The organism is Sphaerospermopsis sp. LEGE 08334 (assembly GCF_015207205.1).
Taxonomy (GTDB): Bacteria; Cyanobacteriota; Cyanobacteriia; order Cyanobacteriales; family Nostocaceae; genus Sphaerospermopsis.
On the sequence record NZ_JADEXH010000016.1, the window covers coordinates 57672 to 107826 of the forward strand.

48 protein-coding genes and 1 tRNA gene (1 of these 49 running past the window's edge) are annotated in these 50155 nt (G+C 35.9%); 13 read left to right on the forward strand and 36 right to left on the reverse strand.

From position 1 onward, the window contains the following. The 3 genes in view from IQ237_RS11025 to IQ237_RS11035 are tightly spaced (at most 12 nt apart) and all read right to left on the reverse strand, a layout consistent with a single transcriptional unit that may run on beyond the window. Positions 1–196 carry the 5' portion of a CHAT domain-containing protein gene (locus IQ237_RS11025; protein ID WP_194055031.1) on the reverse strand. 2051 nt of this gene lie to the left of the window's left edge, so 196 of the gene's 2247 nt are visible here — the first part of the coding sequence; the start codon lies at positions 194–196; its stop codon lies beyond the left edge, outside the window. Positions 197–208: 12 nt separating this feature from the next. After that, on the reverse strand, positions 209–1138 hold the full coding sequence (locus tag IQ237_RS11030; RefSeq protein ID WP_194055033.1) for a DUF1822 family protein: 930 nt from the start codon (positions 1136–1138) through the stop codon (positions 209–211). 4 nt (positions 1139–1142) lie between these two features. After that, positions 1143–1814 (reverse strand): sigma-70 family RNA polymerase sigma factor, encoded by a 672-nt coding sequence (locus IQ237_RS11035; protein WP_194055035.1) that lies wholly within the window; start codon positions 1812–1814, stop codon positions 1143–1145. 185 nt (positions 1815–1999) lie between these two features. On the opposite strand from IQ237_RS11035, the gene IQ237_RS11040 reads away from it, so the two are divergent. Beyond that, a complete protein-coding gene (locus IQ237_RS11040) occupies positions 2000–2230 on the forward strand; it encodes a hypothetical protein (RefSeq protein WP_194055037.1) in 231 nt (76 codons plus the stop codon). Then, positions 2223–2636: a putative toxin-antitoxin system toxin component, PIN family gene (locus IQ237_RS11045; protein WP_194055039.1), complete on the forward strand. Its 414-nt coding sequence runs from the start codon at positions 2223–2225 to the stop codon at positions 2634–2636. Before IQ237_RS11040 ends, IQ237_RS11045 begins: the two co-directional genes overlap by 8 nt. 228 nt (positions 2637–2864) lie before the next feature. Here the strand turns inward: IQ237_RS11045 and IQ237_RS11050 are convergent, their stop codons facing one another. The 15 genes from IQ237_RS11050 to IQ237_RS11120 all read right to left on the reverse strand — a co-directional run bounded on the left by IQ237_RS11050 (position 2865) and on the right by IQ237_RS11120 (position 15703). Further along, positions 2865–4820, reverse strand: coding sequence for a M48 family metalloprotease (locus tag IQ237_RS11050; protein ID WP_194055041.1), 1956 nt, complete (start codon positions 4818–4820; stop codon positions 2865–2867). A gap of 107 nt (positions 4821–4927) precedes the next feature. After that, entirely contained in the window at positions 4928–6880 is a 1953-nt protein-coding gene (locus tag IQ237_RS11055; RefSeq protein WP_194055043.1) for a hypothetical protein, read from the reverse strand. 93 nt (positions 6881–6973) lie between these two features. Beyond that, positions 6974–7549, reverse strand: coding sequence for a hypothetical protein (locus IQ237_RS26245; protein WP_228020032.1), 576 nt, complete (start codon positions 7547–7549; stop codon positions 6974–6976). A gap of 49 nt (positions 7550–7598) precedes the next feature. Continuing rightward, positions 7599–8420 carry a hypothetical protein gene (locus tag IQ237_RS11065; RefSeq protein ID WP_194055045.1) on the reverse strand — a complete coding sequence of 274 codons (822 nt, stop codon included), beginning with the start codon at positions 8418–8420 and terminating at the stop codon, positions 7599–7601. Between the two features lie 74 nt (positions 8421–8494). Further along, complete coding sequence (locus tag IQ237_RS11070) at positions 8495–8995, reverse strand: hypothetical protein (protein ID WP_194055047.1); 501 nt, start codon at positions 8993–8995, stop codon at positions 8495–8497. Positions 8996–9130: 135 nt separating this feature from the next. Continuing rightward, positions 9131–9637: a hypothetical protein gene (locus tag IQ237_RS11075; RefSeq protein ID WP_194055049.1), complete on the reverse strand. Its 507-nt coding sequence runs from the start codon at positions 9635–9637 to the stop codon at positions 9131–9133. Between the two features lie 54 nt (positions 9638–9691). Next, complete coding sequence (locus tag IQ237_RS11080) at positions 9692–10312, reverse strand: PsbP-related protein (protein WP_228020035.1); 621 nt, start codon at positions 10310–10312, stop codon at positions 9692–9694. Between the two features lie 51 nt (positions 10313–10363). After that, positions 10364–10966 (reverse strand): PsbP-related protein, encoded by a 603-nt coding sequence (locus IQ237_RS11085; RefSeq protein ID WP_194055051.1) that lies wholly within the window; start codon positions 10964–10966, stop codon positions 10364–10366. A 48-nt stretch (positions 10967–11014) separates the two neighbouring features. Further along, positions 11015–12514, reverse strand: a complete 1500-nt coding sequence (locus tag IQ237_RS11090; RefSeq protein ID WP_194055053.1) for a NucA/NucB deoxyribonuclease domain-containing protein — start codon at positions 12512–12514, stop codon at positions 11015–11017. A 115-nt stretch (positions 12515–12629) separates the two neighbouring features. Then, a complete protein-coding gene (locus tag IQ237_RS11095) occupies positions 12630–13049 on the reverse strand; it encodes a hypothetical protein (protein ID WP_194055055.1) in 420 nt (139 codons plus the stop codon). A gap of 270 nt (positions 13050–13319) precedes the next feature. Continuing rightward, on the reverse strand, positions 13320–13847 hold the full coding sequence (locus IQ237_RS11100; protein ID WP_228020038.1) for a hypothetical protein: 528 nt from the start codon (positions 13845–13847) through the stop codon (positions 13320–13322). A 148-nt stretch (positions 13848–13995) separates the two neighbouring features. Then, on the reverse strand, positions 13996–14217 hold the full coding sequence (locus tag IQ237_RS11105) for a hypothetical protein (protein ID WP_194055059.1): 222 nt from the start codon (positions 14215–14217) through the stop codon (positions 13996–13998). Positions 14218–14242: 25 nt separating this feature from the next. Further along, the gene (locus IQ237_RS11110; RefSeq protein WP_194055061.1) at positions 14243–14509 is read right to left on the reverse strand and encodes a hypothetical protein; all 267 of its coding nucleotides are present in this window, start codon (positions 14507–14509) and stop codon (positions 14243–14245) included. A 39-nt stretch (positions 14510–14548) separates the two neighbouring features. Further along, on the reverse strand, positions 14549–15028 hold the full coding sequence (locus IQ237_RS11115) for a hypothetical protein (RefSeq protein WP_194055063.1): 480 nt from the start codon (positions 15026–15028) through the stop codon (positions 14549–14551). Between the two features lie 147 nt (positions 15029–15175). Beyond that, entirely contained in the window at positions 15176–15703 is a 528-nt protein-coding gene (locus IQ237_RS11120; RefSeq protein ID WP_194055065.1) for a hypothetical protein, read from the reverse strand. 584 nt (positions 15704–16287) lie between these two features. On the opposite strand from IQ237_RS11120, the gene IQ237_RS11125 reads away from it, so the two are divergent. Further along, the gene (locus IQ237_RS11125; RefSeq protein ID WP_194055067.1) at positions 16288–17763 is read left to right on the forward strand and encodes a sigma factor-like helix-turn-helix DNA-binding protein; all 1476 of its coding nucleotides are present in this window, start codon (positions 16288–16290) and stop codon (positions 17761–17763) included. Positions 17764–17775: 12 nt separating this feature from the next. Continuing rightward, on the forward strand, positions 17776–18876 hold the full coding sequence (locus IQ237_RS11130; protein WP_228020041.1) for a tetratricopeptide repeat protein: 1101 nt from the start codon (positions 17776–17778) through the stop codon (positions 18874–18876). Positions 18877–19341: 465 nt separating this feature from the next. On the opposite strand, the gene chlP is transcribed toward IQ237_RS11130, so the two are convergent. Next, entirely contained in the window at positions 19342–20562 is a 1221-nt protein-coding gene (chlP, locus tag IQ237_RS11135; protein ID WP_375539905.1) for a geranylgeranyl reductase, read from the reverse strand. 400 nt (positions 20563–20962) lie between these two features. Between chlP and IQ237_RS11140 the strand changes: the two genes are divergently transcribed. Both IQ237_RS11140 and IQ237_RS11145 read left to right on the forward strand, forming a co-directional pair. Then, the gene (locus IQ237_RS11140) at positions 20963–21979 is read left to right on the forward strand and encodes a sulfate/molybdate ABC transporter ATP-binding protein (protein WP_194055070.1); all 1017 of its coding nucleotides are present in this window, start codon (positions 20963–20965) and stop codon (positions 21977–21979) included. Between the two features lie 195 nt (positions 21980–22174). Beyond that, positions 22175–24169 (forward strand): WD40 repeat domain-containing protein, encoded by a 1995-nt coding sequence (locus IQ237_RS11145; RefSeq protein WP_194055072.1) that lies wholly within the window; start codon positions 22175–22177, stop codon positions 24167–24169. A gap of 273 nt (positions 24170–24442) precedes the next feature. Here IQ237_RS11145 and IQ237_RS11150 read toward each other — a convergent pair. Next, positions 24443–24514, reverse strand: a tRNA-Gly gene (locus IQ237_RS11150). Between the two features lie 325 nt (positions 24515–24839). Between IQ237_RS11150 and IQ237_RS11155 the strand changes: the two genes are divergently transcribed. After that, complete coding sequence (locus tag IQ237_RS11155) at positions 24840–25958, forward strand: ABC transporter permease (RefSeq protein ID WP_194055074.1); 1119 nt, start codon at positions 24840–24842, stop codon at positions 25956–25958. 78 nt (positions 25959–26036) lie between these two features. Here IQ237_RS11155 and IQ237_RS11160 read toward each other — a convergent pair whose 3' ends face one another. The 7 genes from IQ237_RS11160 to IQ237_RS11190 all read right to left on the reverse strand — a co-directional run bounded on the left by IQ237_RS11160 (position 26037) and on the right by IQ237_RS11190 (position 34074). Next, positions 26037–26696: a hypothetical protein gene (locus IQ237_RS11160; protein WP_190346418.1), complete on the reverse strand. Its 660-nt coding sequence runs from the start codon at positions 26694–26696 to the stop codon at positions 26037–26039. Between the two features lie 34 nt (positions 26697–26730). Beyond that, positions 26731–29784, reverse strand: a complete 3054-nt coding sequence (locus tag IQ237_RS11165; protein WP_194055076.1) for a class I SAM-dependent DNA methyltransferase — start codon at positions 29782–29784, stop codon at positions 26731–26733. Between the two features lie 277 nt (positions 29785–30061). Continuing rightward, positions 30062–31087, reverse strand: coding sequence for an ABC transporter permease (locus IQ237_RS11170; RefSeq protein WP_194055079.1), 1026 nt, complete (start codon positions 31085–31087; stop codon positions 30062–30064). Between the two features lie 142 nt (positions 31088–31229). Continuing rightward, positions 31230–32891 (reverse strand): ABC transporter substrate-binding protein, encoded by a 1662-nt coding sequence (locus tag IQ237_RS11175; RefSeq protein ID WP_194055080.1) that lies wholly within the window; start codon positions 32889–32891, stop codon positions 31230–31232. Between the two features lie 77 nt (positions 32892–32968). After that, a complete protein-coding gene (locus IQ237_RS11180; protein ID WP_194055082.1) occupies positions 32969–33538 on the reverse strand; it encodes a Uma2 family endonuclease in 570 nt (189 codons plus the stop codon). A 24-nt stretch (positions 33539–33562) separates the two neighbouring features. Beyond that, positions 33563–33823, reverse strand: coding sequence for a Txe/YoeB family addiction module toxin (locus IQ237_RS11185; protein ID WP_194055084.1), 261 nt, complete (start codon positions 33821–33823; stop codon positions 33563–33565). Beyond that, positions 33820–34074, reverse strand: a complete 255-nt coding sequence (locus tag IQ237_RS11190) for a type II toxin-antitoxin system Phd/YefM family antitoxin (RefSeq protein ID WP_194055087.1) — start codon at positions 34072–34074, stop codon at positions 33820–33822. Before IQ237_RS11190 ends, IQ237_RS11185 begins: the two co-directional genes overlap by 4 nt. A 605-nt stretch (positions 34075–34679) precedes the next feature. On the opposite strand from IQ237_RS11190, the gene psbB reads away from it, so the two are divergent. From psbB to IQ237_RS11210, 4 genes are all read left to right on the forward strand, one after another. Then, on the forward strand, positions 34680–36209 hold the full coding sequence (psbB, locus tag IQ237_RS11195; RefSeq protein ID WP_194055089.1) for a photosystem II chlorophyll-binding protein CP47: 1530 nt from the start codon (positions 34680–34682) through the stop codon (positions 36207–36209). 98 nt (positions 36210–36307) lie between these two features. Beyond that, positions 36308–36415: a photosystem II reaction center protein T gene (locus tag IQ237_RS11200; protein WP_013192567.1), complete on the forward strand. Its 108-nt coding sequence runs from the start codon at positions 36308–36310 to the stop codon at positions 36413–36415. 326 nt (positions 36416–36741) lie between these two features. Beyond that, the gene (locus IQ237_RS11205) at positions 36742–37773 is read left to right on the forward strand and encodes a 30S ribosomal protein S1 (protein WP_194055091.1); all 1032 of its coding nucleotides are present in this window, start codon (positions 36742–36744) and stop codon (positions 37771–37773) included. A gap of 181 nt (positions 37774–37954) precedes the next feature. Continuing rightward, complete coding sequence (locus IQ237_RS11210; RefSeq protein WP_194055093.1) at positions 37955–38689, forward strand: HAD family hydrolase; 735 nt, start codon at positions 37955–37957, stop codon at positions 38687–38689. A gap of 98 nt (positions 38690–38787) precedes the next feature. Here the strand turns inward: IQ237_RS11210 and ureC are convergent, their stop codons facing one another. The 4 genes from ureC to IQ237_RS11230 all read right to left on the reverse strand — a co-directional run bounded on the left by ureC (position 38788) and on the right by IQ237_RS11230 (position 42168). Then, positions 38788–40515, reverse strand: a complete 1728-nt coding sequence (ureC, locus tag IQ237_RS11215; protein WP_194055095.1) for an urease subunit alpha — start codon at positions 40513–40515, stop codon at positions 38788–38790. A gap of 52 nt (positions 40516–40567) precedes the next feature. Beyond that, positions 40568–40873, reverse strand: a complete 306-nt coding sequence (locus IQ237_RS11220; protein WP_194055105.1) for an urease subunit beta — start codon at positions 40871–40873, stop codon at positions 40568–40570. 40 nt (positions 40874–40913) lie between these two features. Then, the gene (gene ureA, locus IQ237_RS11225; protein WP_137667603.1) at positions 40914–41216 is read right to left on the reverse strand and encodes an urease subunit gamma; all 303 of its coding nucleotides are present in this window, start codon (positions 41214–41216) and stop codon (positions 40914–40916) included. Between the two features lie 88 nt (positions 41217–41304). Then, complete coding sequence (locus tag IQ237_RS11230) at positions 41305–42168, reverse strand: urease accessory protein UreD (RefSeq protein ID WP_194055107.1); 864 nt, start codon at positions 42166–42168, stop codon at positions 41305–41307. 92 nt (positions 42169–42260) lie between these two features. Here IQ237_RS11230 and IQ237_RS11235 point away from each other — a divergent pair, with 92 nt between their 5' ends. Both IQ237_RS11235 and IQ237_RS11240 read left to right on the forward strand, forming a co-directional pair. Continuing rightward, positions 42261–43133, forward strand: a complete 873-nt coding sequence (locus IQ237_RS11235) for a ParA family protein (protein WP_194055109.1) — start codon at positions 42261–42263, stop codon at positions 43131–43133. Between the two features lie 267 nt (positions 43134–43400). Beyond that, a complete protein-coding gene (locus IQ237_RS11240; RefSeq protein ID WP_194055111.1) occupies positions 43401–44279 on the forward strand; it encodes a hypothetical protein in 879 nt (292 codons plus the stop codon). 19 nt (positions 44280–44298) lie between these two features. On the opposite strand, the gene IQ237_RS11245 is transcribed toward IQ237_RS11240, so the two are convergent. From IQ237_RS11245 to groES, 5 genes are all read right to left on the reverse strand, one after another. After that, complete coding sequence (locus tag IQ237_RS11245; RefSeq protein ID WP_194055113.1) at positions 44299–44703, reverse strand: type II toxin-antitoxin system VapC family toxin; 405 nt, start codon at positions 44701–44703, stop codon at positions 44299–44301. Then, positions 44704–44997 carry a hypothetical protein gene (locus IQ237_RS11250; protein WP_194055115.1) on the reverse strand — a complete coding sequence of 98 codons (294 nt, stop codon included), beginning with the start codon at positions 44995–44997 and terminating at the stop codon, positions 44704–44706. A 128-nt stretch (positions 44998–45125) separates the two neighbouring features. Then, positions 45126–47792, reverse strand: coding sequence for a ParA family protein (locus IQ237_RS11255; RefSeq protein ID WP_194055117.1), 2667 nt, complete (start codon positions 47790–47792; stop codon positions 45126–45128). Between the two features lie 147 nt (positions 47793–47939). Further along, on the reverse strand, positions 47940–49577 hold the full coding sequence (gene groL, locus IQ237_RS11260) for a chaperonin GroEL (RefSeq protein ID WP_194055119.1): 1638 nt from the start codon (positions 49575–49577) through the stop codon (positions 47940–47942). 169 nt (positions 49578–49746) lie between these two features. Next, entirely contained in the window at positions 49747–50058 is a 312-nt protein-coding gene (gene groES, locus IQ237_RS11265; protein ID WP_096572532.1) for a co-chaperone GroES, read from the reverse strand. Positions 50059–50155 lie beyond the last annotated feature (97 nt).

The window sequence follows — 50155 nt, forward strand, 5'->3', positions numbered from 1 at the left end:
TGCGATCGCCTTGCAAACCAATATAATATTGCCAATCTTTAAACTTGTTTGATAAAGATTTTGGGAGAGGAGAAAGAAAAGAAACCAGTTCTTCTATTTGTCCATGTTGATCATAAATTGCAAGGGTGACTGGTAAAACTTCAGTATTATTCAGTTGCACCCTACCACCAATTTTAAAGGAGATTTTCCAAGTCATAGAAACTCCTGTTTAAGCAATAAAATATTCTCTAACAAAGGTTTCTCCTAACCGCAATTCTACCCAAAATTCCTCATTTGGAGATAATTCTAGCCATATATCTATCAAATCTCCAGATTCATTTACTGTTTTTGTATAAATATCAGATTCGTCTGGTACACTCACCTGCATACCCATAGGTAAAAAAGTATTTTCACTCTGGACAATGACTCTAACAGTAACTAATTCCTCACTGTTTTGGGAAACAGAAAGCTGCATTTTAAATATTTGTCCTGCTAGGGGAATATTTTTCTTGCAGGTAGCATTTCTCAGATCCCGCGTTGCAGGTTGCCAATCTCCTTCATAAATATTATTCAACCAATTTCTTAAATAAGTAATTTTTTTTTCTGTAAATTCTAGGGATAGATCATCAATTTCTGCTGTTTGTGTTTGTCCTATTAAAGATGTTTCTTTATCAGATAAATAATCAATTAAATCATCCATAGATTGTAAATCGGTTATTTTTACTTCTTCATTAGCAGCTTCAGTATCAAAATCAGCTAAAAAACCTATTAACATGGCTTCTTTTTCTGAATCAGCAATTTCTATAAATAAATAGCCGATGTTATTACTTGAAATATCAGATGGTAAAATTATTTTTTCTTGTTCTTTGACGATGACACAACATTCTAAATTACCCAATCCTGATAATTCTAATTCGTTAGCTTCACTCCATAAACGTTGACTTGCATTCCATCTTTCTGGGCGATTGAGATTAGTCTGAAAACCAAGTATCTGAAAATAAGCATCAGCAACAAATACAGCTAAGGTATTCAAATAAATTCTTTGTTGTATATTTGGTGCAAAATATTGTGCTGCATAAGCTCTAGCTTGGTGACGAAATGATGCACTAATGGGAAAGGGAATAGCTAAATCATGTAATACATTTAGTTTATCGTTCATAGTTTTATTCTCCCAATAATTTTTGATTTTCTTCTAACCATTTTTGCAGCAATGGTTCACATTTTCTATTCCAATGGGATCTCAGCGAACCCTGCGGTGATCCAACTTCATCAGCTATTTCTTGCCATTTTTTTCCTTGGATACGGTTCAATTCAGCAAATAATTGACAGTTAGCTTTTGGGTTATCTCTGATGTGACAATCTTTAAGAAAATTATCAGGATCTTCTATAATCCATTGCTTAAATGATTCCCAAATTTGAGTGAGTAAAGTCGCATCTATGGGAGAAACTAAGTTATCTATCAGATCAATAGACATTTCATCATTTTCTAAGACAGACTGTATCCGCTTTTGATAACGCTTGACTTTTCTGGCGTTTCTTATTTCATCTCTGTACTTATTTATTAGACACCTGTTAAACCAGTGTAGAAATAATCCCTGTTCTGGATTATATTTCTCACATAATGTTTTACTAGATAAATCAACCAGAGTTTTTTGTAATGCTTCTTCATAAATATCCTTGTTGTTATCATTCCCTGCTGCTGGCCTCCAAATACGTCCTGATTTCAGGAGAGATCGGAGCAAATGGTTAATTGCTTTACGGTGCTGTGGAGTATTTTTGGGGTACTTGCAAGCTTCCATGACGAGGATTTGCAGGTGGAGGTTTAGATCATCCATACACTTATGAAGTTTTAGTAAGAACATCATTAAGTATAGAATAATCTCTACTATTATTTATACGAAGAATAATTAACTCCTGTTGCAAATATTTGTTTATATTTATTTATGGTTTTTTGGAGGGCGATCGCAGCGATCGCCCTGATCAGATATAATAATACCAATACTATTAACAAGTCTTGACTATGCAGATTAGTGAAGAAATTACAATCAAAGTTAGTCCTAACGTTGCTCAAGCCTATCAAAAAGCAACAGAACGGAAAAAGCAATCTTTGGTAACGCTGGTTAGTTTATTTTTACGAGAGGATCTGAATGAGGAAGTTGATTTTCTTGGTAAATTGATGGATGAGATTAGCGATAAAGCAGTTTCCAGAGGCTTAACACCAGAAATTTTGGAGACTATTCTGAATGAATAATCTCCCTAAATATGTCTTAGATACCAATATTATTGTTAGTGCTTTATTATTTAAAAATAGTCAACCGCGTCAAGCCTTAGATAAAGCTCGGCATCAAGGAAATATTTTGATGTCTGAATCTATTTGGCAAGAAATAATAGAAGTTTTGAGCAGACCAAAGTTTGAAAAGTATGTTACTGCAATTGAGAGAGAATTTTTTCTAGATTGGTTGGCTGAATCATTAGATTTTATTGAAATTAGCGAGACTATTGTTGCTTGTCGAGATGCTAAGGATGATAAATTTTTAGAGTTAGCTGTTAATGGCAATGCAGAACTAATCGTGAGTGGAGATGAAGATTTGTTAATTTTAAATCATTTTCAAGAAATTGCTATTGTGACAGTTAGACAATTTTTAGAGATGGAATAATCTCGGTTGATATTGGGTTTTGTTTATTCAACCAACCGAAAAGCGATCGCCTCTTACAAATTACTATCATTACTATCATCGCATTTTCAACACTATCCCAACCAAGCCCACGGACAAGCGATCAGCAAAGATTAAGCCTTCTCTACAGTGATCGCTTGCTTGAGTAAGCTAGGGTAAAATTGGTAGATACTGGAGTAGATGGGATGCGATCGCTCTCAAAAATCTGACCTATTTTCCTGTCAACTCTCTAACTCGCTTTTGAATCAAACTGTGTTTTTCTACCCCTTCAAAAGCATAACGATTGTAACCACTGCGAGTAATTAAATCTTCCAAATAGCGAACCCGTTCTTGAGAAGATGGGTGAGTTGAAGCATAACTTTGACCACTAGAACCATAGCGTTCATGTAGAGTTTGCATAAAGCCACGCAAACCATCAGCAGCATAACCATAACTAGCTAGAGCGCGAGAACCAATAATATCAGATTGGCGTTCATTACCACGACTATAATCTCTACTCACCAAAGTAGTAAAAAAGTTTCCGAAGGGAATGACTGCTTTTAAATTAGCTAATAAGTGATCATTCGTAATACGTTGATAGCCATGAGAAAGAACCGCATGGCCAACTTCATGACCAATTAAACCCGCTAATTCCGCTTCAGATTTGGTATTAAGAATAGACCCAGTGTTGATAAATACTTTACCTCCTGGTAAAGCAAAAGCATTGAGAGAATCATCTTGGACGACATAAAACTCATAATTAAATTCACTTCGTCCCATCAACTTAGCAATATCCTGACCAATGGTATTGATATAACTTTGAACTATTTCATCTTGTACCAAGGGTAAGTTCTGTTTATATCCATTGGCAAATTGCTCTCCCATTGCTGATTCACCTTTAAGCATTAATTTGGCAAGTTCTACAGTTTGAAAAGCACTAGATTTAAAATCACCTGTCAATAATCCACCAAGACCACCCAAAATTGCTGTGGTAAGAATTTGATTATTCAACTCACCACGAAAACGCCCAAAATTTTTGTCGGCAATATTTACAAATTCGGCATTTTCTGAATGTTTGGGATTAACAATAGCAAACTGACGAGCAGCAATAGAAGCTTCTAACCACTGTTCATCTGCTTCTAAAATTTTAATTCTTGCCTTAGCCACATCTGGATTATAGGGAAATAAACTAGAGGCTCTTTCTAAAACTTCTCTGGCTTCTTTTGGCTTATTATATTTTTCCAATGCTTGCGCTAGTAAAATATGACCAGGTACAAATTCAGGATTTTTTTCGCTTAACAATTGTAGTGGTACGAATATTTTACTTTCTAAACCTTGTTGGAAACCTGCTTGTGCTTCGCGCCAATATACTTTACCTCCTGGTGACAATTGTTCTGGATCAGTTATCGGTTCTGGGAAATTGCTATTTTTGCTATCTTTAGCAAAAGGTTTTTTGACTTGACGATAAAGTTTTTCTGATTCTGTTCTTTTTCCTTGTTTGTAAAGTCTATCAGCTTTAAGTAAAGTTTCAAATTCTTTCTGGGAGTATTGGCTAGATTTGTTAGTATTGGCACTGATCAGATAATCTTTGAGATCATTTTCAGAAAGTTCATCTAAATTATCTTCAACCACTCTCAAATTATACTTACCTTGGCTTTGAGGTTGGTAGCTATTGACAACTACACGATAAGTATTTTGTTTGGGTAAGGTGACATGAAGAAATGAATTAGAACTATCTTCTCCCCGGTCGTCATTTTCAGCTAATTTATTACCTTGGGCATCAAGGAGCAGCAAATAGGTATCAAAGTCTTGACTTTCTAAGTAAATTTTGATTGATTGATTTTTAGAACCAGAAAAATTGTATTGGTCATACAAACTACCATCATCAGTGATTACTGAATCACCTGGTTTTATTGTTCCTTGTTTTTGGAGTAAGGTGGCTACAATCGGTGATTTTGATTTAGTGAAATTTGTAGTATTTTCAGGTTTCTTCCCTACTTTTTCACCTTGAAACAGTTTGTGATGTTGAAAGATTGGTGACTTATGGATATTTTCTGATTTCGTTGTGGGAGTAGCTGCTACCGATGGCGATATGGATAGGATTTTGAGATTGGGTAGTAGTAAGCTGGTGCTGGTGAATAGGATGCAGCCGAATAGTGCTAGTAATAATTGGTGTGTTTTTTTCATAGTTGTTGAGAACATGACAAGATAATTTCAGAATCCAAAGCAGTGAAAATTTTCGTTGTAATTTATATTGGCAAAATCAAATTCCTCTCTGGTAATTTTTTCTCTGATTACTTTTTGCGTATAAATGAGTCCTTGGGAAGCCCACAAACTCTATTGGGAGTCCAAACTCTGTGATATTCCTTCCATCCATCTTTGTTCTCCCATCCATCTTCTCGGTTGTTAGTCATAGCATCAAATGGTTTTGTATCCCAGTATGTATGAGTCTCTTCTTTGGGTGAACGGTAAATGGCTAGGTCAGGTGTTACCTCTGGAGCATATGCGTCTGGTGTTCCTGCACCTGGACCATTAGTTATTAATTTACCTCTATTATCGTAAGTACATTGTTGCCCTGGTCTGATCGTTTTTCCAGATCGAAGTTTAAAGTAACCTACTCGACTTGAATGAGAGCGAAAAGAGTAGGATGCGCCAGGGTGATAATCTTTACCAATAAGGCGTAATTTGCGGTCATCACCAGTGGATTCAACAAATATTGGGTCTCTGACAATGTCGAAACCTTTCTGATCTGGTCTTATACGAACCAGGGTTTTAGTCAATTCCCTGGCATCTCCTAAAGTACAAGGACAAGGATCAAGCCCTTCTTTCCAAGCTGGTTCTGCTTGAAGTTCTTGTGCTATGTCACGAGCTTCTTGAAGTTCTTTTGCTATGTCAGGAGCTTCTTGAAGTTCTTTTGCTATGTCAGGAGCTTCAGCAAGCTGAGAACCAGAACAAGATATTACATACTCCCATCTGGTATTTACATTGTCATTGCCAATTAATTTCACCCCCACATACTCTGCATTAGCTGGTAAATTAAAAGTTTGATTACCTTGACCAGATTGAGGCCCAACTCCAAAGATTTGTTTACCATCAAAATATAATTCTATTCTGTCGGGAATTACATAAAATTCAAATTTCAGGTTGACTTTTCTATTTGCACCTTTAGCAACTTGAAATAGATCAGTTCTAATTTCACTACCTCCACTTACACGCTGTTCTTCACACTGTACAGGAGGTCTACAATTTACCTCTTGTAACATGGGGTTTTTGGTACTAATATTACTTTTAATTGCTCCAGAACCAAAGGATATCGCCCAACCAACAGATTTAGTAGTTGGGGATTTACTTGTAGTCAATTTGTTTCCCCATTGACCTAGATTATTTGATATCCCATTGAGTGATGAACTCACCGCAGCTTGACAAGCTGATTCTGAAGTTTTAGCTAATAAGTTAGCATCCTTATTATTTGGATTATTTCCTATATTCTTGTTCATTTTTCCTCTTTCTTGGCTAACAAATATATTTTTATCAATAAATTCATTTTGGGAAATTTGCACTGTTTCCACTGTTTGACCTTGGGGAGATTTAATGATAGCTTGTCCTGGGGAAAAATTAGCTGTTGTCCCATCTGATAAAGTTATTTTAGATAGAGAATTATTAGCAAAAGTAATTTTAAATTTATTGAGTACAGATTTTATTTGTTCTGGATTAACGATTAAACTATCTGTGTTGGTTAAACTGGTAAAATCAATAGCTGATACTTTCTTATATTCAACTTCAAATAGCTGAAAGCTCTTAGAACCTGGAACATTAAAAGTATATAACTGTTCTGCACCTGTAGATGGAGATACTAGGAGAATTTCCTGTTTACCTGAACTATAAGGTATTTGACTACTGATGCGAAAATCTTGAGGTAAAGCATTTTGGATATATAAATTAGTTTCTGCTGGTCTAATAATGGGAGGTATGGCAATTTGTGAGGGTAATTTATGCTGAAAATCATCCTCTTGTTTTGTGGGTAAATCTTGATTGAGTGCCAAAATTTGATTACTACTATTATCAGTTACATTGTTATTGGAAACAGCAGCTTCAACTCGACCATCATGAAAATTGATGTAACAAGCTGCGGAGTTGGAATTTAGCAAAATACAGAGAGAAATAGGGATAATTTTTTTAAGCCAATTTTCTCCTAAGATAGCTATAAAGCTGATGAGAGTAATGAAGAATAAACGCCATTTACGCATGATTGATATTTGGGGATGATTTTGTGACTAAAGTGATAAAACTGTTATTGTCGTTTTTATTCCTGAATCTTACAATTACACTTTTGATAAATTCTAAAGACCATAACCGATATTTTCACAAATTACACCCTTTGTACTAATTGCTTCAAACTTCCTTGTTTTACGGTTAGCACGCCAAGCTTTTTGAATTTGTCTAAAATATTCAGTGTCTTGAATTTTAGCAACTGCAATTATATCATGATCAGAAACACCATTACGTCGACATGAACCACCTTGTCCTACCATAGTGTATGATTTGTTTGTTTTAGGAAGCGTGAGTACATCTATAACTAACCACTGACTTGGATTTCCTGTTCTATCTCTATTTACAACTATTTCAAACCACAACATTTCCTGATTTCCTTTTTTTACCTGACTGATTCCATATACAGTAGCTCTGCTGCCAGGTGCTAAACTGGGATAGCCAGGATCGTCAACTATCCAACCACCAAAATGTTGAATACCTTTAGGGTGGAGAGGAGGAAGGTAGCGTAGTCCAATATAACTCCGATTATTATCCTTGTTTGAATTGCCTCGATTATATGTATTTTTTTGAGCTTGAACTGGCAGTAAATTAACACCAAAAAGTATTAAAAACACGCTCAAATTGAATAGTATGTTGCTTTTCATTTATTACCTTTGTAGTTATAGTTGTTATAATTCTAATTACAAGTTTATTTCATTTGCTACCTGGTAATTTTTCAAAATACCAGAAAACTTTATTAGAGTTTAAACATTGCTCTATCTTTTTACTAGTTTCCCAAGGAATACTGGTTTCTTTAACTCCATGAAATGCTAGAGTTCCATGAATAATTTCATTTGATCTAACTTGAAATAAATAATAAGGCTCTTTTGTATAAAAACCTCTTTTCTCCACAGACTCCAATTGATATAAACTGAGGTATCGGGGATGCCGAACAACAGAAGCAACCGTGAAATTACGGCGGTTAAATTCTTCATAACAGATTCGGTTGCCTCTGATGGCAATTCTAATACCATTACTAAGTCCCACAGCATAAAACCCCGCTTTTATTGCTTGGAAAGAAGCAGAATCAAAAAACCGACAAACAATTACATTTCCATTTTCTAATCTATTAGATTGACTATGCTTTAAAATTTTATTAAGTTTTTCAGTCTTCACCAATTTACCGTTTTTATAATAACGATTTTGTAGAATTTGAAGTGATGTTGTATCATTGCAGTTGACAATGACTTCACTTTCTAACGATTTCATTTTTTTGACAAATTGATCATTTATTACATTTATATTGAACTCTGTTATGGCTGTTCCATTAACTCCAGCTTTTACATACTTATATATTCTATCTGAGACTTGAGTAACTGTTTCTAAATCAACGTACCAAGACCTTTTATCATTCATATAACTATCAGAAGTTGCTACATAAGGACTTGCATTAGCTACGGTTATAGAACTGATAAAAGTAAACCCTGTAATTAGTACTTGAAAAAAAGGTGATGTTTTTTTAATTGACTTTTTCATGATTTAATAACTTATGTTGGTAATTAAAAACAAATAAATTTCGATGTTAATGTTACTAAAATTTGCTTTGCTAATTACCAGCAAAATGTTTGTCCCCACTTTAAGGATGTATCTTGATTTGGATCTATCATTACAATGTCGAATAGTTTAACTTTCTTATCTCGCATTAATCCAAAACCGATACTACAAGTTGGATGTAATGCAAAAGCGACTGCACCAATTGAACTACATTTATATATGATATCTTGGCTAATATTCTTCATGAATTGTTTTGAGTTTGCAACCTTTTTAATACCAGTGTCTACAATACGACCTTTACGTATTGGACCTGTGAGATAAAAAATATATTCAATAGGTCGTTCTTTTGGAAAATCGGAATAAAGCTCGTTAAGATTCTTTGTATAAGTATCCTCTATTAACACATTAGGAATTTTTCGTAAACGACTTTTAGCATTAGCAACTGCCTTTTTACACTCTACATTTGAACCTTGCGCTTTTACCGTTGTTGGTAAGGTGGTGATATTAACTAAAGCAAATAATATAAGTGCTGTTACACTATTAAGACTTCTGATCATAATTTCCAATCCCTTTGAAATGAATGTTTGATGAATGATAAGGCAGATTGCTGAACTAGATGTAAATACTAAATATTGTCCACAATCTATATACGAACCGGATTCACACCGTGTTGCAAAAAGGTGGAAAAAATTTCAGGTTTTGGTTAAATAAAAATAGAGTCCAGCCATCAATGGAAAGCTGACAATACCACAGTAAAAACTGAAGCGATGTGGAGGACGTAAATAGCTAATACTTTCCAGTATATAACCCGGAATTTCAGCTATAGGGGTTTCCATTGACATACCTGTATGACTACCAATAAATAATTTAAGAGGTAGCACAAAAACTAGCTTAAAGATAAAGCGAACAATAGATGTTATACCTTGCGTCAGAGTATAGCCTATACTATCGCTGGGAGTGAGTTCAAATTGGGTATTATAGTTAGTGTAATTATCACCAATTCCTATCCCTCCTAGTACCAGTCTGGACATAACAGAAGCAATGGCAGAAAAGATATACGCTATGATTGGGATGATTAGTATGACTACACCTACAGATATCATCAAGATTAGATAACAAAACATCCAGATGATATATGCTAACCAGCCAAACCAAGATATGAAGCCTAAAAAGATGTTTGGAAGTTGGGAAATTTTCATAACATAAGTTGAACTGAAAAGTTTTATATGGAGTATGCTGTTACTCTATTGTCGTTATGGTCTCAAACTTCGATATGAACCATGTATTTTCTGAATAATAGGAACTGCCACACCAGCATTACTAGGAAAGTATAAACTGGAGATTACCATCGTTTCATTCGGATGACGAATCAAAGTTGTAATTTCATATCTACCATCAGTTTCACTGTCGAGTGCATTCCATATTCTATAGGCTTCTTTCCCCCCTATCTTTGTATATCCTTGTCTCATAATCTTGAAACTTTGACTCTTTGATTCTTGAATAGTTTGCTCGAAGGAAACTGAAACAGGATAGATTGATGTGGTAATCAATCTAATCAGTTCACTTTCTCGACTAGAATTATATATTTGCCTGTCATAAATTGTAATTGGTTTTACACCTCTAGGTTCTTTCCCCCATGCCTCTATATCTACAAACCATCCTTTTGGATAGCGGATTGAATATTCACTAGGCATTACAAAGATTTCAAGGTTTTGAAATTTGCTATTCTCCCCTTGTTTGATTTTTTTAGTATTAACCAAAGCTTCTTTATATTCTAACATGGACTTTTGTGCTTTAACAGATGTTGATAATGTTATACTATGAACAAAACCAATTACTAAAATGACTGTTAATCGATAAAATTTTATTTGCATATTGTTAAGTTGGTTGATGGTTTATTATTGAAGTAATGACTATTTTGATTATCAATTTAATGATTTAAAAGATGAGTGCATTCTTTCAATCAATGGTAAAAGATGAGAATTATTTTTTGTGTAGAAAGTTATCATGTAAGCTGTTTTATTTGGTTTGTAAGGCAGAAAAGTGAGTAATGTTTCTCCTTCACTATCTGTAAGCCATAATCTGACAGCATTTTTACCTTCAATTCTTACATTCTCTCTTTTAATTATTCTGGAGCCTTCTATAAAAGAAGAAAGTTTTCTACTAAAAGCCTGAAAATTTTCTTCAATAATTTGCACATCTGTTTTAATCAAATAATAATCAGTAACACCAAAATCACCACCTGTTTCTGGCATTCTGCGGTTAGTGATGTGCGCTAAATACTTCCATACTCTTCTAACAAACCAGTTTTGTGGATAAGCAATAGAATAAGTCCGCTTTTCTACAAAAGTTTTAAATTTAGTATTTGCACTGGCAGAAATTAAAAGTTTACTTTCTGTTTTTATAATTTCTCCATTTTGTGCGTGGGCTGGCGGCTGTTGGAAATGTAGTATGAAGGCAATGAAATTAAATGCTGTCAGGGTTGCAACAGCTAATAAAAAGCGAGAACTCTTGATTTTAATTAACATTTTCAAGTTTTGCATAACAATCAGATTTACTAATTTACCAATCTACGTTCACCTGACCTCAACTCTAAATTGGTCACCAGGTTTCATATTATTACGGTTGTAGAACTTCTTTAGCTCGTTACCTTGCAACGCATTTTCCTTCTCTGGAACAAGCCAAATTGAAGCATTAGATCCACCTTCTTCCGTTGAGGCAAATGGATATTCATCGCATTGTTTTCCGTCAGGTCTAGGTATTCTGGGAGGACAAGCTAATCTACGATTCTGAGGTGATAATTCTCCTCCTATGTAAGTGAGTGTATTAGGGTGTCCACGCCGAAAAGCTGATAGTACGTGTTCTGCAATTGTTGGCATTCGATCTGAATAAATGATAAAAACAGGTAGTTCATCCGATTTAGATTTAACTGTGGCTGTAACTGCTTGATGACTACTGGACTCAGGTATACCGACAGATCGCACTATGAGTTCAAGTAAAGTTTGGAAAATAATGCCGCGTGGATCACCTCGCTTCGGAAGTGGGATAGTTCCTTGAGCAACTAGATAACTTCCATTAATTTCAGTATATTCATTACCAATAATTCTCACCTGAGCAACACCATCATTTAACGCGCCTTTAGGAGCAATAAATCGTAGATAAACCTGTTCATTAATCTGACTCCAAGGAGTCGTTTCCATACCACCAGGAAGATTGACATCCTGGGGAATTACAAAAGCATTTGCTAAAGCTCCATAACTAAAATTAGTGTTGATAATTTCTTGTCTCGCTCGTAATAAAGACTGAGCAAATTTACCAATATCTCCTAACTGATTGAGAGTAGCATCAAAAGAAGGTAAGGGAGTTAGTTGTGAAATACTATTCCAATATTTGATAGTTTTATCAGTAAAACTCCCCTCTAATTGTTGTCTATAATCAGGAATTAATTGATTGACTAATTGTTTTGATGAACTAGATAAATTGTCATAGGATACGCCTGATTGAATACTCCAAGATAAAACTTGTACATCTTGAATAGGAACTTTATTTAAACTAGCACGTTGATATAAAGTGCTTAAAACATTAGACAGTCTGCCATTAAGACGAGCTAAACGATAGCGATTTCCTGCACCATTCAAAGTATAGACCTTAGTGCAATAATAATGTACAGGAACTTCATAATCTCCTGGTGGAATAACTTGGGAAGAATTTAAAGCATTTAAGTATAAAATTTGGGGTGTAAATTGACCACCTGGAAGTTGTGAGATAGCAGGATATAATTTATGTTCAGTTCCAGTAATAGGAATTTCATCTTTTAAAAATGAACGTAATTGATCCTTAATCCAAGAATCAACAGGTCCTTCAATAGGCCTTTTCAAAGGTTCTGGAATGTTTATACAAAATCCTGCTATACAAATTCCTACTTTATTATCATTAGGGCTTGATAAATTTACCTCAGTCTTATTTGATGAATTAGCTGCTAAAACACGACTATAATTAAATATTGTTCCAGGTAAAGTTATACTGCTAATAACAAAAAAACCTACCAAGAAATAATCAATAAACTTTTTAGTCATTTTTTTCTGAAAAAATCTGATACTGAAAATAGAATGTAATTTACTCATTTTTTGATTTCTCCCATCACAAATATCAACAATCAATTAAAAACTTAGAGTGCTATTTGATTAACTTTTACTGGCGAATAGGGCATCGTTGCCATGAAAATTTTTCTACTTCATGATCTCCAATAACTATGTATAGTGTGCCAGATAATTTTTTTGAATTTAATCTTGAAATTTCCAGTAAATCTTCAAAAGTATTGTTATCCGGGGTAGTATGGGTAATAGTTACTGAATTAGTATTTTTACGAGCATAATTACCATTAAAATGTAGCTTCCATTTACCATTTTCTTTGAAAAATGACTGATACTTTCCATTTTTAGTAAATACATAACGACTAAAATTGCATTTTCCCTTTTCACTCCATTCTCCTACTATTAATGACAAGTCAATATTGTGTGATTTTTGTGCTTTTACTGTTGTTGGCAAGGCGGTGATATTGACTAAGGCAAATAATAAAATTGCTGTTACACCACTAACACTTCTGATCATAATTTCCAATTCCTTTGAAATAAATTTTTAATGAGTGATAAGGCAGATTGCTGAACTAGATGTAAATACTAAATATTGTCCATAATCTATATACGAACCAGATTTACCCCGTGTTGCAAAAAGTTGAAAAATTCCTCTACTAAATCTTGAAAAGCAAAATAGAAAGGGGCGATCGCTCCTGAGATTCAGTACCTCAACTTATCAAGAGTAAGTAGTCATCTGCTGTTCAATCTTTAGCTCAACTGTCAAAATGATTTAACATTAAATCTGTTAAAGATTAATTAACCATTCATGGCATCTTTCTAAAAAATATTCTAAATCACAGATCCTTGTAATAACATTCCACCTGATTATTAATCTCCCAATCTTTCTAAAGAAATACATTCCAATTACACTATTAATAAATAGTACATATAATTCGCCAATGAGCAAATTTAAAAAAGAGCCTGGTTGGGTGATAAAATGGTATTTTAAATACCAGAATGTACTCCCTAAGACCAAGAATAAAAAAACACCTGTATACTTTTTGATATCTTCTAGTAGCATCAAAAATGCAGAGGTGACAAACATACAAGATAGCCTAATAAAATTGGGTACATCTGAAGTTGACATATCTAAATATTGGCTAGTTGAAATTGGTTCAATATTAATGTAATAATCACCTTTAGGATCAAAAAAATTTCCTAGCTTAGATATCCCTAATAAAAATAAAGAAAGGCCTTGAGAAAATGCAACAAGACAACTCAAGTTTCCTATAGAATAGGAAATTAAAGTTAGGAAAAATTTTCTACAACTCATAATATTCAATTCAAGATTGTTATTCCAAATTCAACTATTCGTAATCGCGGGACTTAAATATTTATCAGGAAAAAATAAGCCTCAAACCCTTGCGGGATAAGAAAAATAGACCAAATACTAAAAAAGGCTGGTAATCCAAGGTAATTATCTAAAATTGTCCTTGCAGCATTCTACCTTTGATTTTGCGAACATAATTACCTTTAGTATTTATACATTCCTGCATTCGCTTATTTTGCGCTGAAGTAGTACGAGAATCAGAGTTATTTCCTGCTAGTAATCCCCAACCACTAGAAGCATTATCACCAAAAGCAGCTAAGACAGTAGAATATTTGCTTAAAAATTCATACTCTGGTAAATCTCTCACATTCATTACCTGAATTTCCTGATTATTACCATCAATGTAAACCCCCTCGATTTGATACGCTACTAATCATAATTTCTTCTCGTCCACGAAAGTTATTAGGTGGTCCGTCAACTATTTTGATGCAAATTTTCCCATTACGATTTAAAATCTCTCTCCTAGAGTTATTAAACATAGTTCCTGGGGTATAATAAGCACCTGAAGGAAGTTTAGATTCTGGTTTTGGCGCTGCAAATGCTAAGGGTGACATAACTGTAATTAATGCAGTTGTTATTGTGAAGTTGATAAACAAGTTTTTCATTTTTTCTCCAATAAATCGTTGTTAGCTATTATCTGTTATTTAAAGGCAAACGACGTATCCCCAATGCAATTTTGTTTTTGCCCTTGGATCATCCTCGCCGATACATTTAAAGAGTCCAACGTCGTTATTTTCTAATAAGCCGTAGCTCTCAACATGATCAGTTCGTGATGCGTTAAATTCAACCATGCTAATTGATGGACAATTATCTATAATATCTTTGGCAATTATAGTTAAAAATTTTTCAGAATTTAAGATAGATCCCGTAGCAGGTCCTCTTAAACCAAACCCATAGGAAAATGGACGATTTTTAGGATAACTTTTGTAATCTTGAGAAATATTTTGTTGATCTGTATGAACAACTTTGACTTTTCTATTTTTCTGAATTTGGTTTTTAGCGGCTTGTAAAGCTGCATTACATTCAACAGATGGTTTTCTATTTTGTGCTTGTGCTGGTGATGAAAACAAGAACATAATATTGATAGTAATTAAACCAGTGGCAATTATTTGATTAAACTGCATATACTAATCCTTGTGTTGACTATTGGGAAAGTTAAGAATTTTTGTAGGTTGGGTTAAGCGATACCTTCGGTCAGCTTTGCTAACGCGCAACCCAACAAAAACTTATAAACATTAGGTATTAAGAATTTGCCGACTTTCCCAGATTTATCATAAATCCAAATCAACTTTACATCTTCTGGCAAATTCTAAGGAATTTCGAGAAAGTTGCTTGATAGCTTTTTCCCTCTTATTGTTTAACCAGGCTTTGAGAATAAATGAAATAGCCATCAACGGACCAATGATAAAAAAAGCATAAATCCAAAGAGCAGCTACCGTTAGCATTATCCCAAGAACAAACGCAATTCCAATCAATCCAAATCCTGCCAAACCTCCAAACATGGATGAGATAAAATCCATTACATTTGTGACAAACCAAACAACACCATCTGAAATTAAAATAACCCCTTTAAGTATTTTATTGACTTGCCGTGCATAATCATCAGCCAATTTACTCACTTCTGCTTTATCTGCTTGCAAAGCATCAATATCTGCCATGTACGTGAACAGCTTATGAAATTCACCATCATCCTTGATAGCAATGATAGTAAATTCATTTTCACTCTGCATTAACATCTTTAGCGTTATGGGAATACCCAAAACTTCTGATGTCTCCGTATACTGCATTACATTTGACATTTTTACTCCAAAACTTTGTAAGTAAATCTTTTGAGGTTTATAGCCAGCACAGGAGTTACTAAAATAGGCTTACTTTATATACGCTCACTGTTTGTCCTGTGTTGCAAATAGTGAGGAAATTTTTTGGAAATACCTCTAATCTTTGATTCATCTGGGTTTTAGGTTGATTCAGCATCTCCTAAGTAGAACTAACTAAAGCTAAATAAAGCGATCGCACCACATAATTTAACTAAAAGCTAACAGCAAGTTATTTATTTCAGTCAAATTTAGCAAATATGGGCTTATATTAGATTCATAGATTGTTTAAATCTATGATTTTTATACAAAAAACATTAACTTCAATAAATTGAACTAGGAGCGAACTGCTTGCAGCAGCGCTTCGCTATCGCTCTTTAATAACACCCCACCATACATCATACTAAAATTATTTGACGTAATAAATACGACATTGATAAATATTACCTACTTATACAGCATACTAAGTAATTTATGATTTTTTTCAACTGTGTAGAAAAATTCACAACTGTGTATAATGTTGATTAACCTGACAACATACCCAATCAAAACATTACCCAAACAGTACAGTGGATATTGATAAGTTCCATCAAGCACTCGACGAACTAACACCTAAACAGCGACGAGTATTAGATAAATTCTTATGTGGTGAAAAAGACCAACAAATTGCGGAGTCGCTTTACATAACCAGAACAACAGTTCGCAAACATATTGAATTTATATGTAAAGCTTTTGGCTTAAAAAACCTCGATGGAGAGCGTTTTTCCAAACGCACAGAACTGATCAACTTATTTCATAAATACAAACCAGAATTAATTTCCCAAAATATACCCGCAAATAAATCAGAACCATCAAATCCCCCCAGTTTAATAACTGAATTTTTTGTTTATGATAGTGGTTGGACTGGAAGAGATGATTTAATTATTAATCTCACTCAACTTTTACAAAGTTCTTGTCGTTTACTTCTATTAGTTGGACTAACAGGAATTGGTAAAACAGCATTAGCAGAAAGGTTAAGTCTGGAATTAAGTAGCAAGTTTGATCATAATCCAGAAAAATTGTGTCGAAAAAACTTTGATGACAAAAACACCCCTTCAGACTTCGTAAGTGTCGCGGTAAAGTGGTTAGAAAATGCGGGAGAACAGGTTTCACCAGAAGAACGAAAACAACCACAGTCTTTACTTCAGCGTTTAGTTACATATTTTTGTCATCATCCACAGTTAATCTTAATTGATTCTTTGGAATTGGTGCTACTGGGAGATGAAAATACTGGATGGAGTGATTTTATTGATGAATGGTGGTGTCAATTTTTTGCAAGCTTGCTATCAACAGAAACCTGTAAAAGTCGTTTCATTATTACTTCTCAAGAATTACCACATCAACTGCTAGAAGCAGCATCTCGCTATCCCAATTTTTGGCACTGTCAGCGAGTTGATGGACTAACAGAAAGGGAACAATTCACTTTATTTGACAAAGTTGGTTTAGGTGCTAATTTGCCATCTGTGGAAATGAAATTGCTGTTGAGAATAGGCAAAGCATACAAAGGACATCCCTTAGCATTAAGAACCATTGCTGGAGAAATTATCAATGATTTTGCCTCTCAAGTTTCCACCTATTGGCAACAATATGGACAGGAAATTGAAGAAGTAGAAAAAGCTTTAGCAGAAGCTAGTCAAGGTATAATAGAATCAACAAATGATCAATGGAAATTAGATCGGTATTCTATCCAGCTACGGGTAAAAGTCCAAAGTAGACTAGAGCAAACTTTCAAAAGATTATCAGATAATGCCCATCATGCCTATATTTTGCTTTGCACAGGTTCAGTATATCGTGTTCCAGTACAACAAAGTTGGTGGTTAAGGCATTTAGAATATAGAGGATATACTAATGAACAGCAACAATTTGCACTACAAACTTTACAAGATCGTTATTTGGTAGAAATTTCATTTCTTGCAAATAATGAAACGATGCTGATAGGAATGCACAATTTAGTGAGAAGTGTTGCTATAGCTCATTATGAAAAATTATTAACACAAAAGGAATAAAAAAGACATAATATGGAAATCTCCTTACTACCAGGATCTATCGTACTAGAAAATATAGGCATTCAACCATCTAATCTTTTACAACAAGTTCCCCCACAACAATTAGATCATTATATTGCCGTCATCAACTGGTTAACAGATTACCAAACTAATATTAATGCTAGTCATCGGCAAAAATTAGAAGGTTATTTACAAGCACTTTATCATCTTTGTGATGCTCAAGCTTGGAAACGAGCTAGTGATATTTTATCTATGTCTTTAACTCCACCCAGTCAACAAAAATTTCATCAACTCTTGGGTATTTGGGGATGTTATTCAGAACTAATTCAATTATATAAAAATCTTTTGGGTAATTTAGATCCTGTAACTGAATTAGATTATTTATGTGGATTGGGTAATGTTTATTATAATATAAGTCAATATTCTGAGTGTTTTCAATGTTATCAAAAGGCACTAGCAATAGCCATAGAACTAAATGATAAATCTATGCAAGCTCAACTTTTAAATAATTTGGGTAGCGTGTACTTAATGCAGAGCAATTATGATACTGCCATTGATTTTTATGAACAAAGTTTAACTATTGCTCTTCAGCTTAAAAATCGCCATCTCCAAAATATTTTAAATACCAGATTAGGTTTAGCTTATATATATTTAGGACAATATTCTAAAGCTTTGGAATGTTATCAGAATGAATTAGTAAATGTGAGAGAAATTGGTGATCCTGAACAAGAATCTATAGTATTAACAAATTTAGGACTGGTGTATATTTGTATGGAGGATTATGTCAAAGCATTAGATTACAATAAACAAGGTTTAGAAGTTGCCCAAAAAATAGGTTATCGAACTCAAGAAGCGTGGGCAACTTGTAATATTGGTAAAACTTTAATGCGGATGAATCGCTATCAAGAAGCTGAAGAACATTTACAATTAGCTGTAAGTATTTTTAGAGAAATGGAATGTCGCCGAGCAGAATCTGAAGTATTAGAAGCATTATCAGAATTATATGAAAATATGAATCTTGATCATTTATCTACTCAATATTATGAACAAGCTGTAAAAATTACTCAAGAGTTAGGAGTTATTATTGTTAATCCTACTAGTAGGAAATTATAGTCATCTAAATATAGATCCTTTTTAATAGTTGTGAACTGCTGAAATCCCTTAACGGGTGACAAGGTGGTTAAAAAGCTTGTTTCATAAGGGATAGATCCTGAAAGCCACGCTGAAAAAAGAGGCGTTTATGAGGCTGATTCAATTTTTTTTGGTGTTAATGATTGTCTAATCCAATATTTTATCAATAGACTTCTCCAGAAAAGAAATTATGGAACTTATTTATCGGGGCAGGGCGAAGCTTATGGGATATCTAGATGTCTGATTTTTCCGTCAAATTATCACCCAAATGCTTTTTACTATGAGACTGGGAATAAATTCCCAGTCCGGTGATGGTGTTAACCTCAAGTTGAGAAAAATCAGCTTTTGCTAAACCCCTACAGCAATCAAGATATCCAGGAATGAGAACAAAAATCTATATTCATTCTCTGTCACCTGTCACCGTGGCGTAGCACCTGTCACCTAAAATTAGGGAGCAAGAGCGTTACCACGTAACAAACTACCGATGGTTTTAGCGGTAATCTTCAACTGTGTAATGGGGTTAGCTGGAACAACAGTTTTATACAAATAGCTATCAAAAGTTAGCCGTTGTACATCCAAATCATCACACATTTCTACAAACGCTTCTCTAGTAGCATCAGAACGGTAGAACACGGTTTGCAGAATATCCAATACTTTGTAAGTAAGTCCGTATTTCTTATCCCAACGTTTGATGTAAAGTTTCAACTCTTTCTCAGAAGGAATACGCGCACCGTTGTTAGAAACCTCAACAATGGTTTCTGCACACATCCGCCCAGACTTCGCTGCAAAATAAATACCTTCACCAGAAGACTTGGTAACATAACCCGCAGCATCACCCACCAAAGCGATCCGGCCAACTACACGACGAGGACGGGGATGTTCAGGGATGGGGTGAGCTTCTACTTTGATGATTTTACCACCAGCCAATTTTTCCGCAGCACGGGCGCGAATACCAGCTTGTAATTTCTTGATGTCTCGTTGGTTAACGTGCATTGTGCCAGTACCAACCGCTACGTGATCGTATTTGGGGAATACCCAAGCGTAGAAGTCAGTAGAAACATCATCACCTACATACATTTCCGCTAAGTCATGGTAGTAGGCCATTTTATCTTCAGGAATGCGAATTCTTTCTTGGAAGGCGATCGCATAATTGTAATCCCCAGCATCCATTTCCTTAGCAATGCGGGAGTTAGCACCATCAGCACCAATAATCAAATCTACCTTTAGGGTTTTAGGTTCTCCCCTATCACCACCTACGGCATGATCAAAATAATGAATTGTATAGGGATCATTGTTATTGGTGGGTATATCCAGTTTTTGAACTGTACCGTTAATTAAGTTTGCGCCTAGTTTAGCCGCTCGGTTACGTAGGAAACCATCCAGCACCTCACGACGGCACATTCCTATATATTCTTCTTCATTTACCAGATTGATATCTACCTCACGATTAGAAGGAGAAATCATTTTCATTTTCCGCACTTGACGGTCAATGATTTCTGGAGGTAGATCAAACTCACTCACCATACACAGAGGAATAGCACCCCCGCAAGGTTTAGCGTTATCTAGCTTGCGCTCAAATAAATATGTTTCTATCCCGGCTTTTGCTAGTGTCTCAGCAGCGCATGAACCGGCTGGGCCCGAACCCACAACAGCAACCCGTAATGTCAAAGGTTTACTCCCAATCTTCACATTTACCGAAAGCATCCTATCATGGAGTTTCGGCTGATATGACGCTCAAGCTTAATGTTTTGACAGAATTGCAATATTCCTTAACATTTCGTTATAAAAACGCAAGTAAAAATACTCAATCAAGGTTTATGAGTAGATTTTTGTAAATGATAACTACAAGAAATTCTAATATTAACTAAGGACTGGTGATTGGTGATTGGTGATTGGTGATTGGTGATTGGTGATTGGTGATTAGTGATTGGGTTATTAACCTCCTTTTCCTCCCCTGCATCCTGCATCCTGCCTCCTGCCTCCTGACTCTCAATTAAAAATGTGATATAAAGTAAAATACAGTAATCCTACCCGTAAACCGTAGATTAAACACAGAGGTATAAAACCAGTGGGCATCGTAGTAGAAAATGTATCTAAACAGTTCGGCAGCTTTCAGGCTGTAGATCAGGTGAGTCTGGAAATAAAAAGTGGTTCACTGGTGGCTTTACTTGGTCCATCTGGATCTGGTAAATCTACTCTGCTGCGTTTAATATCAGGTTTAGAAATGCCGGATAGCGGTAAAATCATTCTCACGGGTAAAGATGCTACATATCAAAGTGTACAAGAGCGAAATATTGGTTTTGTATTTCAGCATTATGCCTTATTTAAACATTTAACAGTCAGACAAAATATAGCTTTTGGTTTAGAAATTCGTAAAGCACCGAAAAAGAAGATTCAGGGAAAAGTAGAACAACTGTTAGAATTAGTACAATTAAGTGGATTAGGCGATCGCTATCCTTCTCAACTTTCAGGAGGACAAAGACAAAGAGTAGCCTTAGCCAGAGCTTTAGCTGTAGAACCTAACGTATTATTACTCGATGAACCATTTGGGGCGTTAGATGCTAAAGTGCGTAAAGACTTACGTGCTTGGTTACGCCGTCTCCATGACGAAGTTCACGTTACCACCGTGTTTGTAACTCACGATCAAGAAGAAGCTATGGAAGTTTCTGATGAAATCGTAGTTATGAACAAAGGAAAAGTAGAACAAGTAGGAACACCCGCAGAAATTTATGATCATCCTGCTTCAGCATTTGTGATGAGTTTCATTGGTCCTGTAAATGTTTTACCGAGTTCTGCCAAGATTTTTCAAAGCAGTGGTTTCGACTCAGCTAACCCAGAAGTATTTTTGCGTCCCCAAGACGTGATTGTAGAAAGAGTAGCTAATGATACAACTGCATCGGCCACAGTTAACCGTGTGATTCATTTGGGTTGGGAAATTCAAGTAGAATTAACCTTGGATGATGGACAAAATTTTACCGCCCATTTAACAAGAGAACGATTTGATGAGTTAAAATTAGAACCAGAAGAGCGAGTTTATGTCAAGCCCAAAGATGCTAAATCTTTCCCGCTTTATTATTCTATTTAGAGGTCAACTTAACCCCAAACCCACTCCAGGAGAAGATTAATTAAAATTAAACTTTTCCCCTTGCCTGTACTTCTGGAGTGGTTTTTCTGTTATTAATATAACTAATACTAAACCAACCTATTTTATCCGGATACATCAAGGAATTGAATGGTTAAAATTGACTAAGTATTCATTGTTCTTAGCGTGATAACTTATATGACATTTGATATCGTTGGTGCAGCTGTTGATTTTGTAAATAATACTACTAACAAAATTATTTCAGCCTTTACTAGCCAAACTCTTCTTAAACAAAACCAGATCAATTTATCCGCGACACTGCAAAAAGTTAGACAAGATCAGCGGGTAATTCAAGCAGAAATGGATTACTATAAGCGCAGAGAAGCTAGAAGACAGGAATTTCTGCAAATTCAACAAACAACTATTAATTTAGATAATTCAGATAGTTCAGAAATAGAAGTAACATTAGTATCAGAAAGAGAAGAAAAATTACTAAAACTGAGGCGGGAAGAAATAGAGGACAGGAGTAAGTTAAGCGCATTATATCTAGATTTAAGTAGAGAAACAACTGCTAAAGAAATTGATTTGAAGCAAAAAGAAATTCAAGGAATTTTTGACCAGCAGAAATGGCCAGGCATTTTAAGTCGTGATGAAGCACAGAGAATTTTTGTAGATGAACAAAAGAAACCACGGTTATTGATGTTAGTGCCTCCACCAGATATTAGCGATGACTTTCCCATATCATTCCGTGATAGTCTGAAAAAGGAAATTCGTAATCAACTAAAATTATTTTTAGAGAAATACTATCCCCTATCTGGTGATTATTGCCCAGTAGAATTTTATGGAAAATATTTTGAGCGTTCAATTTTTGATGCTGAAGTCAAACAATTAGAAACAATTTTATCGGCCGTACCCACAGCAATTATTTACACTGATATCACAGATCATGAAGTTTATTTCAATGTGAGATTTTGGGGTCTTCAAGAACCAGTATCTTTATCTTTTGAACCTTGGAACTGGGAAGAATTCAAAGAAAATATTCAGGATGATAGTAATGATGAAACCAAGAGTTTGCGAGCAATTAGGCAAACTATTGTCGTCCTACACAAGTTATTAGCAGCATTCTTGGCAGATTGGTATTATTTGAATATTGATCCAAATTATGAACCTCAGTTGTTTAAATTAAGTGCAGATTTTCCTTCTGTCTGGACTAATGAAATGTTAGAAAAACTCAGAGTTGTTATCAAAAAATATAGGGAAGTTTATAACTATGAATTGAAAAATTTAATATCTATTCAAATAGAAAAGCCAATAATTTGGCGTTGTGTCAATACTCTTTATGGTCATTCAAATTATGTTTTTTGTATCGCTATCAATCCCCAAGGACAAACTTTTGCCAGTGGTAGTGCAGATAAAAGTATTAAAATTTGGGATATCCAAACGGGAGAACTTCTGCACAACTTAACTGGACATTCCAACTATGTTTCCTCAATAGCCTTTTCTGCTGATGGAAACATCATTGCTAGTGGCGGCTATGATAAAACTTTTAAGCTATGGTATGCGCTGAGTAGTAAGACATTCATTGAGCATTCCGGTTGTATAACTTCAGTTGTTTTTAGTCCTAATGGTAATTTGTTGGCAACCGCAAGTATGGATAAAACTATCAAATTATGGGACTTAAAAAATGAAAAATTAGTATATACTATCACTGACCATAAGAATTATATTAATTCTCTTGTTTTCAGTGGAGATGGACAAAAGTTAATTAGCTGTGATGCTGACAAGACTATTAAAATATGGAATACTCAAAAAGGTTCAGAAATAAATAGTATTACCGAACATTCAGATGTGATTAATACTATAGCCATTAGTCCTGATAATCAAACTTTTGCTACTGGTAGTCATGACAATACAGTTAAACTTTGGTCTCTGTCTACAGGAGAACTGATTCATACCTTTGATGGTCATACAGATGCAGTCACAAGTGTTGCTTTCAGTCCTGATGGAAAAACTCTAGCTAGTGGCAGTAGTGACAATACAATTAAGCTGTGGCATCTGTATAGTCAAGAACTGATAAATACTCTTTCAGGACATTTATCAACTGTTTATTCTGTAGCTTTTAATGTTGACGGAAATAAGATAATTAGTGGTAGTGCTGATAATACAATCAGGATTTGGCAGTCTGAGCAATAATATCATGTCCATTTGAACACTTATCATATCTGCTGCGGCTGGTAATGGGTAATGGGTAATTGCTAATTATTTAATTATTAATTATTAATTAATAACTTATATCGTAAGTGATTACCCGGTCTTGATATAAATTATTATACAGCACTTTGCGTAACGTTTAGGTACAAAAACATAAGACAGAATTATTACATCAAGCTAGAAAATAGGATATGAACTGTACTAGATAGACGTGCAAAGTGCTGTATTTGGATAAATAGGACAATAAATCTGGAAAGCGGGTGATGGGACTCGAACCCACGACATTCTGCATGGGAGGCAGACATTCTACCACTGAATTACACCCGCAGATTACAAGTATGGAAATTTAGTCTATGGGCTATTATATCATAAATTCCGCGAAAATCAGTAACGGATTTTTCTAGAACAAACAGGAGGGAAGAGTTAATAGCAAAGGATGATAACTTATAAATGAATTTCTTGGGTTGTGAGGAAAAATTGAGATGGATAATGTACACTTAATTCAATGGCAGTCAGAAGCACCGAGGAAATAAGGTATTTAGCTGAACAGTTAAATGGTTAAATCACTAAATTTATGTAGCTTCTATTTCAGGCTACTAACTCTATTAATTATCATTCATTGTTTTGTAAATAAGTTTTGTAAAAAAAAATTATGAATTGGTGGCAAAAACTCAAAAAAAATTCCTTAGCAAGATTTGGGGCAATTATACTATTAGTGTTCTATTTAGCAGTCATTGGGGCTGACTTTATTGCACCCTATAATCCTTATAATTCACAGCCAAATGGTTCATTATTACCACCCACTCGCATATATTGGGTTTCGCAAACGACGGGCAAATTTATCGGACCCCATATTTATCCAACAATTCAAGGAGATACAAATTTAGAAACAGGGGAACGTAAGTTAATTGTAGATTTTAAACAGCCTTCTCCTTTGGGTTTATTTGTTTCGGGTCCAGAATATAGATTATTTCAAATCAGTTTACCCCTACCGCCCAAATGGGATGAAGTCACTATCATTCCTGGTATTCCCCTAAATTTGCATTTATTTGGTTCTACAGGTGAAGCAAAATTTAACATTTTAGGTACTGATGAACAAGGACGGGATCAATTTAGCCGTCTGCTTTATGGTGGTAGGATTAGTTTATTTATTGGGATTTTTGGCATCATCATTACCTATCCTTTGGGTTTAATAATAGGTGGTATTTCTGGTTATTTTGGAGGTGTAATTGATAGTGTGATTATGCGTTTAGCAGAAGTGTTAATGACTTTTCCCAGCATTTATTTGTTAGCAGCATTATCAGGAGTTCTCAGCCCTCAATTAACCAGTACACAACGCTTTTTATTAATAGTTGTAATTACTTCTGTGATCAGTTGGGCAGGTTTAGCTAGAGTAATTCGTGGTCAAGTTTTATCAATTAAAGAAAGAGAATTTGTCCAAGCATCACTGGCAATGGGAGGTAAGCCAATTTATATTATTCTCCGTCATGTTTTACCCCAAACTGCCACTTATGTAATTATTTCGGCAACTTTAACAATTCCTAGTTTTATTGGTGCAGAAGCAGTATTAAGTCTCATCGGTTTAGGTATTCAACAACCTGATCCTTCTTGGGGAAATATGCTTTCTTTAGCTAGTAATGCTTCGATTTTAGTCTTACAACCCTGGTTGGTTTTATCACCTGCTATCCTGATTATTCTCACCGTTTTATCCTTTAATTTACTTGGTGATGGTTTAAGAGATGCACTTGATCCCCGCAGTTTACAAAGATAAATAAGTGGTAAAATGCGATCGCATTCATTCTATATTGATATCTTGAATCTTGTTAGAGCGAGCGCTAACTCTATTTTCTTAGATGGAAATTTCAGAACAATCAAGGAAAATATGATAGACAGTTATTGGGATTCCTGTTAAGCGATCATGCTGACTCATCCACTCATTGGGGAAAGAAGCAATAACCTGAATTGGTTTCAATTGTTGTATTACAGAAAGACCATTGTTAGATTCAGTAAATTTCCTCTGAAGTTCTTTAATCCAATATTCATAATTATCACTCTGAATGTAGCCAATCATAGCCGCTTCTGGATATTGAGCAGCATAAGCAGTTCCAGCTATAAATTCTTGTAATCCTTCTTTATCTGTGTATTTACTTATGGGATATCCCCCTTTACGCAAACGTTTTGCTTCAAAAACATATTTGGGACGTGGTTTACACCCACTCCATTCAACTACAAGATCCAACCTGCGCCTAGACTTTCCAGTCCTACCTTCACCCGTTATTGGCTTCTCTTCACTCAAATAATAACGGTCAAAACGAGATGGAGTATCAGGATCATCAAACCTTTTATCTATTTTTTCAGCTATGAAGCCTGTTATCACAGTTTCTTCTAATGTGGGATTAATATTAGTTCGAGCATCTTCATAGCCCCATGCAAGTAGCTGATGTGCGTCTCTGCGAAAGAAACTATCATAAGTGGCAATCCAATTTGGATCAGGCTGTCTTTGTGTCATTTATATCTTGCTCCATTATCATTAGTTTTTACCTCTATCTGTAAGAAAGAATTTCAGCAATAATGTCATCAGAGTCATTTAAGGCTTGTGTTTTTGTCCAGTCAATCAAGCGAGGAGATTTACAAATATGAATTTTTGAACCATCTATAATACGTATACCACGTTGAATGTACACCCATTGACTAAATTGCTCTCTTAGCTTCTGATGAATTTCTACCAAAAAAGATAATAATTGTTTATTTTCTCGTTCAACAGTAACATTTATTAAGCTATTTGATTTAATGATTTCTACTGTGCAAATGATCATTTTCTCAGAGTAGACTATAGAAACTTTGTGATGTACACTGCTACCATCTGCAAAATCATCTAATTCATTTGCTAAACATTGCCCATAATTTAGCAATGCTTCTTCTGTTGGTATTACGGTAGCTGAATTAACTGCTTTACCTTTGTTAAGTTTAAATTTAACCCGCCAAAAATCTCTTGCTAAAATACTTATATTTCTAGGAATTTTAATTATGTTTTCCAATTCTATATCCAGTCTTTCCTGAAGTTCCTGATCTAGTTTTTCTCTAACCAAATCTGTTTCATGCAAATAAGATATCTCTAAAGAAGCTAGTTCTTTTTGCAGATTTGCTAATGCTATAATTTGTTCTAATGATAAATTAGGAACTGGAATATTTTTAATGTCTCTGGGACTAATAATACTGCGATCAACACCCCATGAAGAGCTTTGGAAAAAGAGGTAATACTTACTAATACTTGAACTAAAGAAAACAGCAAGAGCGCGTAAATAATCCGCATCATGGCTGCTTGCTGATAGACCTACTTTGGGATGAGTAATCACGAACTCTTTATTACTAAACACAAAGTAATTGGGAGTTAGAACTAGATGTGGAGCAGATGAGATTTTTAAACCAATTTTTCTGCCTTTTGCTATGAAGCACTTTTGTGGTGTAATTATTTCTAATACTTCATCATGAATAGAAAAACGAAGCTTTGACCTTACCATTAAATTGGCATTAAGGTATTTGCGTCCTTCAAGATAAGGTGCAGGTTCAACTTTACTTCTATCTTTACCATACCAGATTGAACTGTCTTTTAATGGCAATCCCTGATGAAGAAACCAACCTTTTTCTGTAATTAATTCACCCAAACTAATTGAAAACAATCGGCGTAAACGCTGAATTGCTCTTTTATCACGGTAGCTACCCCACAAGGCTAGTTTCCAAACAATAGCCTCTCCAGTTTCTGCTTCATCAGGTAAAACGGTTTCTATTTCATTCTCATTAATAGTAATTATCCAAGTTGAAGTTTTTTTATCTTCCTTCCAAGGGCGATTAGAAATTTGATTAATGACAAAAGGAGCATAATGAACAATTGGTGGTTTTTCTTGTTCCGGTTTAGCTTTCCTATAAATTACAGTGGCCGCAGGTGCTTCTCCCCTTTTGCCAAATAGAACATAAGCCAAATTGGAAAAGTTAGTAATTCTTACAACTTCATGTTGCTGAAAAAAGTTTCTACGGTATTTTTCAGACTCATGGTTAAATAAACTCTTGGCGTGTATAAGTAAACCTGCGCAACCCTTATCATCTAGAAGATCAGTTACTCGCCAACTAAAAGCTTCACAAACTCTGTTACCCGTAGCTGGACGAGAAACATAATTGTTATTAATCCAATTGCGTGCTAATTCTTCACCTTTTGTATCCGGTTTAAGTTCTATCCAGGGTGGATTCCCTACAATCCAATCAAACTTTAAATTACTTTGAAAAATTTCAGCTTGATTATCGAAAAAATCACATTCAAAAATTCTATAATTATGTAATGCTGGAAATTGAAAATATTTGTTCTTATGTAAATCTGGAGGCTCAATATAGTTGAGCATCGTTAAAATTAAACTAAATTCTGTTACATAGCAAGCATCAGAATTTCGCTCAATACCATAAATATTGTCTACAAGAATTTGTTTAAGTTGTGTAGGATGAAATTTTTTATTTGGATTTTGAGCTAATTCTATTTCTATTAATCTACGATAAGCTAACACTAAAAAAATTCCAGAGCCGCAACATGGGTCAAGAATTTTCATTCCTTTTTTGAGATTTTTAGTATAGTTAAGTTCCGAAATTAAATAGTCTGCTAAAGGCTCAGGGGTATAAACAGCACCGACTTTTTTTCCTTTACCTTGTGCATGGAGGAACTGCTCATATATTGAAGATAGTGTTTCAACAGGAATATAAGAAAAATCATATATATCAAAGTCAAGATGAAGTTGACCAGAAATAGGATCATCTCCTTTAAATATAGAAGCTACTAAGGAAATTATTTCATCTTCTGGTGCTTCTTTACCTTTTAATGGTAGAGGGAAAATATCACCATTGAAGCGTTTTTCTAAAGCTTCAACTAGCTTCCTAAAACCCGTTAAAGTGGCATTACGGCTAAGTACACTATCAAGGTTGATATTATTTTCTTCTAACCACTTGTTAGATAAAATTCCTCTATCCCAAAGATATCGAATATAGACGTACTTACCAATTAATGCGTGAGCAATTGATATATTAACCCCTTTTTCTTCTAACCTCTTTCCTAACTTTTCAAGATTGTTAAGCAAATGTAGATCAACGCGCCTTTCAGGAATAAGATTTTTAGCTTGAGTTTGCCACAGTTTACCAGAATCTATTGACTCAGCAAAAAGATAATCTAATTTAGATTTAATATCGGCGATATTAGCATCAACTGTATTTATTAAGCCTTTATTCTCTTCTTCTTGGTCGTAATCAAAACCTGTATAAACTCTAATTTGATGGGGAAGAATTACTATTAAAAATGGTGCGTTACCAAGATTCCAAAGTTTGCGATGAATATCTCTGGCTTCTTCTGGTGTTTTGGCTTCTGCAACATGAACGGCAGGTCTAGGAGGTAAAATTTCATCACTGGGTGGACTGGTGTGAAAAACATAAGTTCCCTTTACACCGGCTTGTTTTGCAGCACGGAATGTATGCTCAGTCGAGGGGTCATGTTGAACACTGCTATCACAGTAGTTTGCCGACTGAGTATAGTTAAGTACGTCTAAGAGTTGTTCTAACTGCAAAAGAACTTCTCCTTTTTCTTTAGTTAACTGAACACATTAAACTCATGACAAATTTATGGCTAAATCCATTATCTTCTATAAGATAGAACAAGAATACTAAGAAATATGTATGAAGTCAATATTTTATTTTAACTGATAAATGTTTATAAATGCAAAAACTGAACTTAATATCGTAGTTAGTAGTCAGTTATGATTTTTGACCTGGGGTAAATAAAAATCATGCAAAAAAGCGGGCAGGATACCCGCACCACAAGATAGGATTAATTTTTTGTCTTCCCTAGTATCTAATTCTTGGATCTACATAAGCATTAAGAATATCAATCAAAATACTCGCAGTTACAACAATTGCTCCAAAAAATACTAAAACACCCTGTACCGTTGGATAATCTCGATCAGAAATAGCTTGATATAATCTATTTGCTAACCCTGGCCAAGAAAATGTAACTTCTGTTAAAATTGCTCCTCCCAATAGGGAAGCAAATGTTAATCCTAAGACGGTAATTACAGGTATTAAGGCATTCTTTAAAGCATGGGATATTAAAATCTTATTTTCCGGTATTCCCCGCGCTCTAGCAGCTTCTACATAATCAGCTTTTAATGTTTGTTTTAAATTCACTCTCACAATACGTTCAAAAATACCACTGAGTAAAATTCCTAAAGTGATACTGGGTAAAGCTAAATGATGTAAAGCTGTGAAAAAATTACTCAAATTTCCACTTAATAAACTATCAATTGTATATAAACCAGTGATAGTTGTTGGAGGGGTAATATTAGGAGGAAAACGATTAGAATTAGGAAACCAACGGAGTTGAACTGAGAATATTAATTGTAATAACATTCCTGCCCAAAACATGGGGAGTGCATAGGTAATTATGCCAAATAAACGCCCACCAATATCAAAAGATGTTCCCGGACGAGAAGCGGAAAGTGTACCAACTAAAATTCCCACAATTAAAGCTACCAACATACTACAAACGGCTAATTCTACTGTAGCTGGAAAATGTTGGCTGATAATTTCCCACACATTTTGACCGCGACTGGTTAAGGAAGTTCCTAAATCAAAACGTAGTATATTTCCCAAATAATTGAGATATTGCAACCAGATAGGTAAATTTAAACCTAGTTGTTTTCTTAATTCTTCTTTGGCACTTTCTGGCGCTCTTCCTCCTAAAATTGCATCTGCTGGATCTCCAGGAGTGGCTCTTAATAATAAAAAAACAATGGTGATAATAGTTAATAGTTGCAGTGGTGCAAATAGCAACCGAGAAACTATGTAATACTGTAAGGCTTTAGAACGGGACATATTTATTAGGAGTCAGGAGTTCAGGAGTTCAAGGAGTCAGGAGTTTTTTTATTTTGGATTTTGGATTTTGGATTTTGGATTGTTTTTGTTAGCTCCAATCTAAAATCTAAAATCTAAAATTTTATTCCCCAGTCCCCAATAACTACTTATTAATTGTTTTGTAAATCAAGTTTTGAGTAGGATCAAGTTTGACATCTGTTACGCCTTTTTGGGCAAATACATAATCTTTGTTTTGCCATAAGGGAACGTAAGGAACATCTTTTAAAACTAGGTTTTGAATGTCAGTAAAGATTTTCTTTCTCGTTTCTGGGTTTTGTTCTTTACGTTGCTGATCAATGAGTTTATTCATTGTTTCACTGTAGTAAAATGATCCTTGGATTTGACTTCCACCATCTTCACAACCTTTAGCTTCTGATCCTTTTGCACAGGATAAAAATGGTTGTACATAATTATCTGGATCTAAAAAGTCTGGATACCAGTCTAGCAAAGCGATGGGATATGAACCTTTGGAAATTTCTTTGAAAAATGTTGCACCTTCTACGGTTTTAACTTCTAGTTGTAATATCCCATCCATTTTAGTATCAGCTAGGGATTTTAATGTCTGTGCTACTAAGCTACGAGTGGCGGAACTGGCGGGATACCAAACTTGAATTTGGGCGGGTTTTTCTTTGGAAAAACCTGCGGTAGTTAACAGCTTTTTCGCTTCTTCAATTTTACCATCACCATATTTGTCTTTAAATAATGGTTGGGAAACATTGAAGGTTGTGGGAATCATGCTATAAAGTGGATCTGCTTGACCATATAATACCCGTTCATTTAATAATGGACGATCAACCAGTGAGGCGATCGCACTTCTGACTTCTGGTTTATCTAATGGTTGTTGATTTCTATTCAACACCATATAACTAACTACACTACCTTGAGCAGTGAGAGCTTGCCATTGTCCGTTTTTTGCACCATCTTCTAAACTGCGAATTTGATCTGGTTGTAAAGATAAATAAGCAACATCAACTGCACCAGTTTTAAAAGCATTAAATAAATTTACTGGACTAGTTTGAATTTGCACATTAATACCTTTATTCGCTGGTTTTTCTCCCCAATATTTATCAAAAACATCCAATCTTAAAGAATCTGTACCGTACTGGGCTAATTTATAAGGACCAGTTCCTACAAAGGTATTAGGTTGAAATTTCCCCGCACCAAGTTCATAAGCTTTAGGTGAAACTGGACACACTCCAGAAAATGCTAACAATGAAGGAAAAGCCGCAAAGGGTTTTTTCAGTTTAATTGTAAGTTCATAGTCCCCTGTAGCTTTCACGGATTCAATTGTATCTGAAAGTAAAAAGGATGGTTTACCTTTATTTTCGATAAAACGCTGGATGCTAAATTCCATTGCTTTAGCGTTAAAAGGTGTATCATCGTGAAAAACTACTCCTTCTCGTAGGGGAATAGTGTATGTTAAACCATCTGCACTAACTTTAGGTAAAGCTGTAGCCAGTTGTGGTTTAATTTCCGTGCTTCCTGGTTCGTAAGTATATAGGCGATCGCTCATATTAAATACTAAACCCAAGGATGCTAACTCATAAGCATCAGCAGGATCAAGTGTTCTTGGCTTACCTGTTGTCCCTATAGTAATCCGTCCATCACCAGCAGGAGTATTCACCGCACCAGGGCTAGGTGGTGTAGTTGGTTGGGGACTAGGGGTACAGCTTACAGCCAGCAAGAAACATATAGAAAACAACGAGAGGAATTTTGTTACCCTACCCCACCGTCTTATGCTCCGGGAAAACCAAGTTATCAACATTAATTTTTCTAAAATCAGCAGTTAATCATTCTAATATATGTGTTATGTGTGTAAGCTGTTTTTTATATCAAAGATTTTCATCCTTGTAAAACTTGAGCAGCAGTCAACTTGAGTTCTGGAAATATGGGAGAAACTATCAAGCTGTCATTTTCATACACCTGCTCGTCATAAAAACCTTCTACCCATTCCAACACTGTCACCTTTTGAGTAATTGGATCAACAATCCAGTATTCAGGAATACCCCGCGCTGCATATTCGGATCTCTTGTAGCGATAATCACGATTAGCCTGATTAGGACTGACCACTTCAACAACTAACAATGGTGGTGGCATATCCATATACACCAATGAACGAGTAGTTCCTGCCATTGCAGCAGCTAATTCTTCAGAATAAACTACCAGATCAGGTACACGCACACCCACACTTCTACTATTTACAGCTATCTCAGCTTTCATCCGTAAACGAGAAGACGGGATACCTAATTGAGAAAAATATATCAATAGAAATATAGCTATTCGTTGATTTATATCACTTTCCGAAGGCATAGGAATTAATTCTCCATTTTCCAATTCATACAAAGCATCCGTACCATCGTCATAGTTGAGAAATTCCTCAAAGGTCATCTTTTTAGCAATTGCTACTGTCATTGCTTTTTCTCCCGTACTTAATATCTAATCCTGATAATGAAAACGACAAGCTACAATAATTATATTTTCTTCTAACACTTCATAAACCAGACGGTGTTCAGTGTTGATGCGCCTAGACCAATAACCTGATAAATTGGCTTTCAATGGCTCTGGTTTACCCATACCCTCAAACGGAGTTCGCAGAATTTCTTTAATCAGAGTGTTAATTCTTTTTAAGAGTTTTTTATCAGTATCTTGAAACCACAAATAATCACTCCATGCAGCTTCTGTAAATGTGAGTTTCATTCTTCAATTAAGTCTCGCTCAATAATATCACCTGCTTTTGCTGATTGAATTGAAGCAAGAAGATGCTTGGCGTTAACAGGATTTGACAGTAAATATAATGTTTCTTGCCATGATGAAAATTCCTCTAGAGAAATTAAAATGGCCTTGTTACCTTTGTTATTACAAATAATTGTTGGTTCTACATCTGCAATAACCCGATCTACCAAATTATCTAAGTCTTGACTTGCTTGCTGAGTAGTAATTGCATCCATTTTATCCTCCTTTATTTGTGAATTGATTAGTTACATGATTATTCAAATTTTAGCCTATAAAGCCTATAAATTTCAGGACTACAATAAAGGACGGTAATGTGTCAATCTTGTCTAGAATAATTTATGTGATTAATTTTATGTTATTTTTGTGTTATTTTTCTTATGTTATTTTTTAACAGGCGATCGCATATTAAAATCTCAATGGTATTTTATACAGAATAATGTATATTTAAAATGATTTAAGCTCGATCAGTGCCTTAGATGATAAATAATAACATGGTAAAGACGGATAGGGATATTCTAGCCACAAACTAGGTAATCACATCTATTCAGAAGCTTGCAAAGAGTTCCATCAATAGTTACACTTTTTAAAATATTCTCATTTTTGCTGATCGCCAAAACAACCACTTCCTGAAAGTCACGAACTCAGGGAATTAACTTGTGACAGCGAATAAGCGATAATAAACCACAGGCTGATCTGTGGTTAAACTCAAGACTGGCAATAACAAAAACTCAGAGAGACTTCTGGGTGGTAGTTTACCTCCCTCAGAACCTCAGTAAGAAAATTGCTTTGTAAACTAACTCTTCGAGGAGGAGCGTAGTCGATGGGACTACCCTGGTACCGAGTACATACAGTGGTTCTGAACGATCCAGGCCGACTGATTTCTGTACACTTGATGCACACAGCCCTAGTTGCTGGCTGGGCTGGTTCAATGGCACTTTATGAACTGGCTGTTTACGATCCCAGTGATCCAGTTCTCAACCCCATGTGGAGACAAGGGATGTTCGTACTTCCCTTTATGTCACGTTTAGGCGTAACCGAATCCTGGGGTGGTTGGAGCGTAACCGGTGGCACAGCAGTAGATCCCGGCTTCTGGTCTTTTGAAGGCGTTGCTGCTGCTCACATCGTTCTTTCTGGTTTATTATTCCTAGCAGCCGTTTGGCACTGGGTTTTCTGGGATTTAGAACTATTTAGAGATCCCCGCACAGGCGAACCCGCCTTAGACTTGCCAAAAATGTTTGGCATCCACCTGTTCTTATCTGGTTTACTTTGCTTTGGTTTCGGTGCTTTTCACTTAACCGGTTTATTTGGACCGGGAATGTGGGTTTCCGATGCTTATGGTATAACTGGTAGCATCCAACCAGTAGCACCAGAATGGGGACCAGCCGGGTTTAACCCCTTTAACCCCGGTGGTGTTGTAGCTCACCACATTGCTGCTGGTGTAGTTGGTATTATTGCTGGTTTATTCCACCTCACAGTTCGTCCTCCCGAAAGGCTCTACAAAGCCCTACGGATGGGTAACATTGAAACCGTACTTTCCAGCAGTATCGCTGCGGTATTCTTCGCTGCTTTCATAGTTGCTGGTACTATGTGGTACGGTAACGCAACCACCCCCATCGAACTGTTTGGACCTACCCGCTATCAGTGGGACCAAGGTTACTTCCGTCAAGAAATTGAACGCCGTGTGCAAAACAGTGTTGCTAACGGTGCAAGCTTGTCCGAGGCTTGGTCACAAATCCCTGAAAAATTGGCATTCTATGACTACGTAGGTAATAGCCCCGCTAAAGGTGGTTTATTCCGTACAGGTCCAATGGTTAAGGGTGATGGTATTGCCCAATCTTGGCAAGGTCACGCAGTTTTCACAGATGCAGAAGGACGCGAACTCACAGTACGTCGTCTACCTAACTTCTTTGAAACCTTCCCCGTAATTTTGACCGATAAAGATGGAGTTGTCCGCGCTGACATTCCTTTCCGTCGAGCAGAATCTAAATATAGCTTCGAGCAAACAGGCGTAACTGTTAGCTTCTACGGTGGTGATTTGAATGGTAAAACCTTTACAGATCCCGCTGATGTGAAGAGATTCGCTCGTAAAGCTCAAGGCGGCGAAATCTTTGAATTTGACCGCGAAACCTTAAACTCTGACGGTGTATTCCGTACATCTCCCAGAGGTTGGTTTACCTTTGGTCACGCTGTCTTTGCGCTGTTGTTCTTCTTTGGTCACCTCTGGCATGGTTCTAGAACCATCTACCGCGATGTATTCGCAGGTGTGGAAGCGGATCTAGAAGAACAAGTAGAGTGGGGTCTGTTCCAGAAAGTGGGTGACAAGACCACTCGGGTTCGTAAGGAAGCTTAAACAAGCATGAAGTAAGAAGTATGAAGTTTTATGACTTCATGCTTTTTACTCTGCTTGGTAAACTAAAATTACTGGCTGGATAGGCAGGAAATCCTAATATGGAAAGCGTTGCATACATTTTGATTTTGACCCTAGCAATAGGTGTTCTCTTTTTTGCGATCGCATTTCGCGAACCTCCCCGCTTTGAGAGAAAAGAGAAAGACTAAGAAGTTAAAGACTGTCAGCGGTTAGCTATCAGCTATCTCAGACTTAACACTTTTTTAAGCAAGATTCAAATCCGTTGCTGCATATTATTTATGTGGCAACGGATAATATTTTGATATAGTGCTGACTGCTGACCCCTAACTTGCAAAAAGTGAAAAAAATTTTGGGATATGATATAATATCATATCTGGAAGATAATATGTGTGAACCTAGCTCTTCTGCGCTAGGATTAACAAGGATGTAAGTGTAGACTTATTTAAAAGCCCTCGCATATACATCATTAATTGTGACAAAAACTTACGGAGACTAGAACCAGGAACAAAACAGCATGGTCAATCAGAATTTAACCGCTACAGAAATTGGATTTACTCACGAAGATTTCGCTGCTCTACTTGATAAGTACGATTATCACTTCAGCCCTGGTGATATAGTACCAGGTACAGTGTTTAGTATAGAGCCGCGCGGCGCTCTGATTGACATTGGTGCTAAAACAGCAGCATACATACCTATACAGGAAATGTCTATTAACCGGGTTGATGCCCCGGAAGAAGTCTTACAATCAAACGAAACACGGGAATTTTTCATCCTCACTGATGAAAACGAAGATGGTCAGTTAACCCTGTCCATTCGTCGTATTGAATACATGAGAGCATGGGAAAGAGTACGGCAATTACAGGCAGAAGATGCTACTGTACGTTCTGGTGTGTTTGCTACTAATCGTGGTGGCGCATTGGTACGAATTGAGGGACTACGCGGCTTTATCCCCGGTTCTCACATTAGTACCCGTAAACCAAAAGAAGAATTGGTAGGGGAAGAATTACCCTTAAAATTCTTAGAAGTAGATGAAGAGCGTAACCGCTTAGTTCTCTCCCATCGTCGGGCGCTGGTTGAGCGCAAGATGAACCGTTTGGAAGTGGGAGAAGTAGTAATTGGTACTGTTCGCGGTATCAAACCCTACGGTGCATTTATTGACATCGGCGGTGTTAGCGGACTACTCCACATTTCTGAGATTTCCCACGAGCATATTGACACACCTCACAGCGTCTTCAATGTCAATGATGAATTAAAAGTCATGATCATTGATTTGGATGCAGAAAGAGGACGCATTTCGCTGTCTACCAAGCAGTTAGAACCAGAACCCGGTGACATGATCAAGAACCGCGATTTGGTCTATGATAAGGCTGAAGAAATGGCAGCTAAGTATAGGGAACAAATGTTAGCTAAACAGCAAGGTATAGCTGTTGCACCAGCGGAAGCAGCAGAAGCTGCACCAATTGAAGGAGTAGAAGCTATAGCTGAAGCAGAAATTCCACCAGTAATTGAAGTTGAAGAAGAAATTCCAGCAGCTATTGAAGAGTAATATAACTGTAGTTGTGATTATTTACAACAAAGTATTAATAAAGAGGGAATATCCCTCTTTTTTTATTTATGGTAATTGGTGATTGGTGATTGGTGACTGGTGATTGGGAAAATACAAATAATTTCCCCCATCTCCCCTGACTCCTAACTCCTGACTCCTGACTCCTTGATCTCCTTCTAATATGATAACTATCAAATGTGGTGACATCACCTTTTCTCATATTCAAGCGATTTTATTTGACAAAAATGGCACATTAGAAGACTCAGAAACCTATTTGCGATCGCTCGGACAAAAAGCAGCACGGATCATAGACGCGCAAATTCCCGGTATTGGCGAACCATTATTAATGGCTTTTGGTATTAATGGCAATATTTTAGATCCTGCTGGTTTAATGTCTGTAGCTAGTCGCAAAGAAACAGAAGTAGCTGCTGCTGCATACATAGCTGAAACTGGAAGAGGGTGGTTTGAATCTTTGAAAATTGCTCGTCAAGCCTTAGCAGAAGCTGATCATTATGTGAGTCAAACTCCCGCACCTCTTTTCCCAGGTGTCTTGGATGTTTTAAGATCACTATCAGCAACAGGATTAAAACTGGGTATTCTGTCAGCCGCAACCACTGGGGAAGTGCAGAAATTTGTCATCACTCATCATCTCAGAGATTATCTGCAATTAGAAATGGGAGTTGATGAAGGTCCGAGTAAACCAGATCCGATTTTATTCTTACAAGCTTGTCAAAGTTTAGGCATACCACCGGGAGCTACTTTGATGGTAGGCGATTCAGTGGGTGATATGCAAATGGCGCGTCATGCTAAAGCTGCCGGTTGTATTGGTATTACTTGGGTTAATAATACAGATAATGTTAAAGGTGCAGATGTGGTAATTAATCAACTTGATGAAATTCAGATTTTAGAAGCATAGAAAATCAAAAGTCAGGAGTCAGTCGTAGGGGCAACCCCCTGTGGTTGCCCTCTTGAGTCAGGAGTCAGAAGTCAGAATTATTTTAAAATCAAACATAATTAAAATAAAAAGTACCTTTGTGCCATCGGTAAAACCGTCGCTGGTTCACAGGTTAATAATTCCCCATCTGCACGAACTTCATAAGTTTCTGGATCTACTTCAATTTGCGGTAAAGCATCATTTAATTTCATATCTCGCTTAGTAATTTGCCGAGTTCCCGAAACCGCAACAATTGATTTTTTCAATCCTAACATTTGCGGAATTTCTCTTTCTAAACCGACTTGAGAAACAAACGTTAATGATGTTGCATGACGCGCACCAGCAAAACTGCCAAACATAGGACGAGTATGAACAGGTTGAGGTGTGGGAATACTAGCATTAGCATCACCCATTTGTGACCAAGCAATCATTCCCCCTTTAATAACTATTTCTGGTTTGACACCAAAAAACGCAGGTTGCCATAAACATAAATCAGCAATTTTACCTTCTTCCACAGAACCAACATAGTCAGCAATACCATGTGTAATTGCTGGGTTGATTGTGTATTTTGCAACATATCTTTTAGCGCGGAAATTGTCTGACCTCTCCCCCAACCCCTCTCCTACAAGGCGAGGGGAGAGTGTTCCCCGTTGAACTTTCATTTTATGGGCAGTTTGCCAAGTTCTAATGATTACCTCTCCTACTCTTCCCATTGCTTGAGAATCGGAAGCAATCATACTAAATGCGCCTAAATCGTGTAAAATATCTTCAGCGGCGATAGTTTCTCGACGAATACGCGATTCAGCAAACGCTACATCTTCGGGAATATTAGGATCTAAATGATGACACACCATTAACATATCTAGGTGTTCATCTAAGGTATTAACTGTATAGGGACGGGTGGGGTTGGTTGAAGATGGTAAAACGTTGGTTTGTCCACAAACTTTAATAATATCCGGTGCGTGTCCTCCCCCAGCGCCTTCGGTATGGTAGGTGTGAATAGCACGATGTTTAAAAGCAGCGATGGTATCTTCTACAAAACCGGCTTCGTTTAATGTATCGGTGTGAATTGCTACTTGTACATCATATTCATCGGCAATGGTTAAACAAGTATCAATAGTTGCAGGGTTTGTTCCCCAATCTTCATGAAGTTTTAACCCTATTACCCCGGCTTCTATTTGTTCTCTTAGTGCTTGGGGTTGACTGGTGTTACCTTTTCCTAAAAATCCCAAGTTGACAGGGAAAGCGTCAGCAGCTTGCAGCATTCGGTAAATATTCCATGGTCCTGGTGTGCAAGTTGTGGCATTTGTTCCTGTAGCGGGTCCTGTTCCTCCACCGATCATGGTTGTGATACCGGAGGCGATCGCTACTTCTATTTGTTGAGGACAAATAAAATGGATATGGGTATCTATTCCCCCTGCTGTTAGTATCATTCCTTCACCGGCTAAAGCTTCTGTTCCCGGTCCAATAATAATATCTATATTATCTTGAATATAGGGATTTCCGGCTTTACCAATTTTGTGAATTTTGCCGTTTTTAATGCCGATATCTGCTTTAATAATACCCCACCAATCGAGAATCAAAGCATTAGTAATAACTAAATCTACAGCACCATCGGCGTTAGAAATTGGAGATTGTCCCATACCATCTCTAATTACTTTACCACCTCCAAATTTCACTTCGTCGCCGTAGGTGGTAAAGTCTCTTTCTACTTCTATAAATAGTTCGGTGTCTGCTAGTCTAATTTTGTCGCCTACTGTTGGTCCGTAGGTGTCGGCGTAGGCGCGGCGGTTCATTTTGTAGGGCATTTTTTTTATCCTTTTTTTATCACGCAGAGGCGCAGAGGCGCAGAGAGAGAATTTAGAGTTTTCCGTTTATTTTGTTGTTGAATCCGTAAATTTGGCGTGTACCAACTAGGGGAATAAGGGTGATTTCTTTTTCGTCTCCTGGTTCAAATCTTACTGCTGTTCCTGCGGGGATGTCTAATCTCATTCCGCGTGCTTTTTCTCTGTCAAAGTGTAGGGCGTTGTTGACTTCGTAAAAGTGAAAGTGTGAACCAATTTGTATGGGTCTGTCTCCTGTGTTTGCTACTATTAATTTGGTGGTGGGACGATTTGCGTTGAGTTCGATTTCTGCATTTGGGGTGATGATTTCTCCGGGGATCATAGATTTATTTCCTTTGCGTCTTTGCGTCTTTACGTGAGAATTATCTAATCGGATTATGCACAGTTACTAACTTAGTTCCATCAGGAAATGTTGCTTCTACCTGTACTTCATGAATCATTTCTGGTACACCTTCCATCACATCATCTCGTGTTAATAAAGTTGTTCCATAACTCATTAATTCTGCTACGGTTTGTCCATCTCTTGCACCTTCTAAAATAGCAGCGGAAATAAAAGCTACCGCTTCAGGATAATTTAATTTCAATCCTCTATTTTTTCTTCTTTCAGCTACCAAAGCAGCAGTAAATATTAATAATTTATCTTTTTCTTGCGGTGTAAGTTGCATTGTTTTTTCCTATATATTTCTTCTTATTTTTTATCCTTTAGTTAATAGCTGATAGCTGATAACTGATAGCTGACGGCTGAATGCTTTTTCAAATCTGCCAAACTCTAGGTATACAATTACCACGATTTAACAACGATATTCGTAAATTTTGCCAAATATTTGTAAACCAATTTCTTGCTTCAGATGTAGAATTACCACGATATCGACACAAAAATCCATGTTCTAAACGAGTTACCCCAGCATCAGAGTTATTGATAGAGTTGTGAATAATTAAAGAACGTGCTTGTTGAATAATTTCCTGTGATATGGGAACCCCAACGCACACGAAACTACCAACAACAGGGTTTCCCGCTAAACCGTGGGGACTGTGAAATACTTCTTCCCTACCGGGTAAATATTGTCTATCAATCCACAATGGTTTATTATTTTGCCATATTTCTGTGTGCGATCGCATTTCTCCCTGTACAAATTTTTCTCCTCGCGCACTTCTACCAAATCTCGTAATTTCCCACCCTAAAAAACTACTTCCTGTAGCTAATTCTACCTTTAAATCCTGCCGATAAATCGCACCATTAAATAAAATTGTTTCTTGGGGTAAATATTCTAAACAAGCACCAGCATCAACTTGAATATTCACTGTTTGCCGTGCTTGTAACCCGTTGCTACGATAGATTTTACCAGCAGCAGCAGTAGTAATTAAAACTTGTGTATCTGGTTGTAAATGAATTTGGGAAGATAGGCGATCGCCTCCCACTACACCCCCAGCAGTATGTAAAATCACACTATGACATATTTTTTCACCCTCTGGATAAAAAGGACGTTGAATTTTTAAAGGTGCTTGGTTGTAGTCGTAAATTAATTGTGTAGAATCTTGGCGTTTAGCATAGACTAAATGAAGTTTACCATGCCAACTTTTATTTATTGGGGTATCTATTTGGGTGTTAGGTGTCATTTATTTATAGAGCAATTTTTACTTGTTAAGTTTGTACAATTTTAGGCAACAATATAATTATATACCCCTAATGTATCCATCTACCAAAAACTATGACAGCTAAAGTAATCAGTGTTTGCAACCTCAAAGGTGGAGTTGGCAAAACTACCATCGTCATGGCCTTAGCAGAATATTTAGCCGGCGATACAATGTATGGTAAACGGATACTCGCTATTGACTTAGATCCCCAGAGTAACCTCACCAGCGCCATGATGTCAGAAGAAGATTGGGAATGGCAATATAATCAAAAAGGATTGACTTTACCCTTTCTTTTAAAAAACGCCGATTACTTTTTAGAAAAGGGTAATAGTGAAAAATTCATAGTTAAAGAAAACGTTTCCAATCTCAGAAATAAAAACTCTTTTAATTGTCTACATCTAATTCCTAGTAGTCCCCGATTATTTGAAGTTCAGGAATATTTACCAGCCAATGCAGTGGCAATTTTACATAACATTATCAATCCTTTAATAGAAAAATACGATTACATTTTAATAGATTGTCCGCCTAGTATTAATAATGTAATTAAAAGTGCATTTTTTGCTAGTGATTTTTGTTTAATTCCTTGTGTACCTAGCCGGATGTCAATTCATGGTTTAGAACTTTTATTAGAACAAATTACCCAATTTAAAAAAGATTATGACCATAAAATTAGTCCCATTGGTACTTTAATTTCCCGTTATAACTGCACTGTTTCTCAAACCCACAACTTGAATTTTATTATTGTGAATCCTTTCTTTCCACCAACTTTTGCCACAAGAATACCAGAAAGATCAAAAATAGCTGAAGGTTTGGATTTTAATCATCAATTAACCTATAAACAAAAATATGGTGATGCCCATAAAGTCATGATAGAATTAGCTAAAGAATTTATGAACAGAGTTGATAATAGTGTGATGTATACACCACTCATGGCTAGTTTATTGTAGGTAATAAAATAGGGTGCTTCATCATAATTCAGGTGAGGCGATAATATCCCCGACTCTGAGATAAATTTATCATTTATGGACACAATAAATAACAGAAGTCGGGAATCTGGATCTAATTAACTTAGATACTACCTACACTACTAAATCATACAAAACATAATTAATTATTAAGTTTTTTAGATATATTTACAGATTTACAAAATTTATCCGTTGCATATTAAACTTATGTTAATGTGTAATCATTAAAACAAATCCGATAACTGCATTATGGTAAACATAATAAACATAATCAATACTAGCATCTTATCTTCCATCACAGATACAGTTTCCCAAAGTTGGCAAAATACAAAAAACTTTGTCACAGACACAACAGGAAAAACAGTTAATACACTGACAGAAGTTACTAATAAATCATTAAATAGCTTGTCAGAAACAGCAGAAAAAACAAATCAATCTTTAACTGAAACCGTCAAAGGTGTAGCAACTACAGTTAGTGATTCTACAGGAAAAGTAGTTAATAAAATAACGGAAACAGTAACTCAAGCTAAAGATAATTTCACTACAACTACATCCAGTGTAATTGATAATGTCAATGAAGTAAAAAACCAAGCTGTTGACAGTATTACTGAAACTGCTAAACAAGCAGGAAATTTAACTAATTCAGTTTCTAGCGCAATGGAAAGTGCTATTGATAACTTTTTCAATCATCAATGGGATGCTATGACAACTTGGATTAATAATCATCCTACACTTTCTTGGATAATGAAATTATTAACGTTAGCAGTTAATCATCCTGTTATTACTGCTTTCATGATATTTTTAGGTATTTATATAATCTGGAAAATCTTTCAATTATTTAGTAAAATATTGGATCAAGGTTTGTTATTTACCTTGAAAACTCCTCTCAAGTTAATTTATGCAATGTTTTCTTTTGGGTTTAAGAAGATATCTAAGTTATTATTTTCTGGGTTAAAAATTAGAAAATCAGAAGATAATAGTTTGATATTGAATAATGCAATTGCTGATAATATCAGTTTAGATACAAAGCAAGAAATAACAAAGCTGTTGATGAGATTGGAAGCTGTGAGAAAAGAAGAAAATGAGATTTTAGAAAATCTGACTGCACTCTTAGCAGAAAATAAGTAAGATTTTATTTCTTTCTTAACTAAGAAATTAACCAATTTTCTAACTGTAAATCTTTAACTCTAGTTAAATCAGAATTATGAGAAACTATAATTAAATTATGAACCATAGCAGTAGCAGCTATCAAAATATCTGCATCCTGAATAATTTTACCTTTATTAGTTAAATCAGCATGAATTTCTGATGCTTTTTGAAAAATCCTTAAATCATCTAAAAATAAAACAGGATAATCTTGACAGAATTGTGCAAACAAGGCTAATTTTTTAGTGGCATTGCTTCTTAAAAGTCCTCTTTGTACTTCATAATAAGTTATACCACTTATAGCAATCAATTCACCTCGACGACGCATTTCTGTAATTTTTAATGCGACTTGTAAATTTTGCTTGAGCGATGCAGAAACAATATTTGTATCTAATAAATAACCCATTTAACTACCACGCTTTACAGATTCATCAAAAATTTGCATTTGTTCTGGAGTAAGATCATTCAGCATTCCTGAGACTAAATGTAAGGATAAAATACTTTTAATTCGTTTAGTTAATGATTCTTCGGAAATGCTGTTGACATCAGGGACAGATGCTGGATCGAAGTTATGATTGATGTTGTCAATCATTTCCTGTCTATTGAGATTTTCTAGGTAAAGAGGATTATTGTCAATTAAGTTGTTAACAATTGCAGTTAATTTTTGATAATTGGATTGTTGGTTAATACTTTGAGTCATGGTTTAATCTCCTGAAAATTATATGGTTTTTGGATAAGATATATCATCATTATAACATTGATAATATGTTTGATAGTCCAATTGATTAACTTTCGTGTGACTGTGAATTGATAGAAATCAAAATATTTCTATACAGCACCTTTTTTGATCATTTCAAATCCATAAACATAGATATCAGCAACTTTATATCTTTTTTCTCTTTCTCGCCATGCAATCACACCAATTTCATTTAAAAAAGAAGCAAATTCTTCAAATTCTGCTATATTTTGTGCTGATTTTTCCCATAGAGTAGATAATTCTTCTTTAGCTAAAAAAGCTGATTGTTGTTTGAGAGAATCAAAAAATCGAGTAAGATGAGGATATTCTTCTTTAATTTCATCACATCGTTGTTTTGAGGCTTTCTGCAATCCAATTTCTAAAGACTTACTGCGTAATAAACGATCTGTTGGTGTTTGAATTGATGATTTACCTTGATAACTTAATTCTTGCTCTTTTGCACCTGCTAATAAAATGCTTAAACTGCGAGGAAAGGTAGTACCACTAGAATCGGTTAATCTTGCATGAACCCATCGAGATACATATTTAGCTTTGTCTCCTTTTCTCCGACGACTTCCCCAAAGTAATTCTAAGGCTTTATCAATTATTTCTTCACTAGCTTGATCTATACTTTCCACAGCAATAGGAGAAAACCTATCTACCAAATTCTTAAAATCAGGTGATTGTATTACTTGACGCAAAGCTAATCTTAAAAAATCAACCCTATTCCATTGTAAAATCAGATCACGTCCAGTAAAATGACTCTTATTATCAAAAATTAAACGATTCCATATATCCTCTCTCAAGAAAATTTTAAATCTAATTTCTGTTAATCTGTTAGCATCACAAGATTGAACTAACTGGAATAATCCCGATAATGCAGATTGTCTTACTTCTCCCGCTTCAGAAAAATCTTCATCTAAATCATCATAAAGAAACCAAATTTTCTGAGATTTATTTTTATATTCTTCATGAACAATAATGTTGATAGCATCTTTAACTATCAGCCGTAGTTCAGATGTAGATAATTCTAACAAAGCATTAGTATTTTCAGCTTGCCATAGTTCTGGATGTAGATTATTAAAAAGTGATTTGATAGGAGTAAATTTTTCGCCTTTCTTTCCTTTAGGGAAGGTAAATAAATTTTCTTGATAACATCTGAGTAATAAATAAGCTCGCCAAAATGCTTCCCAAGTGCCACTATTTTCCTGTAAACGCTGATGAATAATCTGAAAGTCATCACGAGATGGACGACTTTCTTTAAATCTCCCATGTGCTGATATAAATATAGTGTTATCTAATCTACCACGAGCTAGTTTTTTAGCAAAATTTTCATGTTTAAGAAATAGCCAGTATAATGCAGTTTTACCTGTTCCTTTTCTTCCTCGAATTAAACAAGTTGCATGATCTAAGAATTTATCAAAATCATTTGTACGCTGAAATAGTAAGCTTAAATCCTGTCTTTGATCCGCAGCATTTACTTCAGGAAAGTGTAAACTTTCAATAATTTTCCAGCGTGTTTCTGAATTGGTTAAAATATTTGTTCTTTCAATTTCGTCGGTTTCTTCATCAATCAAATTGACAATTTTATTATAGTAATCCAGGAAAGAACTAACAGGGTAATAATCAGCTAAAGAAATAGTTGTAAGATAGGGAATTACCAAAGGTTCTGGTATTTCTAATTGGTCATTATCATCTATTTCAGATTCTTCATCTGTGGCTATTTTAATTTCATTTACAAATGATTGATAAATTTCATTTACTTTATCAGGTTTTGTAACGTCAGGAACAGGAGAAAAAACAAAGTTGATGGATAGATTTTCTAAGGTATTTAGTGAATTTAATAGTAATTTTATACCTTGTTTATTTTGTTCATTAGGGAAAAGAAATATAATTGCTTCGTCAGCAGCTTGAATTAATGATAAAGCACCCCATTGATTAATTCCGGTGCGAGAATCAATTAATATCACATCAGGTTTTAACTGTTCATAAATTTCTCGTTTGAAAACAGACCATAAATTTTCATTACCATCAATAACAGTATTAGCATGGAGATCATCAACCTTAGAAATATAATCAAGACTAAGACAACCAGCAGGAACAACAAATAATCTTCCCGTAGCATTTGGTATTCTCACTTCACCAAATATGTGAGTAATTAAAATACTTGGATCTACGCCTTCTGGTAAATAGGAACGCTCATAAAAATAGTCAACAATTCCATATTTTGGCTGTGGGTTGAGGTTAAATGCTGTACTTAATCCTGGTGCTTCTAAATCTAAATCTACAGCTACAACTTTACGCCCTCTTAATGCTAAAATCCAAGCTACATGAGTTAATGCTGTAGTGCGTCCTACTCCACCTTTAAAAGAATAAAATGTAACTGTTCTAGGTAAACTAGGTTGACGTTGAGGTAAATTTAATTGATTTTGTGGGTTTGCTGCTTGGATAGCTAAATCTTGCCAGGTTTGGATTAAAGTTATATCAGAAATTTCTGGCGGTGAAATATTAAGTGAATCTGCTTCTTGAGGTGTATATAGAGATAGAAAACCAGGAGATAAATGAGGAACTTGTGATTTAAGTAAATTAAAAATTTGTTCTTTACGCTGGGGAATAGATAAACTCAAAAAAGCATTACTGACAATAGTTAAATTTAATAAGCCTGATGTAGAAATATTGATATCAACCCATTCCTGGGAGTTATGTACATATTGATTTACGATTTCCTGCTTGAGTAAAAACTGCCAATTTTCCTGCATTTCATCACCTCTTTAAAGTAGATTTTACGATAAATTGCTTATTTATTCTTAGTTTCCTCCTCTCTGCGTCCTCTGCGCCTCTGCGTGACATAAAAAAAACAGCCGCCCCCCAACGGAAGCGGCCATTATTCAAACTAAAAACCGATATTAGTAATCGAAATCTCCGCCACCCATACCAGCACCAGCAGCAGGAGCAGCATCTTTAGGTTCAGGCTTATCAACAACAATACATTCAGTTGTCAACACCATACCTGCGATAGAAGCAGCATTTTGCAATGCAGAACGAGTTACCTTAGCAGGGTCAACAATACCAGCTTCCAACATATCAACAAATTCGTTGCTAGAAGCATTGAAACCAATGTTGAAATCTTTCTCTTTCACTCTTTCAGCAATTACAGCGCCGTTTTGACCAGCGTTTTCTGCAATTCTCTTCAGAGGAGCAGGTAAAGCACGAGCAACGATTAAAGCACCAGTTAACTCTTCATTAGCCAAGTTGCTGTTAGCCCAAGTTTCCAACTGAGGAGCAAGGTGAGCTAAGGTTGTACCACCACCAGGAACAATACCTTCTTCTACAGCAGCTTTGGTAGCGTTGATAGCGTCTTCCAAGCGCAGCTTCTTGTCCTTCATTTCGGTTTCGGTTGCTGCACCAACTTTGATTACAGCTACACCACCGGACAATTTAGCCAAACGCTCTTGTAATTTTTCCTTGTCATAGGAAGATTCGGTTTCTTCCATCTGACGGCGGATTTGTTCGCAACGAGCTTTAACACCAGCTTCGTTACCTTCAGCCACAATGGTGGTGCTGTCTTTGGTGATGGTGATGCGGCGAGCTTTACCTAAACCATCTAACTTGGTGCTTTCTAACTTCAGACCAGCATCTTCAGTGATAACTTGACCACCGGTGAGAACGGCGATATCTTCTAACATCGCTTTACGGCGATCGCCAAAACCAGGAGCTTTTACAGCAGCAACGTTGAGTACACCGCGTAAACGGTTAACAACCAAGGTTGCTAAAGCTTCTTTTTCGATATCTTCAGCGATAATAACCAGGGGTTTACCTTGACGTGCAACTTGCTCAAGTACAGGTACTAAATCTTGTACCAAAGCAATTTTCTTGTCGGTGAGCAGAATGTAAGGATCATCAAAAATCGCTTCCATCCGTTCTGCATCGGTAGCGAAGTAAGGGGAAATATAACCCTTGTCAAAACGCATACCTTCGGTAATTTCTAATTCGGTGGTCATGGACTTTCCTTCTTCCAAGGAAATTACACCTTCTTTACCCACCTTATCCATAGCTTGGGCGATCATGCTGCCGACTTCATCATCGTTACCAGCAGAGATAGCACCAACTTGAGCGATCGCCTTAGAATCTTCAACCTGACGAGCGTGTTCAGCAATTTTTTCTACTAGGAAAGCAGTAGCTTTATCAATACCGCGCTTCAACAGAATCGCATTAGCGCCAGCAGCTACGTTCCGTAAACCTTCTTTAACAATTGCATGAGCCAAAACGGTAGCGGTGGTAGTACCATCACCAGCAGCATCATTAGTTTTGGAAGCAGCTTGACGAATCAAAGAAACGCCAGTGTTTTCAATATGGTCTTCTAATTCAATTTCTTTAGCAATAGTTACACCATCATTAACGATTTGTGGTGCGCCAAATTTCTTCTCTAAAACTACGTTACGACCTTTGGGACCAAGGGTGACAGCAACAGCTTCAGCCAGAATATCAATACCACGCTCAAGGGCGCGACGGGCGTTTTCGTTGTAAATAATGCGCTTTGCCATAATCTGTATAATTCTGGAATTGGTTATTTGTTGGTTGTCAATTTTCTGTTTTCAGTTTTGAGGTGGGGTGTGATTTGATATCAATCCAAAATCCAAAATCCAAAATCCAAAATCCAAATTTTGACTTTTGACCTTTGACTTTTGAATTGTTTGACCCCTCATCACTCAATTAGCTGACTACTGCTAGAATGTCTTTCTCAGAAAGCAATACATATTCGTCAGTGCCGAGCTTAACGTCAGTGCCAGCGTACTTGGAGTACAGCACTTTATCACCGACTTTAATTTCCAATTCTTGACGGCTACCGTCATCATTCCGCTTGCCAGGTCCAAGGGCTACTACTTCACCTACTTGGGGTTTTTCCTTAGCGGTGTCGGGCAAATATAGACCACCTGCGGTCTTTTCTTCAGCGGCGGTCACTTTTACAAAAACGCGATCGCCTAAAGGTTTAACTGTGGATACGCTTAGAGATACAGCTGCCATAATTTTTTTCTCCAGAGTTAGCACTCTCAACTCCTGAGTGCTAATCTACCGAAAATCAACAACAAATGGCAACAATCTTTTCTGTACGGGTTTCCGA

What these genes read in the sequence shown, in the direction of transcription:
- IQ237_RS11075 (WP_194055049.1), bottom strand. Translation starts at nt 9,637, where the DNA reads ATGAAAATTTCCCAACTTCCAAACATCTTTTTAGGCTTCATATCTTGG.
- ureA (WP_137667603.1), bottom strand. Translation starts at nt 41,216, where the DNA reads ATGCAACTTACACCGCAAGAAAAAGATAAATTATTAATATTTACTGCT.
- IQ237_RS11065 (WP_194055045.1), bottom strand. Translation starts at nt 8,420, where the DNA reads ATGAAAAAGTCAATTAAAAAAACATCACCTTTTTTTCAAGTACTAATT.
- IQ237_RS11105 (WP_194055059.1), bottom strand. Translation starts at nt 14,217, where the DNA reads ATGAATGTGAGAGATTTACCAGAGTATGAATTTTTAAGCAAATATTCT.
- IQ237_RS11145 (WP_194055072.1), top strand. Translation starts at nt 22,175, where the DNA reads ATGACATTTGATATCGTTGGTGCAGCTGTTGATTTTGTAAATAATACT.
- IQ237_RS26245 (WP_228020032.1), bottom strand. Translation starts at nt 7,549, where the DNA reads ATGAAAAGCAACATACTATTCAATTTGAGCGTGTTTTTAATACTTTTT.
- IQ237_RS11030 (WP_194055033.1), bottom strand. Translation starts at nt 1,138, where the DNA reads ATGAACGATAAACTAAATGTATTACATGATTTAGCTATTCCCTTTCCC.
- IQ237_RS11155 (WP_194055074.1), top strand. Translation starts at nt 24,840, where the DNA reads ATGAATTGGTGGCAAAAACTCAAAAAAAATTCCTTAGCAAGATTTGGG.
- groL (WP_194055119.1), bottom strand. Translation starts at nt 49,577, where the DNA reads ATGGCAAAGCGCATTATTTACAACGAAAACGCCCGTCGCGCCCTTGAG.
- IQ237_RS11070 (WP_194055047.1), bottom strand. Translation starts at nt 8,995, where the DNA reads ATGATCAGAAGTCTTAATAGTGTAACAGCACTTATATTATTTGCTTTA.
- psbB (WP_194055089.1), top strand. Translation starts at nt 34,680, where the DNA reads ATGGGACTACCCTGGTACCGAGTACATACAGTGGTTCTGAACGATCCA.
- groES (WP_096572532.1), bottom strand. Translation starts at nt 50,058, where the DNA reads ATGGCAGCTGTATCTCTAAGCGTATCCACAGTTAAACCTTTAGGCGAT.
- ureC (WP_194055095.1), bottom strand. Translation starts at nt 40,515, where the DNA reads ATGCCCTACAAAATGAACCGCCGCGCCTACGCCGACACCTACGGACCA.
- IQ237_RS11230 (WP_194055107.1), bottom strand. Translation starts at nt 42,168, where the DNA reads ATGACACCTAACACCCAAATAGATACCCCAATAAATAAAAGTTGGCAT.
- IQ237_RS11185 (WP_194055084.1), bottom strand. Translation starts at nt 33,823, where the DNA reads ATGAAACTCACATTTACAGAAGCTGCATGGAGTGATTATTTGTGGTTT.
- IQ237_RS11240 (WP_194055111.1), top strand. Translation starts at nt 43,401, where the DNA reads ATGGTAAACATAATAAACATAATCAATACTAGCATCTTATCTTCCATC.
- IQ237_RS11085 (WP_194055051.1), bottom strand. Translation starts at nt 10,966, where the DNA reads ATGTTAATTAAAATCAAGAGTTCTCGCTTTTTATTAGCTGTTGCAACC.
- IQ237_RS11245 (WP_194055113.1), bottom strand. Translation starts at nt 44,703, where the DNA reads ATGGGTTATTTATTAGATACAAATATTGTTTCTGCATCGCTCAAGCAA.
- IQ237_RS11170 (WP_194055079.1), bottom strand. Translation starts at nt 31,087, where the DNA reads ATGTCCCGTTCTAAAGCCTTACAGTATTACATAGTTTCTCGGTTGCTA.
- IQ237_RS11200 (WP_013192567.1), top strand. Translation starts at nt 36,308, where the DNA reads ATGGAAAGCGTTGCATACATTTTGATTTTGACCCTAGCAATAGGTGTT.
- IQ237_RS11205 (WP_194055091.1), top strand. Translation starts at nt 36,742, where the DNA reads ATGGTCAATCAGAATTTAACCGCTACAGAAATTGGATTTACTCACGAA.
- IQ237_RS11235 (WP_194055109.1), top strand. Translation starts at nt 42,261, where the DNA reads ATGACAGCTAAAGTAATCAGTGTTTGCAACCTCAAAGGTGGAGTTGGC.
- IQ237_RS11210 (WP_194055093.1), top strand. Translation starts at nt 37,955, where the DNA reads ATGATAACTATCAAATGTGGTGACATCACCTTTTCTCATATTCAAGCG.
- IQ237_RS11175 (WP_194055080.1), bottom strand. Translation starts at nt 32,891, where the DNA reads ATGTTGATAACTTGGTTTTCCCGGAGCATAAGACGGTGGGGTAGGGTA.
- IQ237_RS11180 (WP_194055082.1), bottom strand. Translation starts at nt 33,538, where the DNA reads ATGACAGTAGCAATTGCTAAAAAGATGACCTTTGAGGAATTTCTCAAC.
- IQ237_RS11190 (WP_194055087.1), bottom strand. Translation starts at nt 34,074, where the DNA reads ATGGATGCAATTACTACTCAGCAAGCAAGTCAAGACTTAGATAATTTG.
- IQ237_RS11250 (WP_194055115.1), bottom strand. Translation starts at nt 44,997, where the DNA reads ATGACTCAAAGTATTAACCAACAATCCAATTATCAAAAATTAACTGCA.
- IQ237_RS11255 (WP_194055117.1), bottom strand. Translation starts at nt 47,792, where the DNA reads ATGCAGGAAAATTGGCAGTTTTTACTCAAGCAGGAAATCGTAAATCAA.
- IQ237_RS11055 (WP_194055043.1), bottom strand. Translation starts at nt 6,880, where the DNA reads ATGCGTAAATGGCGTTTATTCTTCATTACTCTCATCAGCTTTATAGCT.
- IQ237_RS11120 (WP_194055065.1), bottom strand. Translation starts at nt 15,703, where the DNA reads ATGTCAAATGTAATGCAGTATACGGAGACATCAGAAGTTTTGGGTATT.
- IQ237_RS11050 (WP_194055041.1), bottom strand. Translation starts at nt 4,820, where the DNA reads ATGAAAAAAACACACCAATTATTACTAGCACTATTCGGCTGCATCCTA.
- IQ237_RS11080 (WP_228020035.1), bottom strand. Translation starts at nt 10,312, where the DNA reads ATGCAAATAAAATTTTATCGATTAACAGTCATTTTAGTAATTGGTTTT.
- IQ237_RS11095 (WP_194055055.1), bottom strand. Translation starts at nt 13,049, where the DNA reads ATGATCAGAAGTGTTAGTGGTGTAACAGCAATTTTATTATTTGCCTTA.
- IQ237_RS11040 (WP_194055037.1), top strand. Translation starts at nt 2,000, where the DNA reads ATGCAGATTAGTGAAGAAATTACAATCAAAGTTAGTCCTAACGTTGCT.
- IQ237_RS11090 (WP_194055053.1), bottom strand. Translation starts at nt 12,514, where the DNA reads ATGACTAAAAAGTTTATTGATTATTTCTTGGTAGGTTTTTTTGTTATT.
- IQ237_RS11045 (WP_194055039.1), top strand. Translation starts at nt 2,223, where the DNA reads ATGAATAATCTCCCTAAATATGTCTTAGATACCAATATTATTGTTAGT.
- IQ237_RS11130 (WP_228020041.1), top strand. Translation starts at nt 17,776, where the DNA reads ATGGAAATCTCCTTACTACCAGGATCTATCGTACTAGAAAATATAGGC.
- IQ237_RS11220 (WP_194055105.1), bottom strand. Translation starts at nt 40,873, where the DNA reads ATGATCCCCGGAGAAATCATCACCCCAAATGCAGAAATCGAACTCAAC.
- IQ237_RS11110 (WP_194055061.1), bottom strand. Translation starts at nt 14,509, where the DNA reads ATGAAAAACTTGTTTATCAACTTCACAATAACAACTGCATTAATTACA.
- IQ237_RS11115 (WP_194055063.1), bottom strand. Translation starts at nt 15,028, where the DNA reads ATGCAGTTTAATCAAATAATTGCCACTGGTTTAATTACTATCAATATT.
- IQ237_RS11035 (WP_194055035.1), bottom strand. Translation starts at nt 1,814, where the DNA reads ATGGATGATCTAAACCTCCACCTGCAAATCCTCGTCATGGAAGCTTGC.
- IQ237_RS11160 (WP_190346418.1), bottom strand. Translation starts at nt 26,696, where the DNA reads ATGACACAAAGACAGCCTGATCCAAATTGGATTGCCACTTATGATAGT.
- IQ237_RS11100 (WP_228020038.1), bottom strand. Translation starts at nt 13,847, where the DNA reads ATGAGTTGTAGAAAATTTTTCCTAACTTTAATTTCCTATTCTATAGGA.